Origin of the sequence: Psychrobacter sp. JCM 18903 (genome assembly GCF_000586475.1) — a bacterium.
Lineage (GTDB): Bacteria > Pseudomonadota > Gammaproteobacteria > Pseudomonadales > Moraxellaceae > Psychrobacter.
In genome coordinates this window covers 115,343-173,013 of record NZ_BAWJ01000006.1, presented here as the reverse complement: position 1 = coordinate 173,013, position 57,671 = coordinate 115,343, and the positions used below count along the sequence as shown (strand labels likewise).

Sequence of the window (57,671 nt, the reverse complement as noted above, 5' to 3'; positions counted from 1 at the left end):
ACTTACCTAATCTATAGCTATGAGATTTTTTCAGTGAAATATTTTCTCTTTCTAAGTTAAATACATAATTCTTCAAATCATCTTCATTACTTATTTTCTTCATATCGACCTCAGACAAAACTGATAATGTTATTGAAATTTATTGCATTAAAATCTCTATGTTTAACAAGAATAAAAATACAATCTATATCTTTACTTATATCGTCTATATGAACTAAATCACCTTTGCTTAAGATGCTAGGTAAGCATTTAATATTAGGTTCAACCAAAAGAAGATTAATGTCACTTCGTTGCAACATATCTTCAGCAATTTTAACAGCAGGGCTTTCACGCAAATCATCAATATTAGGTTTGAATGCTAACCCTAACAACGCTACTGCTGGCTTTTCAATACCTTGTGCTTTTAACTTATCGATTTCAGCATTGATTTTACCTATTACCCAGTCAGGCTTGCTGTCATTTATTTCGCGAGCAGCTCGAATGATTTTAGCTTCATCAGGGTTTTGATTGACAATAAACCATGGATCAACAGCGATACAGTGACCACCGACCCAGCGCCAGGTTGCAAGATATTGACACGTGGATGATGGTTAGCCAGTTCGATCAGCTCCCACACATTGATGTCGAGCTTATCAGAGATGATAGACAGCTCATTAGCAAAAGCAATACTTACATCACGAGAGGCATTTTCGGTTAGCTTTGCCATCTCAGCGGTACGAGAGTTGGTTTCTAATAGCTCGCCTTCTACAAAGATTCGATAAACTTCTTTTGCTTTATTGGTAGATTCTTTCGTCATACCACCGATGATACGATCGTTAGATATCAGCTCTTCAACCACCTTGCCTGGTAACACGCGCTCAGGACAATAAGCCACATAGATATCAGCTTCAATATCAGGCTCATGATATTTAGGAAAGGTTAAGTCAGCACGCGCTTCAGCGAGCCATTCGACCATCTGCTCTGTTGCCCCTACCGGTGAAGTCGACTCTAGAATGACCACATCACCTTTTTCTAATAGCGGTGCAAGTGCTTTACTCACCGCTTGAATATAGGACAGATCTGGCTCGTGATTATCGCCCTTAAAAGGTGTCGGTACAGCGATAAGATAAGCATCTGAGTGTACTGGCGTAAGGCTGGCTTTGAGCTACCCTTATCTACTGCTGTTTTTACAATTGCTTCAAGACCAGGCTCAACGATATGGATCTTGCCTTGATTAATCGTATCAACCGCATGCGGATTGACATCGACACCGACGACATTGGCACCATGATGGGCGAACAACGCAGCAGTTGGCAAGCCAATATACCCTAAACCAAATACACAAATATTTTTCATCTTAATCCCGTTTACTTAATATTAAGTTAGCTTAACTCTTTAGTGTTAGCTGTTTACTCATATAAAAACTCAACGATAGTCTCAGTGATGCGCTCTGAAGCCTTACCGTCGCCATAAGGATTATGGGCTTGGCTCATTTTTAAATAAATAGCTTCGTTTTCAATCAAATTACTAACTTCAGCAACGATGGTAGGGCCATGAGTACCTACTAGCTTAACCGTACCTGCCTCTACTGCTTCTTGACGCTCAGTCGTCTCACGCATGACCAATACCGGAATACCAAGCGACGGCGCTTCTTCCTGAATACCACCTGAGTCCGTGAGAATAATATGGCTGGTACTCATCAAGTATACAAAAGGCAGATAATCTTGTGGTTCGATCAGCTTAACATTACGCAGACCACTTAATAAGCGATTGACCGGCTCTTTAACATTAGGATTGAGATGTACAGGATAAACAAACTCATAATCAGGGTATTTTTTTGCCAGCTCTTGAATCGCTTGGCAAATTGATTCAAAGCCATCACCGAAGTTTTCGCGGCGGTGACCCGTAATAAGAACCCGACGTTTATTAAAGTCCAATTCTGAAAACTGCTGCTGTAATTCCAATCGTAGTGATGCGTTATTTTCTAACTTATCTTTAACATCTAACAAGGCATCTACAACGGTATTACCAGTAACATAGATGTATTCTGGGTTGTTATGCTCATCATACAAATTTTGCGCCGCAGCTTTGGTTGGTGAGAAGTGCAACTTGGTAATGACACTAGTTAGTTGTCTGTTAGCCTCTTCTGGCCAAGGTGAATAGAGACTATAGGTACGCAGCCCAGATTCAACATGTCCGATCGGTATTTGTTGGTAAAATGCTGCTTGTGCACCGCATAGTGTGGTCGATGTATCGCCGTGTACCAGTACTAAATCAGGCTTGCATTCTTGTAAAATAGGCTCAAGTGCCATTAACATTCTAGAGCTAGCTTGGGTTAGGCTCTGATTGCTTTTCATGATATCTAAATCATAGTCGGGAACTATCTCAAATAGAGCCAGCACCTTATCTAGCATTTCACGATGTTGGGCAGTCACACAAACGATGGATTGAATATCAGGATTGGCTTCTAAAGCTTTAACAACAGGCGCCATTTTAATCGCTTCAGGACGTGTGCCAAAAATACTAAGGACTTTTTTCATAATAGCTTCTTTATCATATATTTATTTATATAGATATAAACATTCAGTTACAGAATATAATTAAGCTTGCAATGGTATAGGTTTGAGTAATGGCTCTCAAGTAACTGTATGTTGTCTTATTACTAATTGAACATGTGTTAACTTATTTTTAAGTAAATTTATGTTTCGGTAATATTGCTAAAATATTAAATACAGGTTAGTCGTAATTATTCCAGCTACCGAAAGCTATCGAAAATTTTTCTTGAAAAGCGGTTTTTGGTTGCTGAGATTAAATTCTAAATATGCTGTATCCAGCTCATTTCTTAACCTAAATACAGCAGACCTCCTCAATTCTTGCTAGAATAATCGATGTCTTTTATTCATCATGAAGCTCAATTATGCCTGTATCTACTACCAAACCTCTCACTATCCTCCATACTTCCGACTGGCATTTGGGGCGCAGGCTTTATGGACGAATGCGTTATGACGAATTTGAGTCGTTTTTAGGTTGGTTGCAAGACGCCATTAGCCTGCAGAAAGTGGATATATTGATCGTTGCTGGTGATATTTTTGACACTATGACCCCAAGCAATAGAGCTCAAGCGCTATATTATGAATTTTTAGGAAAAGTTTCAAAATCATGCTGTCAACATATTGTCATCGTCGCAGGCAACCACGATTCCCCTACTTTTTTAGATGCACCAAGCAATGTATTAAAGTTTCTAAATGTTCATGTTATCGGTACGGCTTGTGAAGACTTAAACGATGAAGTATTGATGTTAGAAGATACAAATGGAAACCCGCATTGTATTATTGCGGCTGTCCCCTATTTGCGTGATCGTGATGTCCGTAGTAGTGGTGCTGGCGAGTCGGCTGATAGCAAAGATGCCAATGTCATTAAAGGCATTCGTGCTCATTACGATGAAGTGGCTAGCATTGCCAAAGCGAAGAAAGCTAAATTAGTTGAAGTATACCAGCGTCACATTCCCATCATTGCTACAGGGCATCTATTTGCAGCCGGTGGCACCACTACTGAAGACGATGGTGTACGTGAGCTTTATGTCGGCTCACTCGGTAAGATTTCTGCTGACATGTTCGATGAAAGTTTTGACTACGTTGCACTTGGACATTTGCACGTGCCACAGCGTGTCGGTGGTCGTGAGAGCATTCGCTATTCAGGCTCGCCAATCGCGATGGGATTTGGTGAGGCTAAGCAACAAAAGCAAGTATTACTGGTACAGTTTGGTGCAGTAGCAAATGACATTAGCAGTCAAAAGTCAGCCTCAAACAATACAATTGAAAGCAGTATTCCTCAGCTGACCAATACCGTTACCCCGATTGAAAAATCTGCTAAGAAAGCAGCCAGTCAGACGACGGAATTTATGGATGACTTGTTTGGTTTTGACGAGCAATCAGAAAATAATGAGGTGACTAAAACTGCTGCTACAGAAAACATCCCTGATCAACGGGATCAAAACAACCAATCAATGACTAACAGTCTCGATACTCCCAACAAAATATTGCATCGCGATAATTTGACGCAGATGCAGGTAATCTCCCTCCCTATTCCAAAATTTCAAAAGTTAGCACAAGTTTCAGGTGATTTGGAGTGCCTTAATCAGGCTATAGATAAAGTCATTCAATCTCTTGATGCAACAGAGTCTGTATGGCTCGAAATTATTTATACGGGTGAGGAGATTATCAGCGAGTTACGTGAGCATATCCAAACGATGGTAGATAATTTGCCGTGCGAGGTGTTAAAAATCAAAAACACTCGTACCTATAATAAAGTACTAAATCAACAACAGATCTCTGAGACGCTACAAGATTTAAATGAGCAAGAAGTATTCGAGCGTTGCTTGATTGCTCATGATATTCCTGATGAGCAAAAATCATCTTTGCGTGACGCCTATGATCAAATCGTTTATAACTTACGTCATGAAGATACTCAAGCTGAATAGCATTATGTAATCATAAACGCTGTTGATCGAAGCTAGCTAGAATAATAGCTTCATTTCTCATTATTGCCCTTTTTATTACTACCTATAAAAAATAAGACCCTGCCATGCGCCTAATAGAACTAAGACTTAAAAACCTCAACTCCTTAAAAGGCGAATGGCACATTGACTTTAGTGATCCCGCTTTTCTTAACGAAGGTATTTTTGCCATTACTGGGCAAACGGGGGCTGGCAAGACGACCATATTGGATGCGATTTGCTTAGCACTCTATAGCCAAACGCCGAGATTGGGTGATATCACTGGTTCAACGAATGAGATCATGACTCAAGGTACAGGTGAATGCTCAGCAGAAGTCATTATAGAGATTGATTCCAAGCGTTATCAATGCTACTGGTATCAACATCGTGCCCACAAAAAAGCCAAGGGCAATTTATTACCAATTAAGCATGAGATTAGTGAGGTGCAGACCGGCAAGATTTTAGAAGAGAAGAAGTCCAAAACTTCTGCCTATATACAAAACCTCATCGGCATGGATTTCAATCAATTTACTCGTTCCATCATGCTCGCACAGGGCAGTTTTGCCGCGTTTTTAAAGTCTGATATCGGCGATAGAGCGCGATTTTAGAGAAAATAACGGGTACTGCTATTTATGCCAAAATATCGTTAAACGTTCATGAAAAGAAACGCTTTGAGGAAGAAGCGCTTGACAAACTACAGGCAGGCGTGAATAGCTTGTCGTTATTAAATATTGAAGACGAAAAACTACTGGTAGCAGATTTAGAGAGCTTTAACCAACAGCAGAGCGCACAGCGCCAAACCTTTAAAACCCTGAGTGAACAGTTACAATGGCTGGATAGCGTTCAGCAGCTACAGCAAAATCTCTCGACCTATCAGACCGATTTTTTAGCGGCACAGCATACGCAGCAAACCTTTATTCCAGAAGCGCAGTGTTTAGATGGCGCTAATAAGGCTTTAGAGATTGATAGCTATTTCCGTGAGCTTAGCTACAGCCGAAATTTGGTTAAGCAGTTAGAGGTTGAGCAGCAAGATTTGCTTAATAAGATTCCAACTCAGCAAGAAGCGCTGGCACACGCCAATACCCATTTAAACTCTATCAATACCATTGCAAAGCAAGCCACAGATAGCCTACATGCTACTTTGCCTATTATTAAAAAGACGCGTGAGTTGGATGCTGAGATAAAACAGCACTCTTATTCTTTAGCTAGCGATAATCAGCGTAAAGAGGTATTAGTTAGTAACACTAAACAATTAGGTCAAGATATAGCTGACCACAAACAAACAGAGCAAAAGACTCAGACTCAGCTTAGCAGTATAGAAAAGTACTTTCGCGACTACCAAGAGCTAAACGATCTCGATACAGATATGGTGACCTTCGATAACAGCTGTCGCCAATTAATGGCGCTGTTGGAAGATAATGCCAATCTAACAGCGGATAAACTTGCTTATAGTAATCAAGCCCGCATGCTACAGACTGATTTTGATAAGTTATATAAGCAGCAAAACGCAGAGAAATTATTGATAACGCAGCAGCGCGAGCAACTTGCCAGCGTACAACAGCAGCAAGCCACACTCATTCAAAACCAGCCCATTGCTAATATGCGTAGTGATCAAGAGCAAGTCGATCAAATCAGCACCCAGATTGCGCAAGCCAATATTAAGCTAGAGCAGCTGTCTGAGCGTACCAACCAAATTCAACACATCAATGCAACGATACCCAAACTGAATCAAGAGCTTAAGACTTTAGAAGGTTTGATTGCCAGTCATAAGATAAATATTGAAGAGGCTAAGCTCAAGAGACAAGAGAAACAAGAGCATCTACATCTACTACAAAAGGTCGCTAATCTTGAAGATTATATAGTAGAGCTAGAGGATGGGTCGCCCTGCCCGCTTTGCGGAGCACATGAGCATCCTTATGGTAAACATCATCCGTTATTAGACCCTAGTACCAAGAATAATAATACCGACGCCAATGACGACCAAAACCAGTCGTCCACAATAAAACAGACTAAGGCGCAATTAACTCAACAGCACATAGCTGAATTAGAAACTGCTATTGATAATCTTGAGCAGACTTTATCTAAACATCATATCGACCATGCCACCAAAAAAGAAGCCATCAATAATCAACAGCAGCAGCTGACACCCTTACAGCATCAATCTCAAACGTTAACCGATGATATTCAGTCTAACCTTTCCTCGCTATTTAACACTAAAAATAATTATTCGGAATCGATTGTGGCGATTATCCAGCCGCTTGCCCATTTAAAAATTGATGCTGATGTTGAGCGCTCTTTAACCCTATTAAGTAGCATTAAATGCAATCTACTTGAACAAAAACACGCTCTTAAACTAATACTCACCCAATATGATGACCTTAGCGACAGTATATCAGCGCTCAGTAAGGCCATAGAGAGCGAGGAAAAACAGCAGCAAGCCCTTATTGGTGAGATAAGCCATCTGACAACTGACCTAAAGCTGACTGCTCAAAAAATAGAGAGCATCGATGAGAAAACCGCTGCTAACTTCTCCGAACTGTCACCCTTGATGGCGACCATTGCAGCTTTGGTAAGTAAGTACCCAGTCGATAAATACAAAAATTATGTCAGTATCGAGCTGGCAGGTACAGAGGTTCAAGCCGCAATTGAGAAACTGTTTCACGATATCAACGAGCAAAAAGTGCTTGATAGTGTCGATGATTATGACCGTTATATTGAAAAATTTCGTGCCCAAAGTCGTGTCTTAAAGCAGTTGAAGCAACACTACAATGAGCAAAGCAGCAGCCAACAACAACTATTGAATAGCTTAAGTGGTTTAACTGCGCAGATTGATACCAAACAATCGCAGCTTACCCATGATGAAACTGCGCTCAAAAACTTAGAAAATGTGATCAATGATAAAACCAAGGCTATTACGCGGCTAAAAACAGAAAGACAGTCGCTATTCGCAGATAAAGATACAGACTATGAAGAAAACCAGTTACGCAGCGCTGCTGATGAGGCTAAAGCCAAACAAATCATAGCGCAAAAACAGCTAGATTCTATACAGCAGTCTTTAGAGCAATTAAAGAGCAGAGAGCAACAGCTAGCCACAGAGCGACAGTCGGCGACTACTACCGTAAATACACAGGACAGCATTTTTACTAACTTACTCATAGAGTCAAAGTTCGTCGATGAAGCAGATTTTTTGAATGCGCGTCTGCCCAAAGAAGAGCGTGAGGCATTACATATACGTAAACTAGCGATTGATAATACTCTACAACAGGCTAAGTTGCAGTTAGACAATACTCAGCAAGCATTACAGCAAAAACTTGCTACCCCTATGACAGATGAAGACCGAGAAACACTTGCTAGCAAGTATCATCAAATACAGGCGGATATCGATGAGTTAAGTCAAAAAATTGGTGCGATTGACCAAAGGCTTAAGGATAACGACAGCCAAAAAGGGCAACAGGCGACACAGCTGATTGCAATCGATGAACAAAAACAAAAACTACAAGTTTGGCAGCAGCTACATACGTTAATTGGTTCTGCTGATGGCAAAAAATATCGTACCTTTGCCCAAGGCTTAACGTTTGAAGTCATGATTAGCCATGCCAATACGCAACTGCAAAAAATGAGTGACCGCTATTTGCTCATTCATGATGACAGTAATCCGCTTGAGCTTAATGTGATTGATAACTATCAAGGCGGTGATATTCGCAGTACCAAAAATCTATCGGGCGGCGAAGGATTTATTATCAGCTTGGCGCTCGCCCTTGGGCTATCGCAGATGGCAAGTCACAACATTCGCGTGGATTCACTGTTTTTGGATGAAGGGTTTGGTACGCTTGATGAAGAGTCGCTTGATATTGCGCTCGATACTTTAACGAGCTTACAGCAAGAAGGTAAGCTTATTGGCATTATCTCTCACGTACAGGCGTTAAAAGATCGCATCTTGACTCAAATCAAGGTTGAAAAAATCTCAGGTGGTTTTAGCCAAATCAGTGGTCAAGGCTGTCGCCGAGTGGTCAATATTACTAATGAAAAAGCCTCGTAAGTTAAAGCGGTCATCAAGAGTCGAGCGTGCATCACGCCGTTGATTACTTTTTACGCTTAGCCAGACAATAAAAAACCACCGTTAATTAATAACGGTGGTTTTTTTAAAAAGACCTTTATCTTGTTGTTTATTGAATGACTAGTTACTTAGTTAGTTTAGTTACTTGGTTACCAAACCGCTTAGCTCACTCATTAATACTGACAACGTTGAAAGACCAATTTGACCATTTTCATCATTGCTATGCAGATTATCTAACTTGCTCATCTCTGTGGTGACAGACTCCAGATGATCTAAGTGGCGTGAACGCCATTCACCAAATGCTTGCTTGGCATCTGGTTTAGATAATATGGCATCCATCAGTAGACGTAGACTACGTGACAGCTCATTCATCAACGCATGGCGTGCGCGGCGATCCCAGTAGTCTTGCTGTGGTAAAGTGGCAATGTTGTCCATCATCCAATCTAACTGCAAGACGTGATAGGCATCAAAGTACAACGTTGCAATCTCATCAACAGGACGCTCATATTGCTCAGCGAGCAGTGCGGCATCAAGTGCATCAACATGATAAGGCAGCATCGCAAACAACGCAGCATCACTATTAGACAGATCATCCTGCATCAGGCTAGTGGTGTCTTCTTGCAAGTATTCTGCAAATTGTTGCTCAATAAAGCCGCCTGATTTGGTTAATTTCTCAACACTATCACTAAAGCGACTGATCATGTCAGCAACTTGCAATTCTTGACCAAAGGCATTGATAAACCAAACAACACCTTGCTCAAGCGCATCACGCAAACGCAGCTCAAGAGTTAGCAGTAATGTAGCATCGACTTGATTGTCCAGTGCTTCAAGGGTGTTCCAAGCTTTTGACACATTGAAGACATCACGGCTAATCGCATAACCACGTACGATGGTCGCCAGCGATTGATCTGTTTCCTCATAAAGACGGAACAGTGCTTCAATACCCAAACGATTGACCACACTATTGGTCAAATAGGTGCTGATAATCTCACGATGTAAGCGGTGTTCAGTCATCTCATCAAAGAAACGCGTCGCCAGCTCATCAGGGAAATACTTGCGCAGCTCATTGATAAAGTACGCATCATCTGGCAAGTCTGATGATAATAAGTTGTCATACACCCACATTTTTCCATAAGCCATGACAACTGCCAGCTCAGGATTGGTCAAGCCAGTATCTACTTTTTGACGTTTGGCAATTTCTTCATCTGATGGCAGATATTCAATTGCCCGATCAAGACGCCCTTCACCTTCTAACATCTGAATAAAACGCTGATGATCGCTTAAGTTAGCCGCCGCACGAATGTGGCTAAGCTCAATGGCTTGTGGCTGAAGGTAATTTTGACGCAATACCAGTTCTGCCACGCTATCAGTCATGCTCTCAAGCAACTCATTACGCTGCTTTAAAGTCATGTCGCCTTGCTCGACTACTTTACCAAGTAAAATTTTGATATTTACTTCATGATCTGAGCAGTTTACGCCGCCTGAGTTATCGATAGCGTCGGTATAAATGCGACCGCCTGTTTGTGCATATTCGATACGCCCTTGCTGGGTAAAGCCTAAGTTACCACCTTCACCAACGATGGCCGTACGTAGCTCACTGCCGTTGACCCGTACGGCGTCATTGGCACGGTCACCGACATCAGCATGACTCTCATTCACGCTTTTCACGTAAGTACCAATACCGCCATTCCAAATAAGGTCAACAGGCGATTTTAACAACGCACTGATTAACTCATTGGGTGCCATGCTATCTTCAGCGATATCAAAACGCTGTTTCATCTCAGCACTGAGCGTGATGCTCTTATCTTGGCGGGAGAAAACGCCACCTCCTTGGCTAATAAGTGACTTTTCATAGTCATCCCACGTCGAACGCGGCATGTCAAATAAGCGGGCACGTTCTGCGTGTGAAGCAGCAGCATCTGGATTAGGATCAATAAAGATATGTAGATGGTTAAATGCAGCGACCAGCTGGGTATGGGTGGAGAGCAGCATACCATTGCCGAATACGTCACCACTCATATCGCCAATACCAACCACGGTAAAGTTATCACGGTTCTGAATGTCCATGCCGCGCATACGGAAGTGGCGTTTGACCGATTCCCAACCACCGCGTGCAGTGATACCCATGGCTTTATGATCGTAACCAACCGAGCCGCCTGAAGCAAAGGCATCGTCGAGCCAGAAGTCATATTCAGCAGACAAGGCATTGGCAATATCAGAGAAGCTGGCGGTTCCTTTATCAGCCGCGACCACTAAGTACGGATCATCTTCATCATGACGCACGGTGTTGGCTGGCGGGACAATTTTTCCATCAACGATATTATCAGTCACATCGAGCATACCGCGTAGGAATGCTTGATAACAAGCAATGCCTTCGGCTTGGAATGCGTCGCGACCATCTGCCATGGTTTTGGTTTTGACGATAAAACCGCCTTTTGAACCAACAGGAACGATTACGGCGTTTTTGACCATTTGTGCTTTGACCAAACCAAGCACTTCGGTGCGGAAATCTTCCATACGATCCGACCAACGCAGACCACCACGGGCCACTTTACCACCGCGCAAATGCACGGCTTCAACACGCGGCGAATACACGAATATCTCAAACATCGGCTTTGGTTTTGGTAGATTAGGAATATCTGCTGCCAAAAACTTAAACGATAAACGATCTTTACGCTGACCATCGCTATCGGTTTGATAGAAGTTGGTGCGTACCATGGCGTTAATTAAATCTAAATACCAACGTAAGATACGGTCTTCATCCAAGCTATCCACACCTGCCAATGCCGCTGTGATTTGCTGTTGAATCTGCGCGGTTTTTTCTGTGCGCTCATCTTCACTGTACTTAGGGTTCATACGGGCATCAAACAGACTACCGAGCGCCACGCTAATGTCGCTATTTTTTACTACCGTTTGCTGAATATACGTACTAGAGAATGGTGCTTTCGCTTGCATCATATAGCGTGACAATGCTCGTAGTACCACCACATCATAAGTGTCTAAATTGGTCGTCAATACCAACTCGTTAAAAGAGTCGCTCTCGACATGCCCTGCCCAAATCTGTTTGAGACTGTCTTCAAACTGACCACGCACTACCTGCATGTTGACAGTATCGACATGCTCCAGTGTTAACTCATACTCTTGCATCCAAATGGGCTGCTCAGGCAGATCAAACTCATAGGTTTGTGCTGAAATGACAGACACACCAAAGTTTTCAAGGATTGGCAGGACTTTAGACAAAATGACAGGCTGTTCACGACCATACAGTTTTAGGTGTAATTGATTGCTTGCGTCGCCGGTTGATTGGTATAAATGCCAAATCATCGGCTGTTCTTCTGTCAATACAGCCAAACGCTTGGTGTCTTCAACCGCAGTACGGGCATCAAAACGCTCTTGATAAGCCGCAGGGATATAATTCAAAAAGCGACGGTTTAAAGCATTGGCTTGTTGCTCACCCACATTATCCAGCAGCATCTTTTGATAGCTGTCGCTCCATGATTGCATTAAAGCAGATAGTTTTGCTTCAAGTGCAGCAGTATCGACGTCTTTCACTTGACCTGGCACCGTACGCACGTGGACATGCACACGTGCGTGAGCTGATTCATTGAATTCGGTGGTAAACCCTGATGATGTGCCACCGTAGGCTTCTTTTAGGACGTTCTGTACTTTGATACGTAGCTCGGTGTTGAACTTGTCGCGCGGGATATAGACCAAGCATGAGACAAAACGCTGATAATGATCCACACGGCTGAATAGGCGCAGGCTCTTTTTATCTTGCAACTGGCTGATACCAGAAACGATAGGATATAGCTCTTCGACGCTGGCTTGAAACAAGTCGTCACGCGGCAAGGTGTTAATCACATGCATCATTTTATGATGCGCATGACCGTCACGCGGCAGTTCTGCCATCGCCATAATCTTATTAGCTTTGTCACGTAATAGCGGAATTTGCTGTACCGTTAGTTGATACGCTTGTGAGGTTAATAGACCAATAAATCGATATTCACCAACCAGCTTACCATTGTCATCAAATTTATGAATACCCAAAAAGTCCATATATACGGGACGATGCACAGGCGATACACGGCTTGATTTGGACAACATCAACACTCGTGGTTCAGTCAATAGTTGCTTTAATACTTTTGGCAATTGGCTAAAACTTTCGGACAGTTTATCTTCTTCAGCACCGCGTAATAGACCAAGACCGCTATTACCAATGGCGAATAAATCTAAATCAGCAGGTTCAGCATTCACTTCGACAGCCTGCCCGCCTTCCAAACGGTATTCACGATAACCCAAAAATATAAAATGATCGTCTAATATCCAATCTAAAAACGCTTGTATCTCTTGCTGCGAGTAAAAAACTTCTGGCAGTGGTTTATTTGATAGCTCAGCTTTGATATCCGTCAACTGCGCACGCATCTGCTTCCAATCGCCAACGACTGTATCTAGCGTATCAATTTTTGCCAATAACATTTGCTGTAGCGCAGCCAGATCTTCATCATCTTGATAGGCAATTTCACAATGAATCAAAGACAAATGAGAGGTCGCGCTTTCATGTGCGCCTTCGACATGAGTAATATGACCATTATCATCACGTGCAACACTGACAATGATGTTATAAGTACGATGAACATCGATACCTTCAGACTCAAGACTCATCAAAATCGTATCGACTAAAAACGGTCTGTCATAGGCAACAATTTGAATAACCGTATGTGAGCTATGAAAATGCTGCTCTTCTGCTTTGGGGTTCAGCACCTTCAGTTGTGGCTTGCTACCATCATAGGCTTGGAGCAACGTAAAATGATGTAATGCCATGCCCGCTAGGTCAGCATTACTGATAGTCTCAGCTGCCTCTGCGTGCAATGGCTGATAATAGCTATGAATAAAATGATCAAATAATGATTTGTCTTTTTGTACATAACTGGTAGCAATATCGCTTATCTGGCCGATGCGCTCTTTTGCGATACTGAGGGAGTTTGGCATGTCCTTCATCCTTTTTTATAGATTTGATTTATCATTTATTTAAGTTTATTAATTCGTACTAACTAATGGCAGCGCATAAATATGTGAAACATTATTGGTGCTGCAGAGCAGTATATCCATTTACGCAATTTATTCTGTTTTTTCTTGATATTTTAAGTTTCTCTCCTTTTTTCACCCTTATTTTTAGGAATATGTCGCAATTGGGATTTAATACCATTAATTTAGTGAAGTGTAACGTACATAGCGCGCCAGCTAAAGCTACAACATCATTTCATGAATCAGCAACATGTCGATAACATTTGCTCATGAGACAAGTTTTTCCGTTTATTAATGATTAATTGCTGGCAAGTGGATACTCATGGCAATCGGTACGACTTTTTTGTTAGAATATGCCAGTATATTTGAGAGTGTGTGGCTAACTCATAATTAACTTTAATGCTAAGGGCAAGACGTATGATGAATATTTTGGTGATTGGTTCAGGTGGTCGCGAACACGCGCTAGCATGGCAATGTGCAAAAGACGATAAGGTCAATAATGTCTACGTCGCGCCTGGTAATGCTGGTACAGCGCTTGAACCTAAATGCCAAAACGTTGTCCTAGTATCGACTGACGAGAACGCTAGTGAACATAGTGCAATCATCGATTTTTGCCAAAACAATGCCATTGATATGGTCATTGTTGGACCAGAAGCGCCTTTGGTCACTGGTATCGTTGATGCTTGCCGCGATGCTGGGATTCAAGCGTGGGGACCAACAGCATACTGTGCGCAGTTAGAAGGTTCCAAAACCTTCGCCAAAGAATTCATGGAGCAAACCAATATCCCTACCGCAGCCTATAAAGGCTTCACCGAAGCGGTGGCAGCCAAAGCTTATATCGATGAAAAAGGTGCACCCATCGTTATCAAAGCTGATGGCCTTGCCGCTGGTAAAGGGGTCATCGTTGCAGAAACTATCGAACAGGCATATGAGGCCATCGATGACATGCTTGCGGACAATAAGTTTGGTGATGCAGGCAGCCGAGTGGTGATTGAGCAGTTTTTGCAAGGTGAAGAAGCCAGCTTTATCTGCATGATTGATGGTAAAAATATCTTGCCAATGGCAACGAGCCAAGACCATAAACGGGCTTTTGAAGGCGATACAGGTCCGAACACAGGCGGTATGGGAGCATACTCTCCTGCGCCAGTGGTCACTCAAGATGTCCATGAAAAAGTCATGACTCAAGTCATTCAGCCAGTGGTTGATGCAATGAATAATGCGGGTCACCCTTATACAGGATTTTTATATGCAGGTCTTATGATTGATGAGGCAGGTGATCCTTATGTGATCGAATTTAACTGCCGTTTTGGTGATCCAGAAACTCAGCCTATCTTAATGCGTTTACAATCATCAATGGTAGATTTGGTGGCACAAGGTCTAGCAGGACAGTTACCTAGTGATGCTCAATGGGACAGCCGCCCTGCCCTCGGTATCGTCATTGCTTCAAAAGGCTATCCTGAAACATCATCAAAAGGTGATGTAATTGCTGGCTTGCCAGAACTAGATGACAATAATGACAACGCTGTCAAAGTCTTCCATGCGGGCACAGCGTTTTCTGACAGTGATGCCATAGACCGTGAAAAAGAAGTGGTGACGAATGGCGGACGTGTATTATGCGTGACTGCTCTTGCAGATAGTATTTCAGATGCTCAGCAAGCCGCACTTGCGGTAACAGGTGCGATTAGTTTTGATGGTGCACAGTATCGCCGTGATATTGGTCATCATGCCATTGCTCGTGAAAACAGTTAAAAATAAATATTACTCAGGCGAGAGCTTTTCGCATTTTTAGTCTGATACACCAAATTACTCTTAGCTTTTATGATTCGACCTAGCATCATGCTAGGTCTTATTTTTTGATATTATTTTTTACGAAGTGATAATCTGCAAATATATACTGCGGCTTACAAAGTAACTGCTATTGGCAAGCTTAGGCTCATCAACCAAATGTGCTTTATATGATACAATTTTGTACCCGTACATCGCATCTCCCTTGTATTGTAGGTTTTGAACCCACAAATCAATACCAACTGGATGAATGATTATATTTATGGCAAATGATACGTCTAAACCTTCTAGCACCAAGCAATCCATCGATAACTTAAAAACCTCAGGGTTTGATAGGCGAATGTCGATTGCTAAAACTTCCTTAAATATTGGTCGCCGCTGGGCGGGTAATAGTGTGTCTGGCATGTTCTTAAATAAAGAAGCTCGCACAGCACGCAACCAAGTATTTATGGAAGCCCAAGCAAACTACCTCGCAGAAGAGCTAGGTAAGCTAAAAGGTTCAGTCGTCAAAATTGGTCAAATGCTAGCGATTTATGGTGAACATATTTTGCCACCAGAAATCACCCGTGCCTTGCAAACGCTCAATGACGATACCGCTACGCTATCATGGCCAACCATGCAACAAACGCTGCAGCAATTATTGGGTGAAAAACTACATGAATTAGATGTCGATACGGTTCCTATAGGTACCGCGTCGCTCGCTCAAGTTCATCGAGCCACCGTGATTGCAACTGGCGAGCAAGTTGTATTAAAAATTCAGTATCCGGGTGTTGCTGATGCGATCAACTCGGATCTTGCTTTATTTAAGCAACTATTAAGAGTAAGTAATATCGTTCCGCAGACCCGTTCACTCGATGCTTGGTTCGAAGAGATACGTGACCTACTCCATCATGAAGTGGACTATGAAGCTGAAGCCGCGACGACAGAACGATTTTATGACCGTTTGAGTAATGATCCGCGTTACATAGTTCCCAAGATTAATCGCACTTATTCCAAAAAACGCCTACTCTGCATGTCTTATGAGCCAGGTATTACCGTAGTTTCTGAGGCATTACAATTATTACCTCATGAGCGTCGTAACGCTATTGGTCAGGCAGCCATCGAAATCATGATGCAAGAGATTTTTGTGTGGGGTGAAATGCAGACAGACCCGAACTTTGGTAATTATTTGGTTCGTGTCAGTGAAAATGAAGGCGATATCGATAAATTAGTATTATTAGATTTTGGTGCTATTCGTCAATTTGATAACAACCTTTTGACCATTGCGCATGGCTTATTAAAAGCGGGTTACCGCCATGATCATCAGGCGATGATGCTTGCGATGACGGGTTATGACTTCTTTGATAGTATGAGTGATAAAGTACGCTCTGATATGGCGTCACTATTTTTATTGGCAACTGAACCGTTTAGTGATCCAGCGACCAATCCTGACATTCCTATCGACTGTCTAGATAAGGACGACCGTTATATTTGGGCGAACAGCAAACTTCACTCTCGCCTCTCAACACAAGCCACAAAAGCGATGCAGTCTTTTGAGTTTAACTTACCACCAAAAGAATTTATGTTTATTAGTCGAAAATTTATTGGTGCTTATACCTTTTTGACGGTGCTTGATGCTTATACTGATTCGGATACTTTAGTAAAACCTTATTTGTAGTTTTGGTTGAAGAAAATTTTTTCTAATAGTAAGTAATTTTTGAACCGCCCTTTTGTGGCGGTTTTATTTTTTAGCATTTTGTTTGCTTAGGCTATTTTATATATTATAAATTAGCACTTATTATCAGCAAGATTTATTTCGATTTATTACTTAGGTTATTTAACCTGATTTACAGTATCGGCCTGCCACTCATCAAACCTAGTTTTATAACTCTCCGGCTTACGCATATTAAGCTCCCAGCATACCTCTCCACGGGCTAAATATTTTATTTCAAAATGCGTGCGCTGACTGTCATCAGCGACTTGATAGCGCTCATTAGGCAACGACCATATCTCCTTTGCTTGCTGCTCTGCATTATTTATATAGGCTTCGATGTTGGTTACTAGTACCACCTCTCCACCTACTTGCAAGCGTGACAATAGAAACTCGAAGAAAGGCATGTTTAGCCATTGCTGGTTGGGATTATGCTGTTCAGGATTGGGGTACAGTATGAAGATTTTACTGACACTATTGGGTTTAATGGCATGCACAATCCATGCGATCGCATCAGCATGAATGGCGGTTAAATTCGGTGAATCTTGTAGCACTGCCAGTTTGGCAAAAGCGTCAAACTTATTACGCGTACGTTCAATTGCAATCAGGTACTTATCGGTGTTTTTTGCGGCGAAACCAAGCGCATGCTTACCCTTCCCTGCACCAATTTCTAATATTAAAGGGACAGTACTTTTATTGTCGTGAATGATATTTGGCATAATAAAATCACGTGGTGCTGAAAGCTTTTCTGGTTGAAATGCTCGCTGTTGCTGATGTGTAAGCTCAATATTATCGGTCATCTACTATCCTTAAAGTATTTGTCTTTTGCCATTATTCGGGCGCATGCTATTATATAGCCAATCTACTTCAATAGTAATATAGCGACAGCGATTAACGCGCTATCGTAGTCTATCAAGCGCGTACGAGATGAAAATAGATGCAATTACCGACTGCCGCTCGCTAATGACGTTCATCATACAAATAAATCGAGGATACTCCCACTCTTATCATGACTGAATCTACCCCCCACACCTCCCCTAAAACCTATCCTTGCCCACGTTGTGGTACCAAGACAGCATGGCAAGACAATAAATACAAGCCGTTTTGTAGCAGTCAATGCAAACTTATCGACTTAGGTGCATGGGCAAATGAAGACTATACCTTACCTGCAGAAACCACGCCTTTTTCTGACGAGCTATAATCAACACCTTCTCTTTTAACTAATTTATCATCTTAAGGATGTTTTATATGTCTGCTACTTATCTGATGCCCACTTATAACCGTCAGCCAATCAGCTTTACACGCGGTTCAGGCAGCTGGCTATATACCAAAGATGACACGCCTTATTTAGATGCGCTGACTGGTATTGCCGTATGCGGTCTAGGGCATTGCCACCCGCAAGTGACTGACGCCATTCAGCAGCAAGCAGCGACTTTAGTACATACCAGTAATTTATTCGGTATCGACTGGCAAGAGCGTGCGGGTGAAGTGCTATGTACAGCCGCCCAAATGGACAGTGTGTTTTTTGCCAATAGTGGTGCTGAAGCGAACGAGGCGGCGCTCAAATTGGCGCGTCTATATGCCTATCAGCAAGGTTTTAAACGCCCAAAAGTCATCGTTATGGAGCAGTCATTCCATGGTCGTACCTTACTATCATTGTCAGCCACCGCCAACCCAAAAGCCCGTGAAGTTTTACACATTAGATGAGGATTTTATCCGTGTACCCTTTGGCGATATTGCCGCGATTAAGCAAGCCGCGCAAGATCATGATGAAATTTGCGCCATCTTTGTAGAGCCTATTCAAGGTGAAGGGGGTTTAAATACTGCTGCCAACGGATTTACGTATCTTGAAGAATTACAAGTAGAGTGTGAAGCACGCAACTGGCTATTTATGCTAGATGAAGTGCAAACAGGTAATGGCCGTACGGGTAAATACTTCGCTTATCAACATAGTAATGCGCGTCCTGATGTATTGACGACAGCTAAGGGCTTGGGTAACGGTTTTCCAGTAGGCGCGTGTATGGTACGTGGCCGCGCTAATGGCCTGTTTGGTGCTGGTAGCCATGGTTCTACTTATGGCGGCACGCCGCTCGCCAGTCGTGTGGTACATAGCGTGTATGACGTATTGGCTAACAGTGATATCATGACCAATGCCGTAACCGAAGGGCTGTTTATTCGTGAGACGCTGGTCGATACACTAGGACAATACGGCGTCAGCAGTCGTGGTGCAGGTATGATGATTGGTATCGCTTTGCCTGAAGACATGGACTGTAGTCAGTTGGTTGATCGTGCGCGTGATGAGCAAAAGCTAATCATCAATGTCACTGGTGGGCATGTTGTGCGCTTGCTACCGCCGCTTAATATGAGCCGCGATGAGAGCACACAAGTGGCTGAGCGTTTGATTGACTTGCTAAAACCATCATTTAGATGATTGGTCACACTAGACGCTAACACTAAAAAAGCCTATAGATAATATGTCTATAGGCTTTTTGCTTTTGGAGGCTTTAAACTACTCTCTACGGTGCATTATTCAAACGTCATCTAATTAGCATGAAAATACTTTTTTAACACCTCTAAACAGCGAGTGATTTTGGCTGGCTGTTGATCACGGTTTAAGGTGACAGCATATAGTACAAAACTTGGTAATTGATAACCGGTCAACACTTCGACCAAATCACCATTTTCAAGCTCTTTTTTGATGTCCATTTCCATCATTCTAACCAAGCCATGACCTTCTTTTGCCAAGGTGGTCGCCATAAAGACATTATTGGTATAAATGCGTGAATTCATTTTCGTACGCGTCTTTTTACCCGTTTCTGTCTGAATGAGATCAATTTGATTGGCATCTTTCATGATTTCAATACAAATCAGCTGATGGTCAGCCAAATCTTTAGGCGTCTGCAGTTTGGTATGTTGGCGTAGGTACTGCGGTGAAGCAACCAACATTTGGCGCACATCGGTCAATGGATGACTGCTGAGGCTCGAGTCATTAATCGATGGACTCATACGAATCGCAATATCGATCCGCTCATCAATCATGTCAATATAGTGGTTGTCTGCTAGATAGGTAATGCTAAGATCATCATGTGCCGCCATCCACGTAGAGAGTGCCGGCAAAATATGATTAACGCCAAGCTCCGGTGTTGTCGCCACTCGTAAGCTGCCTGCCAACTCATCACGCAACTGATTGACCTTAATCCGGCCTTGTTCAGCAGCACTTACCACATCCTTTGCGGCTTCATAAAAGCTTTCACCAGCTTCTGTTAAGCTCAGCTTACGAGTTGAGCGGTGTAATAGCACGACGCCCAGCTCATTTTCTAATGAGCGGATTTGCTGACTGACTGCACTGGTTGTAATGCCAAGCTCACGTGCTGAGCCACTAAAAGAGCCATGTCCAACCACACTGGCGAACACAGCCATACCACGTAAATTATCCAACATATTCTCACCTAAACTTCATTTCAGTTTTTAATATAACTTAACCATTATAACGAATCTTAATTTATCTTATCGTTATTAAATATTTCTCTCTTGTTTAAAAAAGCCCATTTACTCTGCAATAAAAACAAAAATATCAAGGCGATAGTACAACATCGCCTTGATATTTTATATGAAAGTTGTCTTTAATAACTATATAGACTTTTAAATAATTTTAACAACAGTTTTTCTGACTGTTTAATACAACTGAATCTTACCCATTTTTCCTTCACCGCGCTCATTCAAATACTGCATCACAGGCGTAGCAAGCAGTCTTGCTTCTGCAACCGTTTTGGCATGCACCAAGCGCTTTTGTTGGCGACGCTCAGGCGTCTTATCCTCTGCTTGCATGACGCTGCCATCGATTTGCAAGTCAATTTCTGCTTGGGTGAACTGCTGTTGCAGTTTAGCCGCTAATTGCTGAAAAGTGGTTTGTAAGTGCCGACTATCTACACTGGTTATAAATATTGCCTTGCCATCGCATAAGCCCGTCATCATGCCTTGACGCGCAAGTGCCAATTCGTCTTGAGCCAATATCTCCGCTTCACGAGCCGTTTGTAGCCAATAATCCCATTTTTCTGGTGTCCACTCACCAAGCAGTTCTTGCGGTGAGCAACGCAGCAAAGTACGAGGATCATCCAGTTGCGTTGTTAACTGAGAATTATTTGCATCAGGCTCAACAACGGGTTCAGGCTCAACAACGGGTTCAGGCTCAACAACGGGTTCAGGCTCAACAACGGGTTCAGGCTCAACAACGGGTTCAGGCTCAACAACGAGTTCAGGCTCAACAACGAGTTCAGGCTCAACAACGGTTCAGGCTCAACAATGGTTCAGGGCTAGTCACTAATACATCATGATTTTGCTCAGAATTTTTAGCCAAACTTGGCTCAAAATTGTTATAGGTTTCGACTTGCAAATCATCATTATCTCGTGCTTGATAATCAACGCCATAAGACTGTAATGGCGGTGCAGAAGCCGATTGGCTATTTGATGACTTATTCGATGACTGTGTAGAAGGTGTAGATGTCCCATCTTCTATAGCTGGTACTTCAGGTGCTACAGAGTCAGCATAAGTATGATTTAATATCTCATCGACTGGCAACGGACGAAATGCCAGCAGACGTAAAATACACATTTCCAGCGCTTGCATCGGTGTGCTCGCAAGCTTAACACCTTCACGTGCTTGCACGACAATCTCATAATACAGTTGCAGAACGTCTGGACTCATATGCTGCGCAAGCGTGTTAATATCTTGCGCCTGTGCCTCATTTACATTTAATGCCACTTCAGGCAACAGCTGAGTCAACGCTAATTGATGCAGTAACTCAGTAAGACCATCAAACATACTCGTCGCATCAACCATTTGCGCACGCATTTGTTCTATATGAGCCGCGACAGCAGATTTGTCATGGTTATAGATATCAGTAATTAAACTGACCAGATCAGCCGCATCAATTAAGCCAAGCATGGCGTTTACAGTAACATCATCGAGCGCACCTTGACCAAAAGCAATGGCCTGATCGGTCAATGACAACGCATCACGTACCGAGCCTTTGGCGGCACTGGCCAATTGCCAGAGCGCAGGCTGCGTATAACCTACCTGCTCTTGGGTAAGAACATTTGCCAAATGCTCGCTGAGTAACGTTTGCGGTAGCGGACGTAGTACAAACTGAAAACAACGCGAAATAATGGTAATCGGCAATTTTTGCGGATCAGTCGTGGCAAGTAAGAATTTTACATGCTCAGGGGGTTCTTCCAAAGTTTTAAGAAGCGCATTAAAACTGTGTGTCGACAACATATGCACTTCATCAATCAGGTATACTTTATAACGTCCCTGACTTGGCGCATACGGCACATTATCCAGCAACTCACGTGTGTCTTCTACTTTGGTACGGGATGCCGCATCAATCTCGATAAGATCGATAAATCGCCCTTGATCGATTGCCACGCAGTTATCACACACACCGCAAGGCGTACTAGTGATACCTGTATCGCAGTTCAAACATTTAGATAAGATACGCGCAATCGTGGTCTTACCCACACCACGTGTGCCGGTAAAGAGATAAGCATGATGCAAACGGTTATAATCAATCGCATTAATCAGTGCTTGAGAAACATGCGTTTGCCCAATCAACTCGTGAAAGTTTTTGGGACGGTATTTGCGCGCTAAAACTTGATATTGCTGCGTCATAATAAATGCCAATGTGAATAATACAAATATAGATGGAGTGTCAAACCAGTAAGCTATATTAGGTTTAGATTATAACTGCGCTTGAAGTTGTGCTAAACGTTCGTATAAGCGCTGAGTATTGGCGTCAATCACTGAGCCTTTTTGATAAAAGGCATCCAAATGCACCTCTGTATTGACGCTATCATCACAAGGTCTAAACTCTACGCCAATCAAAAACAAATCATCCATCACTGGATCCTGCATTTGAGCATTGAGCTCCAACAACAAGTCTTGTTGAGACGTGCGCACCTTGTCAGCACTCAGCGAACTATTATCATCTTGCGCATAGAAAACCATCAGATAATGGCGTCCAAACACATGATAAGAGTGCTCATGACAAACATAACCATTCCAGCGAGAGTCTTGATCCATCGTTTTGTAAGCTAAGATTTTTTCAACCAAACAAGCGTAAGTGTACATTGACTCATCGACCAAAATATCAACCGGCTCTTTTGATAGGGGTTGACCTGCCTCATAATAATTTTTGATCAAACTATTAAACAGCTTGTACCACATCTGAGTATTTTTCTGAATCTCAGCCATGAGCGCTTTGGCAAAGACTGCCTGATCTGGTTCTGTAGCTTTGAGCAAGCGTTGCTCAATCTGATCGATCAACTGATTGTCAATCAATTGCTCTTGCACCCTAATCGCTCTTTGATGAAAGTCAGGCGACTGTAAAAACTGGGTAAGTAATGTCGATTCGTCTTGGAATGACTCAAACCCTGTCAGCTGGCTGCGATGAAAGTCTAAAAATGCGGACAAATCGCTTGGCGTAACCAATTGGCTGATGATATCGACAAAGTTTTGATGGCTAAATACCTGTAAAACACTCTGCTCATCATCCAGATCTAAAACACAGTCTTCAGCAAAAAACTGACTACCATATTCATAATCAACCGTATGCGGGGATGCTTGTGGTTTATCATCTTGATGCATGACAGACAGTGACGTCAAACCAATGAAATAAACATCCTTACCAGCTGTCGAGGTATTACTTTCTGCCATCGACTTATCGTTTTTTAGATAAAGCTGAGCGTGACGCTTAATTAGTTGGTTGACGACTTCTTTTCTCCACTCACGAACTTGAGCGCTGTCTACTTTTTGCCTACTCGCTCGCATCACTACATCATTGACGATCAAATAAATGATAGCGCTAGAAAACTCAAAAACAAAATCATAACCTTGAAACTGCTTAGGATTGGTTGTTTTATCTGCTGGTAACTCATACAAAGATAAGAAACTTTGTTGAATCATTTGTTGCCAAAGTGAGGGTGACGCGTGCTGAGTATCCATGATATCCCTATAAATGAGGTCTCATAAAGAATCTGGGACCATTCCATTGAAAGCAAAAGAGCTTTCTTATGTTCAGTTTAGTCCCAGCATGGATTTATGGCAAGTAAACCAGTTCTAGCTTTCTAATTTGCGACGCATATGCGGAAATAAAATCACATCACGAATACTGGCAGAATCGGTAAACAACATCACTAAACGGTCAATGCCGATACCTTCGCCTGCGGTTGGTGGTAAGCCATAAGACAGCGCTTCGATGTATTCTTCATCAAAATGCATCGCTTCATCATCGCCAGCGTCTTTTTCAGCGACTTGTCCACGGAAGCGTTCTGCCTGATCAGCAGGATCATTAAGCTCGCTAAAGCCGTTTGCCAGTTCACGACCACCGATGAATAGCTCAAAACGATCGGTGATTTCAGGATTGTCATCACTACGGCGTGCCAGTGGTGAAGTTTCCGCTGGATATTCAGTGATGAACGTTGGCTGACGCAATTGGTGTTCAGCGGTTTCTTCAAAGATAATAGTCTGTAGTTTGCCCACACCAAACACCTCTTTCACTTGCTGCTTAAGCGTTGTCGAGGCGTACTCTGCCAGATATTCACGGTCATTGATACGTGCCATATCGAAATTTTCGGCATATTTTGCAATTGCATCAGACATAGACAAACGTATAAATGGCGCTTTTAGACTGATGGCTTCTTCTTGATAAGTAATCTCAGTCGTGCCCAAAATATCCATCGCCAATTCATTAAATAAGCGTTCGGTCAAATCCATCAAGTCATGATAATCAGCATACGCTTGATAAAATTCAATCATGGTAAATTCAGGATTATGGCGAGTTGATACACCTTCGTTACGGAAGCTACGGTTAATCTCGAACACTCTTTCAAAACCACCAACGACTAAGCGCTTCAAGTAAAGCTCAGGTGCGATACGCAGATATAAAGGCATATCTAGAGCGTTATGATGCGTCACAAACGGACGTGCCACCGCACCACCTGGGATAGGATGCATCATCGGCGTCTCAACTTCCATGAAACGCTCATTTAACATAAACTTGCGAATGCCGCTAATGACTTGACTGCGAATCATAAAGGTATCACGAGTCGTCTCATTGGTCATCAAATCAAGATGACGATTACGATAGCGCGCTTCGACATCAGCTAAACCATGAAACTTGTTTGGCATCGGACGTAGCGCTTTAGTCAATAACTGAAATTCTTCGATATGCACATATAAGTCGCCCTTGCCTGAGCGACCGATATAGCCTGATACGCCAACAATATCACCCAAATCTAATGATTTAATGGTCGCTAACGTCTCTGGATCCAACTCTTTGCGTGCAACATATAACTGAATGCGACCCGTCATGTCTTGAATAACAATAAAGGCACCACGGTTCAGCATGACGCGGCCTGCCACGTTGACCTGTGTTTTTTCGCCATTCGCCGCTTTTTCTTCAATTTCTTGTTTTGAGATGCCGTCAAAGGCGGTTTGCAAATCTTGCGCATAATCAGTACGTTTAAACGTATTTGGATACGGCTGCTTGCCTGAAGCACTGATATCGTCTAGCTTGGCTTGCAGTTGTGCAATCAGCTCGTTAGCGTCTTCTACAACTGGGGTTTGGTCTTGGTTCTGATTATTGTGCTTTGACATAACACTCTCAATATTATTAGATAATTAAATGGAATAAACGAAAACTGCAAAATTAAATCTATACTTATTATCATAGTCGATAGCCGTAAAAAAACAGCTATAAACAAACAGACACTGTCATCTAGACAGTGTCACGCTTTTATGAATTAATGATTTACGACCAGCTATTGAGCCTCTAGTCATTAATATCCTGATGGTTACTAATCACCACCGCCGATACTGGCCATCAAATCAGCCTGATGCTCACGCAACAGTGCATCAAGAATCTCATCCAAGTCGCCTTCCATAATGGCATCAAGCTTGTATAACGTCAGGTTGATACGGTGATCGGTCATGCGACCTTGTGGGAAATTATAAGTGCGAATGCGTTCTGAGCGATCGCCACTACCGACCAAATCACGACGGATGGTGTCTGCGGCATCAACTTGCGCCTGTACTTTGACTTGCTGAATCTTTGAAATCAACATTTTCATCGCTTGCGCACGGTTTTTGTGCTGGCTACGCTCTTGTTGACACTCTACCACGGTACCCGTTGGAATGTGGGTCAAACGTACGGCTGAGTCAGTGGTGTTAACGTGCTGACCACCGGCACCGCTTGAACGGAAAGTGTCAAAGCGGATATCGGCTGGATTTAGATCTACTGTATCATCAATCTCAACTTCAGGCATCACCGCCACGGTACAAGCTGAGGTATGCACGCGGCCTTGGCTTTCGGTTTCAGGCACACGCTGCACACGGTGTACGCCTGATTCAAACTTTAAGCGACCATACACGCTGTTGCCTGATACGCGAGTGATAATTTCTTTATAACCGCCATGCTCGCCTTCACTTGCCGACAGCACTTCCACTGTCCAGCCTTGTGTCTGCGCGTATTTTTGGTACATTCGAAACAAGTCACCAGAGAAAATCGCGGCTTCATCACCACCTGTACCCGCTCGAATTTCCAAGAAAGCAGGCACTTTATCATTCGGATCTTTTGGTAGCATCATGACATTGAGTGCCTCTTCCATCTCTGCGATGGTCTCGCGGGCGTATCAATCTCATCGATCATCATCTCTTTCATGTCAGGATCTGATGCATCAGCCAGCATAGCCTCTGCATCAGCCTGATCCGTTTCTGCACGCACATAGTTCTGCCATAAAGTAGTGATATCCATCAAGTCGCTGTGCTCGACAGACAATTCACGGAATTTATTATTATCGCTGATGATACTAGGATCTGATAATAAGGCGGTGACCTCTTCATAACGGTCTACCATCTGGTCTAAACGCAGGCGTAAGGATTCTTTCATAAAAGGACTTTTAATTGGATGAGAGGAATAAGACCGTGATTATAGCAAATTTTTCGGGGTAAATTAAAACCTCTAAGCATTCTTCCCGTTATATTCTCAAATAGCACCTCATTCTTGAATAATATATTGCTTAAATAATGTGATTAAATGCTCATAACAAAAATAACAGACAAAAAAATAGCTAAGATTGCTCTTAGCTATTTTTTATTAGTAACAGATTATACTTTAAAAATTAAACCTTACGCACCAACACTGAACCGATAGAGTAACCCGCGCCAAATGAACAAATAACACCCAAATCACCTGATGCCAGCTCATCCTTATAGCGATGGAAAACAATCATCGGGCTGGCTGAACTGGTGTTAGCAAATTCAGCAATGACACTTGGCACAATCGCTTTATCTGCTTCTTTACCAATCACAGTACGTAGGATTAAATCCAACATATTGGCGTTGGCTTGGTGCAGCCACATCATTTTAACGTCAGACGTTTCGATATCGTTCTCTTGCAAATGCTCAATGATGACCTCTGAAACCTTTGGACAGACTTCACGGAACACTTTTCGACCATTTTGTAAGAATAGCTTGTCGGTGACTGGCTCTTTGATGTCTGGATACATCTCAGTCTGTGCCGCTAAGAACTCTGAGCGATCCATAAAGCCGTATTCGTTTTTGATATTGGTCGAAAACTGGGTAAATAGCTTAGAGTTAAGAATCTCATAACCTTTTGGCGTGTCTAGCTCTTCGACGATAGATGCTGTTGCGACATCACCAAAGATAAAGTGGCTGTCACGGTTACGCCAGTTCAGATGCGCTGAAGTAATCTCAACGTTGACCACAGCGATGCGCTTAGCCAGACCAGAAACGATAGAGCCATGTGCTTGCGATAGACCAAAAGTTGCAGCGCTACAAGCAACGTTCATATCATAAGCAAAACCACCAATCATACCAATTGCATTTTGAATCTCGATAGCGACCGCAGGATAAGTACGCTGAAAGTTTGAACAGGCAAGGATGATACCATCTAGGTCATTCGCCTCAAGACCCGCATCTGCTAGCGCGTCTTTCAAAGCCGCAGTACCCATTTCTGCCATGATAGACAGCTCTTCACCTAAATGACGATAAGGAATCACTGGTGCCATGATTTCAGGATCTAAATACCATCCTTTTCCATCACATAACGTGATTTGATACCAGATACTTTTTCGATAAAGGCTGCTGAAGAAGGCTCTAGGGCAGTCAAAGTTCCTGCTGCTATCTCGTCAGCATGCTTTGCATTATAATTCTCAACATACTTATTAAATGAATCTACTAGCTCTTCATTACTGATGCTATAAGGCGGAATATACAGGCCAGTGCCTGTGATACAAGTCGTCATGATAAGCTTCCTTGTCTACTACTATAGGGCTTGGGATAAGCATAAAAGTGGAAAAATAACAGTCGTTTGATTTCAGTGAATAACTGTAAACTTAAAATCAGAGCCTTTATTATGCCTGAATATAATTATTTTTCTAATACTTTGTTACAAATAATCTGTTTGTTGCGAAAAATAAGCAAAGTCCTGACTTCATTTTGGAGCAGCTACGTTATAATTGGCGCACTTTGCTAGCGACACGTTCACAGTTCGAACGCATAAAACTGCGAGACATAAAACCCGCTCATATTTGGGAATACTCATGGTAGAAATTTTTAACTGGTTATTTGGACAATACGCTGACTATCCCACTGTCTTTATTGCTCTCGAATTAATTGCTGTCATATTTGGGGTAGCAAGTGTCTTACTCGCCAGCAGAACCAATATTTTGGTATTTCCGATAGGTCTCGTCAGCACCGCTATATTTGTCTATCTATTGTGGAAATGGCAGTTATTTGGCGATATGTTTATCAATGCCTACTATACGGTAATGAGTTTATATGGCTGGATCAATTGGACACAGAGTAAGAAAAACACAGCCATAAAAAAACAGCAAGATTATATCAACCCTACTGGTCAGCAGCAAAATGAGTCGTTAGCAAACATTAACGCCCAGAATGCTATTCAAGTAGAACATCTTAATAAAAAAGATGTGCCAATACTCGCCTTACTAGCCTCGGCAACTATTGCCTTTGTCGCGCTGGTGTATTATTTCAGACCAGTCATCAATAATAACTTTAGTTTGATGGCGCGGTATTAGGTTTGCATTTATTTACGTGGATCGATTACACCGATATGCTGACCACCGCGCTGTTTTTGATGGCGATGTGGCTGATGGCGCGGCGCAAAATTGAGCATTGGATACTCTGGATAATCGCCGATGCTATTTCAGTCCCGCTATACTTTTATAAAGGTCTCACTTTTACTGCGCTACAATACGTAGTTTTCACTCTTATCGCAATTTGGGCTTACTATGAATGGCAACGACGTTACCGCTTGCAACCTAAAGCAGCATACGCCTAAATCGGTCATCAATGTCGCTATCCTAGGGGCAGAGAGCACTGGTAAGACCACGCTATGTCGCGACTTGGCAGCGCATTTTGGTTGCCCTTGGGTGCCAGAATACATGCGCACCTATCTACAAGCAAAATGGGATAAGGAACACCTCACTTGCACTTGGGAGGATTTACTCCCTATTGCACAAGGTCAAATTGAGTTAGAAAATAAGCTCGCCGCACAAGCCGCGCAAAATTCTGATAGCAGCTACTTGTTTTGTGACACCAGTTTATTTGAGCTAATGGTTTATGCCAACTGGTATTATGGTGATTGCCCTAAAGCGCTCACCAATGCGGCATTAACGCATCATTACGACTTGATTTTATTAACCGAAGTTGATATCCCGTGGGTCGCCGATGACCTAAGAGATAGCCCACATCAACGTGATGAAATCAGTGCTTATTTTGAAAGTCAGCTGACCCGTCACCAAAAGCCATTTCATCGCATAGGTGGTGATAGAGATGAGCGGGTACAACAAGTGCTCGAATGGCTTTCTTAAATTTATCTATACCACGTTATCAGTAAATGACCTACAACCTTACCTTTAAGAGCATTAAGAGATGTCCATGCTAAAAAACATTGAACGATACCTAGAAAAAACCATCTTTAACAGCCGCTGGATATTAGCGCCTTTTTATTTAGGGCTGGTCTTAGGGATTATTTTATTATTTATAAAGTTCATTCAAAAAACAGCCATGATGTTTAATACTGTATTTAGCGCTTCTGTATCAGACGTCATTGTTAATATATTAGTGTTGGTCGACCTCTCTTTAGTAGCCAGTTTATTATTAATTATCATATTTAGTGGCTATGAAATATTTGTCTCAAAAATTGATACTGGTGATCATGTTGATCGACCTAGTTGGATGGGAAAAGTAGATTTTTCTGGTCTAAAACTAAAAGTCATCGGTGCCATCGTCGCTATTTCTGCAATTGATCTATTAAAATCGTTTATGGATATTCCTAATGAATTGAGTGAGGGTGAAGCGGACAAACTCATGTGGAAAGTCATCATTCATATGACTTTTGTGTTGTCTGGCTTATTGTTTGCTATTATGGATAAAGTGGTTGGTGATACTAAAAAACACTGATGCCAGAAAACACTAGTATCAAAAAATACTGATATCAGAAAACACTAAGGCTTATTTTTCCACACACTCTCCATCGTTCTTACATATTTTTTCTTCATCTCTCCTCTATGATCTTCTTTGAACCTACTGACTGTTATATGCACAGTTTTGGACTAAAGATTCATATGAGGAGCTTTCATGCAAAAAACACTATTGACGAAATTGTCCATCATCGCCGGACTTTGTATTACTTTTGCCATCGGTCTCGGTATGATTGGCTCAGTGATCTACGAACGACAAAATTATGCCGCGTCGGTGGTCAAAGAAATTGCCCAGCAGCACGTCAATCCGCAAGAAGTCATCACCCCATTTATCATCATACCTACCACGATTACGCCTGAATGTCAGATTACAGCACCTGAAACAACCAGTAAATGTGCACCATCTTACTCAAAAAATGAAATTGTCTTTGCCAGTCAGACCCAAGCCATACAAGATCTTGAGGTCAGCACTGATACCTACAAACGTGGCATCTATCATGCGACCAGTTATGATGGTGCGTTGACATTTGACCAAAGCTATACATTTGATCAAACCATCAGCAGCTTATATGACACTACGAGCAAAACTAGTGACGCACAAGGTTCTGTCAGTACACCCGCCAATAAAAATAACACCCAGCCCGAAAAAACCATTATCCACTGGAATGCAGCAAAATTGATTATTCCAGTATCAGATCTGCGCGGCGTGGCGACGCTACCAACGGTGACCATTAATAAAAAACCGATAAAAGCGACCTACCCTCAGACAGCGCTGCTGAAAAATCTGACCTATGTAGAAGTAGCTATTCCGCAAAATATATTACAGCGTTCAGTAAAAAATATAACGAGCCAGCAGAATGGCAATAACGCCTTTGCTACGAACGGTGCTAGCGAATCACTAACCAGTACAGAAATCGTCATTGATTTACCGTTAGCTGGTATTAGCAATGTAAACACTGTACCGACTGGACAAAACTTTAACTTAACGATGCGCAGTAATTGGCATGCGCCAAACTTTATTGGTAAGGCGCTCCCCAATGCCAAGAAACTTACCGCTAAAGGTTTTGAAGCCAGTTGGCAAAATCAGTATTTAACAATAGCCAACAATCAAGATTTGTCGCAGTGTATCAGCATAGCCAACAACCGATGTGTCGTCACCAGTCAAGCCACTCTTGATAACAACAGCCAGTCAATGGCTTCTGGTGATGCACTTATAGCAATGGAAGGCGCTGCTACAGCAGAAGCTACTGCCATACCTGATAGCTATCGAAACGTACGCCTGAACAGCTTTGGTGTGAGTTTTGCTGAGCCTAATGATGTGTATTTACAAACTGAACGAACGATGAAATATGCCTTATTATTAATCTTAGTATCATTTGGCACTTTCTTCTTATTTGAAGTGATCAAATCCAGCCGTATTCACCCTATTCAATATCTGTTGGTCGGTTGTGCGCTGTTTGTGTTTTATGTCTTACTATTACCACTTGCTGAGCAAATTGTCTTTTGGAAAGCGTATGCCATTGCTGCCAGCGCCTGTGTTGGACTCATTGGTTGGTATACTTATTATGTACTGGGCGGCGTCAAGCGAGCGGCGATTTTTACTGTCACACTGGCAGGATTGTATGCGGCGTTTTTCGGTATATTAACCACCGAAGATATGAATTTATTGCTTGGTGCTGTCTTCTGTTTTGTGCTACTCGCTTGCGTGATGATCATGACGCGTAAAATTGATTGGTATAAAATTACCTAACTCAGATAGGGCATGTTAAAAGCGTTTAGTCTAGGGCTGTCTTACGTTGGTATAGTTGGCTATTATTAAGCCTGCCAACATAAGACCGCTCGATCTACTCATAGATAATTTAATATAGCTATCATCTCATTTATTATCATCTAACGATCTCACTATTCAAGGCCTTTGCCCAGTCTCGACATCCATTTTCACAGCGTTCACAGAGCTGATTGGGGTCAGATATATGATCGACATAGCCGCAATGCATACATGCATAATATGTCTCTGACTCTATCTCTTCGACAGGTTGATACTGCTTAGGGAAAAGCGGCATACCGTAGCCAGTGTTTTCAGGCGGATATAACAATATACTAAAATTACCGTCTGTCTCTAGCAAGCCTGTACGCACTTGACCCAAATGCTCAACCCCTTGTTGGCGCATTTCAGTAAAAAACTCATCATGAGACATTTTACCCTTTTTAATCTTATCGAGTACCAGCATTCCGTCTTCTACAATATAGAGCGATTTCCCTTCTAATAAATCCTCAAAAGGTTGAAATTCCATCATGATCCACGTGCACAATCGATAAAGCACGATAACGGCGCTCATGACCAGTACCGCCTGAATAATCGGCAAATCCTCGTTAAACATAGGGTCACCTGCGATAGAGCCCAATGATAAAATAATGGTCAACTCAAAGATTGACAGCTGACGGACGCCGCGTTTGCCCGTCAAACGCAAAAACGAGATAATCAGCACAAACATGACGCTGACACGCACCAATATCTCAAGCGCAAATGCCCAAGTGGTGTCATGAATAAAAATACTTGCCCAGTCCATATTACTTTTTCCTATCTATTGTTTTTATTTGATTTATGACGATTCATTTAAGCAATCGTTCTGAATATGCGCTTGACCCACATCACATCACATCACATCACTTTTGCAGTCGGCCTTTATTGTTAATTCAACTATCATCAGTCCAATTTAAAAAATACTTTTACCTACGAGTGCAATAAAATAGGCTCTGTTGTAAGACACCTCCCAATTGGCAACTAGTAACTAATTTTTGGCACTTTTTCCAGTATTTTTGCTGGTAAAAAAGCGGTAATAACAACATCCCTAAAGGTCGAATTTGCCTATTTTATTAAAAAACCAGCTTCTTTATTGTAGGAATTATTTTTGAAAGCCACCTTGTACACCGTTATTGCATTAATCGCCTTTGCTGCAAACTCTCTCTTTTGCCGGATGGCGTTAGCAGAGGGTCATATAGATGCTTGGAGCTTTACCATCTTGCGCCTGCTGAGCGCTGCTGTCTGCCTAGGTATTATCATGACCATTCATGCTTATCGGTTACGACAGCACGTGCGAGAGTCTGACAGTATTGTTCACGCTGCTATTTTAAACGATAAAGGCAGTTGGTTAAGCAGCGTGAGCTTAGTGATTTATGCGCTATGCTTTTCGATTGCTTATGTAGAGTTGGATACTGGTACAGGAGCGCTGATTCTATTTTCAGCGGTTCAGCTGACGATGATTGGTTGGGGCATCTATAAGAAAGAGCAATTGAGCGGCTTACAATGGCTGGCATTTATCGTAGCGGTAGCAGGGTTTGTCTATTTGATGCTACCGTCAGCAGCGGTGCCTTCGTTACTGGCGGCGGTGCTTATGGCAATCAGTGGTGCCGCTTGGGGCATATATAGCATACGCGGCAAATCATGCGTGTCGCCGCTGCGAGCCACAGGTTTTAATTTCATTCGGAGTCTGATAGCAGCGCCCATACTGTTAGTGATAAGCATGACTTATTTAGACAATATAGGCTTGGAAAACATCAATTTAGGTGACATTACTATCAAGGGAGTACTTTTGGCCTGTGCATCAGGAGCGATCGCATCCGGTATAGGCTATAGCATCTGGTATATGGCCATGCCTTTGTTAAAAAACACCCAAGCAGCAGTTGTACAACTGTGTGTCCCTATACTGGCTGCGATATTAGGCGTGGTATTTCTATCTGAGCAATTGACCGTGCCATTCGTTATAGCAAGCTCGGTTATCTTGGGTGCAGTATTGGTATTTATTTTAAATAGAGAAAAAGCCCCTACGTGAAATATCCTCATTCGTTATTCAAAATTAATAGGCTAATAAAGACTAAAATGCTTAGTGATAAAAAAGACAGATAAGATTACTACCATAGCCCTCAAACACAACATGAAGTTACATTCTCTACGGTATCATGTTGCTTGAAGTAACAACCTACTTTTACCGATACTTTTGAGGCATATTATGAAAAAATTATTAGCCGTAGCACCTTTTGCTCTATTATTGTCTGCCTGTGCCACTAATGCACCAACTACTACGATCTCAGAGACCAATACTCAGCCAGTAGCCCAATCATTCACTTGTGAAGACAACGGTCAACTCACTGCTGCCTACACTGCCAATGGTCAAACTGCTAACCTAAACGTGACCTTGCCTAAAGTTGGCTTAACCAACGCAAAAATCACCATGGAGCAAGCAGTATCAGGTTCTGGCGCTCGTTATGTCAATAATGTTAACCCTAAAACCACTTACGATTGGCACACCAAAGCGGATTACGGCATCATGACCATCAAATCAGACAATGGTCAACAATACCAAGTGAACTGCCAACTATAATAACCCTAGAAACAAGCGTAAATAATACGTGGTGGTTATTTGAATAAAATCCATGTTTTTATTCACATCTATTTAAAACAAAAAAGCCAGTAGTCAAACTACTGGCTCTTTTTTGTACTTAACTTTTCATGCTTGATAATTTAATCTTGATCAACGTTGAATCACTCAATAAAAAACTGCCTGAATACTTTATGTACCCAAGCAGTTGAAAATCATGTCGTTTTTATATTTGTTTATAGTTATTAGAACAGCTGTTGAATCAGTCGTTAGGTATTAACTACTGCTGACCGTTAAACCACGGTCACATGCAAACGTGCATCGACATTACCGCGAGTAGCATTAGAGTATGGGCAAACTTGATGAGCTGTTTCGACCAGTGTTTGCGCTTGAGCGTCATCAATGCCCGACACTTCAACATACAAATCTATATCTAGGTTATATCTACCATCGGCTTTCATACCAATACCCACTTGGGTCGAGGTTTTTGAGGCAGTGATTGGCAGTTTCATTTGCTGGGCGGTCAGATTTAAAGCACTATCAAAACAAGCCGCATAACCCATTGCAAAAAGCTGCTCTGGATTGACACCTTCCTTTTCTGTTTCTTGAAAAGAGACCAGATCAAAAGCTAGCGAACCATCGTCAAGACCTGTATGACCAGAACGACCACCCGTTGCCGTTGCTCGCGTTTTATAGAAAATTTTCATCATATATTCCTTATGGATTGGCGTGTTATTGGTATTGTGCAAAACGCTGCAAATCAATCTTACTGCGTTTTGATGCCATCATTATAGAAGTGAGCACGCTAATCCGGTAGAGCATTACTCCAGAGTCCTTGCCTATTCCTATAAATATTTATATCATTAGGCAAATTATAAAGTAAGCATAAATCATGAAAACGAAAACGGTAGAGCAGCTACTTAGTATGTTACCCAAAAACCAAACCATCGAATCAGACATTTCAGGCTTGTTTTTTTATTGTGCCGACACACCAAGAAAGACTATCAGCTATATCCAAGAACCTAGTATATGTATCGTTTTACAAGGCACGCGTGAAATTTACTTAGGTACAGATTGCCAGAAATTTGATGACAGCAGCCTGATGTTCTGCCCTGTCAATATTCCTATAAGCATGCATATCAAACACGCCACTGTAGAGAAGCCTGTCATCGTATTGTCTATGAAATTAAATCTGGCTCTCATTCGTGAGGTCATGGCAAAAATAACACCTCAGAAAAATGCCGATTATGAGCATCAAGGTATAAAATGGCCATTAGAAGACACCATATTAACTGCATTCGAGCGGCTGATAGACTTGCTTAATTATCCAAATGATATAGAATTTTTATCACCTTTAATTCAGCAAGAAATTTATTATCGGCTGCTCTCAGCACAGCAAGGTCATAAGCTTCGGCAACTGGTGGTTAATGGCAGTCACACCCACCGTATTGCCCAAGCCACCGATTGGCTAAAAGCGCATTTAGAAGAGCCCGTCATCATAGAAGATTTGGCCAGTCGATGCGGTATGAGTGTGTCGGGATTTCATCAACATTTTAAAGAAATCACTCAACTAAGCCCGCTTCAATATCAAAAAAGCCTACGATTGATGAAAGCGCGGCAGCTGATTCAACTCGGCGAGGCACAAGTATCGCAAATCGCCATGCAAGTAGGCTATGAAAGTCCCAGCCAATTTAGCCGTGAATATAAGCGGTTATTTGGAGTAAATCCAAGCAGTGAGTTAAATGTCTAACATGATGCTTCTACCATAATGCCCCTACTATAATGGTTTCTGACTAAAGCAATTCCTCTGCGCTTGACAGCTTCATAAGCAACTGCGTACACAATGTAATTATCTGTTTAGCAGATTCCTACACCCTCCCTCTTGCCATCCGAACAAACGACGAAATATCTTACTCAAGAAGAAAACAGTTGACTTGATCTATATATTCATATTATAACATATAAAATATATTCATAACTTTGCAACTATTATAATAATTTTTCTACGTGTGATCGTCAGAATATTTCGGGAGGCACTAACATGATTCGTCTAAGCTATACTCTCAAATGCTGGGCATTGGGTGTCACTTATTTTTTGGTGTTTTATTTTATGGTGGTCATGAGCGACCCTGGTTTTAGCAAGTATATTTATATGCTGGCACTAAGCACCTTGTTATTCCCCGTAGCTAAGCGTTCAGTCGACGTTATGACGGACTTTTTTACATCAAACACGGTATTATTTAACGGATTATTGCCCTCATTATTGATCAACGTGGTGATTTGGATACTCACGCCATTTATTGTAGCACTGACCGTTATAGCATTCGTGCTTTATAGTATGGGTGTGCTGACAGAAAAGATCAGCCACTAATTTTACTCAGGTGCTAAATTTTAGAGCAAAGGTCATATGACGCCACCTTTGCTTTTTTGCTTCATAAAAGATTTGTCCATCGCAGAAAAACAATGACACTCAAAAAAAGGCTGAGTTAGCAATTGCTAATCCAGCCTTTTTATCGATAGTGAGTGAGGGTTGGTTACTTAAAATCAGTAGAGTATCCATTCGATAACCTACTCTATCAAAGCTACGCGCAAATCTCACGAATAGTTATTTGATTTTGATATTTGCCTAGAGGCCCATATTGACCGATGGGGCTAATGTTACCAATGACGCAAGTTTCGAAATATTTGTAATAGCCTTTTTGATTGAGACTTTTTGAATCTTTAATTAATAATTGCTTTGGGTCTGACACATAGTAAATAATGTTATCAGAAACGAACTCATGAACTTCAAAGCTTCTTTTAAAACTGCCTAGTAACTGCACTTCTTTTTCTACGCTTGTTGGCACAAATACCTTCACATTTTCATTATTACTGGCTTGTGTTTCATCAGAGCCCGTACTCATAAATATAGTTGATGCAAATGCTAGTATTATCAATCTACATTTAATCATTATTTTTTATCCTGCTCAAAAACTTACATCAATATATTAGGTAACATGCAAAAAACGTTGGTATAAAAAATAATAGCTCTTTCATTTAATCAAATATTATCGACTAAATCAAAGAGCTATACAAGACAATTGTCATATGTTGTCAATTAGCAAATTTTAAAACTCAAATCGATCCTTAACTCATTTTATCCCACATCTTGCTTAGGCGCTTCGGTGACACTGCCATGTGGGTTTTCATCGGTTGCGCGAATAGCTGAATACGATACTCCTCGACCATCCAGCGATACTCACTAATGGCTTTATCGTTGGCACAATTTGCCAGCCGCTCCATATGCACATCAAGCGCGTATACCCCTTCGAGATCGGATTCGAGATTGTGCTCAAGCCGTTCGATACGAATTTCAAGCGCCTCTAGATAGCGCGGATACTGCTGCCAATGGCTATAATCCATACGATAAACAAAATCAGCCAAGTGCAAGTCTTCTAGCTGGTCTTCGATATCTTCGATAGACTCACCAAATACCTCTCGATCGAGCATGAGTAAGCTTTGGCGAATACGCTGCCAGCGAGTATAAACATTTTTCAGGATTTTTATGACGTTTTGACCTGTCAATAGAAAGTTACCCGACACCACTTCCAAGGTTTTTTCATACTCCTTTGGCGTAAAGGGCAATTCTTCAGCAAGCGCTACGGCAGTATCATCAGCACTTTCAGGCAAATCAGCACTGTGGTCAAATAACACATAATGCTCTTCGAGCGACGCATCCAATGCCGCATCGATGACGATGGTTTTTAGCTTCTCCATATCACCAAGTGGCGCGAATGCCAATTTGAATATTTTATCAATTTGGCTGGTGAGCTGTTTTTTCTTCGCACCAAGCTTACCTTTTATCAGGGTCAAAACGCCGATACGGTGTGCCTGCAACGCTGCATTGACATCGGTATATTGATGAATCGATACTGCTTCACCTGACACATCTGCGACCAAAGCAGCAAACTGCTTCATCACCACCCCTGCACTATGATGATTTTTGCTAAAGGCAAAATGCTCAGGGAATTCAGTATGCGTGCCTTGCTGCTCATTCACCGCTTGGCGGGTTTCAGAAGCATGACGAATCTGTAGCGTTTGCAGGTCGCGACCCTTTTCGATAATGCGGTTTTTGTCGTCGACCACACAGATTTGCGGCTGTAAATAGCGATCAATGCTAGAGGGATTAAAGCTATCAGGCGTCACTGACATAACGCCGCGACGATTTAGGGCTTGGCAAAGCTGCTTGAGCAATCCTTGTCCACCAGCAGGTTGCAGTTCATCAAACAAGCTATCGGCTGTATCAGGAATCGGTACAATTTGACGGCGGATATCCTTTGGTAGTGACTTAAGCAACTGCAATACTAGCTCATAACGCCAACCGGGTACGCCCCACAATAGTTCGATCGCATCAAGCTGCGGTAGCGCGGCAAGTGGCACACGAATGGTCACGCCATCATCATCGCTGGACGGATCAAAGACATAACGTAGCGGTAGTTTTAAATCACCCAATTTCCACATTTCTGGGAAATCGCCTGTGGTCGGTGCTTGGCTATTGAGCACGTCATCATCGGTAAAGAATAGATATTTGGCATCAGTTTTTTCAACCTCGGCACGCCAATCTTCAAAGGCTTTGCGACTGGCAATATGCTCAGGTATTTTTTTATCATAAAATTGATACAGTGCTTCTTCGTCAACCAACAAATCACGGCGACGTAACTTATCTTCAATGCGTTCAATGTCGGCAATTTTATCCATATTATGCTGTAAAAATGGTGCTTGACGCCCCAAATTACCAGTCACCAGACCATCACGAATGAAGATTTCTCGTGACTCAACTAAGTTCACTTGCTCATAATTGGTCAGCTGCTTACTAATGATTATGAGACCAAACAGACTAATCTGCGCATAGGCTTTCACTCGTCCAGTCTTTTTCGACCAATGCGGCTCAAAGTAGTGATATTTTAATAAGTCGCCTGCCGCTGAGATAATCCATTCTGGTTCAATTTTAGCAACGGTGCGCATAAAGACTTGCGAGGTTTCGACCACTTCAAAAGCCATGACCCAAGGCGGTACTTGTTTAAATACCGTACTGGCTGGGAATATTTTGGCTTTTTGCTGGCGAGCTGCTAAGTATTCACCGCGATTCTCAGTTTTGTGCGCAATCGTAGACAATAGACCTGTCAATAATGCGCGGTGTAAATTGGCATATTTAACCGCTTTGAGTTCTTCATCTTCTATCGCGGTAGGGTCGCTGGTCATGTTTCTAACGAAGAATTTTTATTAGCGCCTTTATCGGAAGCTTTTGCCTCTTTAACATCCGTAAGCTTAAGGTCTGTGACCATTTGTACTAACTGACGATGGGTTTGATTCCACTCACGTACACGCGGGAAGCTCAGATAGTTTTTCTTGGTAAAATTCTTACGCTGATTGCCTGACAACTTATTGCCATCTTCATCTTTTTCAAATAGGGCTTTCCACAGGCTCAAATAGAATAAAAAGTCAGAATCATCTTGACGAAATTCCGCATGCTTTTGGTCGGCTTGCTGGCGTTTATTGGCAGGACGCTCGCGTGGATCCTGTACAGCAAGAGCCGCTACTACAATCAGCATCTCACGGATACAATCAAAATCACTGCCCGCAACCAACATACGTGCTAGCCTTGGATCGATTGGCATACGCGCCATTTTTTGCCCAGTGGGCGTCAGGCTTAAATGGTCGAGACCTTTTTTTGGTGTTGGCTTATTGGTTTGATGAGCAGCAGTTGCTTCATTTTTAGAGGTAATCGCGCCTAACTCATCAAGCAATTTATGACCATCAGTAACCAAGCGACTGTCAGGGGGCTCAATAAAGGCAAAATCATCAACGCTACCTAAACGCAGATTGGCCATCTGTAAAATAACGGATGCAAGATTGGTCCGTAAAATCTCAGGTTCGGTAAATTCTGGACGACCGGTAAAGTCCTCTTCACTATACAGACGAATACAAACCCCTGGTGCGACACGACCACAACGACCTTTACGCTGATTGGCAGCCGCTTGCGAGATCGCCTCAATCGGTAGACGCTGTACGCGTGAGCGATACGAATAACGAGAAATCCGCGCAAAACCCAAGTCAATCACATAGCGAATACCCGGTACGGTCAGCGCAGTCTCGGCAACGTTGGTCGCGATAACGATACGCCGACCACGACCTGAGGGCTGAAAGATGCGCTGCTGCTCTTCATAAGTCTGCCGTGCAAATAGTGGCAGCACTTCTGTATGCTTTGGCCCATGACGCTCAAGCACCTCTTGTAGCTCACGAATCTCAGCTTCTGTCGCTGCAAATATGAGAATGTCCGCTTGGTCAGCATGACCTTTATTTTGTGCATCGCTAAAGCATTCTTCGACGGCGGCTACGACCGCACGTGGCAGATTTTCTTCAAAGTCATCGTAGCTGTCATCATCGGAGCTGTTCACTGGCTCATCGGTCAGCGGACGGTAACGAACTTCAACAGGAAACTACGACCTTCGACATTAAAAATAGGCGCAGGTACGTTGCGTTTTAGCTTATTATCATAGCGGCTAAAGTATTCACTAAAGCGTTTAGTATCAAGTGTTGCTGAGGTAATAATCACTTTTAAATCAGGCGCTTGGGCAGTAGCTTTTTCAGGTAACCCATAATAAAATCAATGTTTAAGCTACGTTCATGCGCCTCATCAATAATGATAGTATCGTATTTACTTAAGAATCTATCGTGACCCAATTCAGCCAGCAAGATACCATCGGTCATCAGCTTAACCACAGATTGCGCCGTACCCTGCTCATTAAAGCGAATCTTGAAGCTGACAGTATTACCGAGCTGCTCGCCCAATTCTTCAGCGATACGGTTTGCCACACTGCGCGCGGCCAATCGTCGAGGCTGGGTATGCCCTATCTGTCCAGTGATACCGCGACCTGCCAGCATTGCCAGCTTGGGCAATTGCGTCGTCTTACCAGAACCTGTCTCCCCTGCAACAATAATGACTTGGTGATCAATAATTGCCTGTACTAAATCTTCTGCACGTTGGCTCACGGGCAAATCAAGATTCAGTTTTTCTGCCAGTTTGTCTGGAATACTATCCATACGTGCCTGCACCGCTTGCTGTGAGCGGGTCTTAATTTTTTCATACTGCGCACGTTTTTTAGTTAGCCCATCATCCGCTTTATCGTCAGAAACTTTTTTATTTTTAGCCACAGCAGCCCTTGCCAGCTCACGCTCGAGACGACTTAAATAATAACTATCTTTAGCGAGTACTGGTAAATCAACAACCATATCAGGTTGTGAAGACGCTTTATTACTGTTTTCTGTCATATTTGAATTATCGTCACTTGTGTTTGCTAATTTACTTAATTCATCGAATCTAAGCTCATCGGTGTTGTTTTCAGTCGGCATATTTACTTAGGCTATTTATTGTTTGGAAGTGGTTAGATTATGAGGGTAATTTGGGCGTGATTCAAGGTGGTTATAGTGTTTGCTTGGCAACTATGCAGACTATTATCTATTTTCAAAACGCTCAGTCAAAATATTTCTAAGCTCATTAGTCATAGGCTTAAACTTAAAATGCTCTGGCTCCATCTGAGCAATCAAAGCATACTGATCATTTTCAATCGAGTTATTCTCACAAGAAAAATGATTCATCTCCTGACCAGTAATGGCATTAATAATATAAAAAGAGGTATCGCTATCTTCAAACTGTGTCAGCTCATAATAATTATTCGGATCCCGCATAACGAGATTAGTACCATTAGAAAGAGTTGTATAATAGGTATCCTCAGTCGCTTGCTGCGCCTCTAACCTTAAAGGATTACCTTGGGTGGCGAAATAATACTTGAGCATATAACCAATATCGCTATTGATCACATCCAAACGTAAATGATCACCCTCTTCTGTGATGCATTGATAGATCATAAAAGATTCGTAAATTCGTGGTTCAGTAGTGACATTTTATCAAATTTTTCAAACCTGCCAGTCCTATTCTATTTTTATGAATAAATTATTTGTCAGCTCACATGCTACTTTTATAAATAATCTGTTGACGAATAGCAGCCCCCATAAAGAAATTCTGCAACTTTTGTAATGGCAGCCTAGGAAAAGGCAGATGCAGCGAAAGTATTAACCTCTCAAACGCTACCATTTCATCAGCTAATGCTTGTGCGACATCAGGTTGAATCTGCGGATTTTCATACACATTATCAATTAGCCAAGTGAGTTGTGGAAACTTAGCATTATCATGAATCTGATAAAGGGTGGGTAATAGCTCATCAGAGATTTGGCAACGCGATTTGCGAATCATGCCATTTTTATAATACAGATTTAAAGCCATATTAGGGTAACTTCCTTAAATTTTTGATACTTAGATAACCAACATACTCTTTATCTTCATCAGCATTTGCAAGTTTGTGACTATTATGAATCATAGGCTCAATTAAAATCTGTATGTTTGAGACAAGATCATTGACGTTGTATACATCATCGATATCTACCTGAAATTTATCATCAATGTGCGATGCGGCATTAAAAGGTGTGTCTTTATCTTTAAAAGTAAATTCTTTATAAAATGTACTGTGTTTGGCTTGTTTAATAGCCTCTGCTTGAGTAGCAGCGACGATAAGCAGTTTATGATGAAACTCTTCAAAACTCCCCTGCTGATAGCCGCCTAAATTAATAAAGAACAGTTTTAAACCGTTATCATTCGCTGTTTGATTGTTTGACTCGATCAATTTAACAGTATGGTTTCCCACTTTGGTAATCGCTCTGTATGAATCAATATGCCATTTGTTTTTGACTTCAGGCCAGTGGTGATTGATATCTTCTACCAGCTCGCGCACCTGATTGGCCACACCAAAGAAAATATCATGCTGCTCAATCAAACGACCTTTGGGGCGACCACCAAGTTGTACCATAAAGAGTGTTGGCATAAAGAATTACCTTGTACGTTAATAACTTCTGAGTAAAATGTGTGATGTTAGATAAATCATATAAAAAGGATCAATATGGCATTCTGATAGCTATTAAGCTGACGTTTATAGCGACTATATTTTTGCCAATAGTGTTGTGTTTAACTTCCTGTACAAATAAAGAATCAAGCTTAACATCAAGAGCTACTTATCATGACATCAGCAAAGTTGAAATTGAGAACCCTTATTCAAACCCTATTCTACTATCTTACGACGCAAAGCATCAGCCTGAAAAAATGCAAGCCATAGTCGATGAGATAAACAGTCAAAGCCATGGTTTTTGGCGTGAAGGTCTAGGCGGCAAAGAGGGAGCTAATGTTATTAGTATTCATATCTATAGCTATTCTGAGACGCCAGTTGCAAGCTTTTCTTTATTTTCTAATCAACTAATGGAGCGAGGACCAAATTATCGACAGCTTAATGTAGACGGTTTTTTTAGGCAAATAGATATTCAAGCGCTACCCACATTGAAAGAGGCTTGGTGTGGTCATAGAGATATTGATGCATATGATAGCTTGCAACTTAGTAAATCATGCTAAAAATAGGCAAAATCCTGATACTTATATATTTAATTGCTCATCAAGGCAATACTCGCCCTGTTCTCAGTGCAAACGCCCAATCTTCGCGACCGTTCATTGAAGCCAATTTAGCCGCAGCTTCATAATCATAAGGCACCTTGATATGCTCAACTTGCCAGCATTTACCTTGTTCAGTGTCAGCACATTTGATAAGCGCATAACTGGCATGGGGCGAATAGGTTTGCATCTTATGCAAAATAGGCAAATCATCTTTATAAGCAGGGTAACCCACGCTACCTGTATTGATGATTATCTGACCTGTCGATAGCGTGACTGTACGTGGAATATGAGTATGACCACATATGATCACTGAACTGCCAATACCGTTAAGCTGTGCCAAAATATCTAGATTATTACGTAAGGTCGGCTGACCCGTCTCAATATTTTCTAACAAATATACCATGTCATCGGTTGGTGACCCATGGCACAAATAAATATTCTCACTTAAGTGACAATCAAACGGCAAATTCTGCAGCCACTTAACCGCTGCTTTAGGCAAGTCCTCTATGATAAAAGCCATGGTTGCGTTGTTGCCAATCTCCGCCGTTGTCGCTTCATAAATCTGTCTATCCTGATTACCTCGAATAGTAATGATATCGTTCTGCTGTGCCATTAAGAGCGCATAGGTATCTTTAGGGGCAATCGGTCCGTATAAAATATCGCCCAGATTAACAATTTGATCAATATCGCACTGTTTAATATCAGTCAGCACGGCTTCAAGCGCGAAGACATTACTATGAATGTCAGAAATAGCCGCGATAGTATTTAATTGCTTGTTATTAGAGTTGGAGTTAGAGTTAGAGTGCGCCATCCTATTTATTTTCCTAACAAATCACTATGTTATACATCGACTAATTGTAAAAAGGAATAGAAAAGAGAAACAAAAAAACCCAATGGCTCGTGATTATTGAGACATTGGGTTTCATAAATTATGATTAATGTGATTGATAAACTATATTAAGAAGAAATAAGCCCACAATCCGACGACAAAGGTAGCAATGATATTAAGAATGACACCCGTACGGATCATTTCGCTCTGTTTAATCAATCCCGTACCAAAGACAATCGCATTTGGCGGTGTCGCAACGGGTAGCATAAAGGCACAAGATGCACCAATACCGATGACTAATACCAACACTTCGTGTGGTAAACCCATCTGCTCTGCAATGGCAGCAAATACGGGAACCAGCAGTGCGGCAGAAGCGGTATTAGAAGCAAACTCCGTTAAGAAAATAATAAATGCTGATACCGCAATCATCACCACGATAAGCGGTGCAGAAGACAACGCATTAGCGACCGTCTCCCCCAATACCAAAGAGGCACCTGACACTTTCAGAATCGTCGACAGGGCAATACCACCGCCGAACAGCATGAGTACGCCCCAATCCGTATTATCAGACACTTGTTTCCACGATACCAAGCCTAAGCTGACCACAGCGGCAGCAGCTGATAAGGCAATAACCGCGTCAGTATCTGTAATATCAAGCGCGGCGCCGATCTTTTTGGAGAAAATCCAGCTCAATGCGGTGACAATAAAGACGATAATCGTCACTACGCGAGGTTTATTCCATACAATAGGTTCATCTTCAACCAGTACAATTTTACGATTCAGGTTGGGCTTCAAAAACACATACATTGCACCTAACAATAGCGGCAATAATACCAGCATCATCGGCACACCAAACTTCATCCAGTCCACAAAAGCAATATTGAGCGCTTTTGCAGCGATAGCATTTGGCGGCGAACCAACGATCGTACCTAAACCACCAAGCTTGCTGAGTAAGCGATACCTAATAGTACAAATACAAAAGTGCCTCGGTCTTTTTCACGGTCAACTTGCGTTAAAATACCCAGCGCTAATGGCAACATCATCGCCGCCGTCGCAGTATTCGATATCCACATCGACAAAAATGCGGTCACGCCAAATATCAAAAATACCGCTGTGCTTAATTTGCCACCTGACATCGATAAAATCTTCAGGGCAATTTTTTTATCCAATTGCTGCACATGCAAGGCTGCCGCTAAAGCAAAACCACCAAAAAACAAATAAATGGTCGGATTGGCAAAGCTTTGTAAGCCTATTTCAGCATCGAATTCTGGTATACCCACTAGGGCACCAACCACGACTACCAATAGTGCCGTAATCGTGACGTGCAACGCTTCCGTTAGCCACAATACGCCGATGAAGAACAATAAGGCAAGACCCTTATTGGCATTGATATCGAATGGCAATACATTATAAATAATCATACTGATAACCGCCGCAATAGCGACCACTATCAACCCTTTACCAGTACCCTTTGGAAAGGTATCGGTAAATAAATACTCATTGCCATCATCAGGAAGATGGCTATCTAATTTTTGCTCTGACATAAAATGTCCTTATTTTCCCAAAGACAGTGTAAAAAGACGCTAAAATAAAAACGCATGTTAGCGATTGACGGTAGTTCAACCAGCAACCGCAAAAAATACGCCGTTATCATAACAGATATATAACAAAAATCTGATACAACAAAGCCTTTATAAAAAAGCCCCTATAAAATTTGCAATAAATATGGTTATTTCATAGGTAAAGAATTACTTTAATGCGTTTTAGGAAATGTACCTTAAAACGGTACTTTATAGAGATGACATTTATCTCATGAGTTTTTTATTTTTGAACCGAACTCTAAGAGGGAGTGAGAGCAACTGATAACCAAGTAATTGCTTTTCATTAAACAGCAAGCCTTGTGATATGCGGTTACACATCGTCACTAAACAAGCGTACACTTAGTATGTACAAGCGTATGGTGCTATCTCATACTAAATAAGTCAAAATAAATTTCTAATACCAGTAATAGCTTAACAACTATTTTTTATTAGTATTTATATCGAAAAATGAATAACAATAAATAGGAGCACTTTATGACAGATGCAAATAGAACAGATTCAACCACTAAAATGGCACCGAGAGATATCAATCAAGACGGTTTGGCTAAAAAAGATCAGCAGCGTACCGATGACTCTGCACTCGATATGATGCAGGGCATGCATGAACATGAAGACCATGAAGATGAGAAGTAAGCGAACATTTTAGATTATCCCAAGCTACAATATAAAAAAACCAGAACATGAAAGGTGCTTATTGTTATGACAAGCGCCTTTTATGTTTTGGCTCTCTTTTTTCTGGCAGGCGATCTGAGACGTAGTTATATATAAATGCTGCCGTCAAGACGATAGCAATGGGTACAAATAGCGCTTCATAACCAACCTTGGCGAATAAAAATGCTCCAACGGCGCTGCCACCGCAAAAGCAATACCAAATAATGGCTTGGAACCCTAATGTCGGTTTGCTGATCGATCGACCCGCCAACCAGTTGCCAATCGCTGCGCCCATATCTGATGTCAAACCTGTCAAATGGGTGGTACGAATAACCGCGCCACTATAAGTCGCTACCATGCATTCTGTAATCCGCATGCCATTGCCGCTGCCAACTGTCCTAAATAATCATGCTGCTGATACAACCAGTAGCTGGCCATTAGCAGTGCCGCCTCGATATATAGCGCACTACCATAGCGCCTACCTAACTTTAATGATGTCTGCCCAATCACATAACCGCTCAGTATCGCACCTGCCAAAAAAGACAATAGCAGCGCACCGATATACAAGATACTACGCACATCCAAGTAAGCAATAGCCGCTGCAAATAAGCTTACGTTGCCAGTGACATGAGAAACCGATAGATTGGTAAACCCCATTAACGCAGCAGTGTTAACACAGCCAGCACTGAATGCCAATACTGCCCCGCCCCACAATATCCACTTTGGTAATTTGGTTATCATATTCGCCGCCTAATGGCTTATCACCAAAAAGCATCTATTATAACCAAAAAAGGCAACCGATTGGCTGCCTTCCTGATGTATAAAACCCTACAACCGACTATTGAAAAGCATTATTTCGGCTCATCAAGCATCATTAATTGCTCACTGATAGCAACGGTATTAAAACCTGCGTCAACAAACATAATCTCGCCGGTAATACCAGATGCCCAAGGTGATAGCAAGAAAAGCGCCGCATTACCAACTTCGGTTTGTGTGATATTACGTTGTAGCGGCGCGATTTTTTCGCTGATATCGAGCATTTTACGGAATGATTTGATACCACTGGCGGCAAGTGTGCGAATAGGACCTGCTGAGATCGCATTGACACGAATGCCTTCACCGCCCATCGAAGTAGCCAAATAGCGAACACTGGCTTCAAGGCTGGCCTTTGCCATACCCATGACGTTGTAGTTTGGCAATACCGAGATACTACCTTCATATGTCAATGTCAGCATCGAACCGTGACGCATGGCCAATAAAGCACGAGCTTCTTTGGCTAATGCCACAAAACTATAGCTTGAGATATCATGGGCAATTTGACTGCCTTCACGGGTCGTCGCCTTAACAAAATCGCCATCAAGCTGATCCATCGGTGCAAAGCCAATCGCATGTACCACACCATCGATTCCATCACCCAATGGGCAGTGACTTGCTCAAAGCAGGCAGCGATAGACTCATCAGACGCCACATCACACTCAAGTACCAAATCTGCTTCGAATTTCTCCGCTGCCATATCGACACGCTTTTTGATCTTATCATTAGGATAAGTGAGAATTAATGAGGCACCTTCACGGTGCAGTGCCTCAGCGATAGCCCAAGCGATAGACAGTTTGCTCGCAATGCCTGTCACGACAAATCGTTGTCCTTGTAGTAGCATAATATTTCCTTTTGGGTCGATCAAAATTATTTAATCATATTAGGTTATTTAGAGTGATTAGATACGATGAATATCACAGCGTAAAAAGCATAAATTATAAAATAAGTCATTATACACGAATTAATTTAAGTAAACAGTCGTAAACTGTATTCCCTTATAATGTCTTCTAATATCGATTAAACGCCCAACTGCTCGCCACAGCAGTATGAAGTTAAGTAGATTTCAAGTATAATCACAGCCCTTCCCAGCTTGCACAATTTTTATAAAAATCCTTTACAACAGTTATTTGTAACTGTTCGTAATTAGGGATTTAGCGTTAAGCTACACCCACATTTTGGATGGCTGCCAAACTTATGAGTAACACCCCAACAATAGCATCAAATTACCAAGAAAGCGTTGAGTCTTATCGTCAACTGATTCTCTCAACTGGCGAGGACTTACAGCGTCCCGGTCTTGAAGAAACGCCGATGCGTGCCGCGAAAGCTTTTGCACATTTAACCCAAGGTTATCATCAAAGCTTGGATGAATCGTCAACGACGCCTGTTTCCATCGAGCAATCGCGAGCTGGTATTGGTACAGAATATTGAATTTTATTCATTGTGCGAACATCATATGCTGCCTTTTCATGGTATCGCTCATGTAGGCTATTTACCCAATGGTCAAGTACTGGCTTATCAAAATTTGCCCGTATCGTCGACATGTTCGCCCGCCGCTTGCAAGTTCAAGAAAATTTAAGCGAACAAGTGGCACAAACTATCATGGATGTCACTGGCTGTCGCGGTGTAGCAGTAGTGATGGATGCAGCACATATGTGTATGATGATGCGCGGCGTAAATAAGCAGCAATCCACCACACGTACAACATCGATGTTGGGTGAATTTGTCCATGACAATCAAGCGCGCAATGAGTTTTTGAGTGCGATCCCTAGACGTCAGCCTGCATTCTAACGCTTCAAATAACCATAGATAATAAAAAAGGATACTTAAGTATCCTTTTTTAATGCGTACCTTTCAATATAGCTATCATTAATAATTAGCAATCAATCCTTGATTACAATATAACGAGGCTTAACTAACCTAGCTTACTTCAGCAATCCAATTGCCATAACCTTCTGCTTCCATCTGTGCCAGTGGAATAAAACGCATTGCCGCTGAATTCATACAGTAGCGTTTACCCGTCGGTGCCGGACCATCGTCAAATACATGACCGACGTGTGAGTCTGCATAGCGACTACGAATCTCGGTACGGGTGCCGAATATACCTCGGTCTTCCCTCTCAACGACCATATCCGTGCTCAATGGACGGGTAAAGCTTGGCCAGCCAGTGCCAGATTTGTATTGATCACGAGAGGAATATAGTGGCTCCCCCGATATCACATCGACATACAGCCAGGCGCTTTATTATCCCAATATTCATTATCAAAAGCGCGTTCGGTGCCGTCTTTTTGAGTGACTTTATATTGAATGTCACTGAGTGACTGCTTTAGCTCATCCTGTGCAGGCTTCACAAAGGTATCTGGATTGAATCCTGTACTAGCTTTAGTAGCAGACGCATTGTTTGATGTTGCCTGTACGCTATCTGCCGCCGTAGGTTTAAACTGGCTAAAATCCAGCTCGTAGTCTTTACCATAGACATTTTCGATAAACTGATAGCGCCCAGAATTAAAGGTATAAGCCTTATAGCGGATTGGGTTTTTCTTATAATAATCTTGATGATACTCTTCAGCAGAGTAAAACTTGCTAGCAGCAACAATTTCAATCACAACTGGTTTGCTATAGATACCAGAGTCTTGCAGTGATTGCTTAGCAGCTTCTGCTATCTGCTTTTCTTGTGCATTATTATAAAAAATAGCGGGACGATACTGAGTACCACGATCTACAAACTGACCTTTGTCATCGGTAGGATCCCCAATTCGCCATAATGCTTGAACGATACCATTATAGGTGATTTTCGTCGGGTCATAATAGACTTGGGCCGCTTCAGTATGCCCTGTGCCGCCTGCTGATACAGTGCTATAAGTTGGATTGGTCGATTGACCGCCGGTATAGCCAGAGACCACTTCTACAACGCCAGGTATTTTTTCATAACCCGCTTCCACGCACCAAAAACAACCGCCAGCACCGTAGCAACTGCGAGATTTGGATCCGTTGGCGCATAAGGATTATCGATGGCAGTATTTTTCACAGCGGGCGTATTTTCGGTGGCAGCACAGCCAACGAAAACCATACTGATGCTGCTACAGCCATCGTAATAGCACCCGTCTTTAATTTATGATTCATCGATACCTCCTAAAAGTAATATAATATAACTATGATAACTCTTTGACCTCACTAAACTATGATAACTCTTTGACCTCACTAAACTATACCTATATTGTTATAAAAATTTAACAGTAATTAGATATTATTTAATATAATTAAACAGTATAATCCTAAATTATACACAATTTCTTAATAAGATAAGTTTGCTACAAAGTATGATTATTAAAAAAAGAGCACATTACGGACAGCGTAGTGTGCTCTTTTATATTATATCAATATAGCTTAGTTATTCTTTTATTTTGCAGCAGAACGCTCATCACTGGCTTGCTGAATCTTGGTTAAAATAGCCTTGATTTCAGACGCTGATAGATACGTTGGTACGGCATAGGTATCACTGACTTCTTTTGCAGCGGCTTTGGCAATTTTATCAAAATCACTGCTTTGCATGCCTTTCACCGTTGGATCGATATTCAAGGTGGCAATCAGTTCACGTACTTGCGCGATGAGGTCGTCGCAATCTCAGCATCACTCTTGCTAGCTTGTCCCGATTTTACCATACCTGTTTTTCTAGCCAACTCTGCCAGTCTTTTTTTACTTCCTTGACAATTGACATCAAGCACATACGGCAGCACGATGGCATTGGCACGACCGTGAGGAATACTATAGTGCGCGCCTAACTGGTGAGCGATAGCATGCACATAACCAAGACCCGCTTTATTAAAGGCGATACCGCCGTAATGAGCGGCAATACCCATTGCTTCTCTGGCTTTAAGATTGCCGCCGTCTTTATAGACCAGCGGTAGGTTTTGCATCACAGATTTGACCGCAGAAGCCGCATAATAATCGGTCTCGACGCTCGCATTAGCACTCATCCAAGCTTCTAACGCATGGGTCAATACATCAATACCCGTATCTGCTGTGATATGAGCAGGCATGCCTTTCATAATAACAGGGTCAATAGCCGCTGCTAATGGCACCATTCTTGGTCAATAGACAGCGCTTTTTGATGCGTTTTATCGTCTGATACTACTGCACCAAGGGTTGCTTCTGAACCTGTGCCAGCCGTGGTAGGAATACAATAAAGCGGCATCGAAGGCTTTCTGGCTTTAAGAATGCCGATAAGCTGTTGCGGCTTGCAGCTATTGCCTTGTGACATCGCAATCATCTTAGCCGCATCAATGACCGAACCACCACCGATGGCAATAATCGAATCGCACTTAGCATCGATAGATTTTCGCAGTCCCTCTTCGACAACGTTAAAAGTAGGGTCTGGGGTAATGCCGTCATAAACGGTATAGCTGATATTTTTGCTATCTAGATAATCAGTCACTTTGGCTGGAATGCCAAGCTTATTAAGCACGGCATCAGTAACGATAAATACATTGGTGCTGCCTTCGTTGATAGCCATATCACATAGCTCTTCACAAGAGCTCTCACCGACAAATAGCATTGGTCTTCTAATTGGAACAACATAAGCGAACGCTTTTAAGACTTTAGCGCGTGTTTTAGCAACGGCTAAATAACCAACTTGCTGCAATCCATTGGTATTTACTAACTTGTTATTTACTAATTTAACAATACTATTTTGTTTTTTCATGAGTAAAAATCCTTTTTAATGATGGTAATAATAGCGATGACAATCCTTTAAAGCAGCAATTTAAACTGCTCTTTAACTAAAAATTAAACAAATTTAAGCATCTAACTAAAGTGAACGTCTGTTTAACTTATTGTATCACTGCTATTTTTAGGATATCGCAATTAGTATGAACTGCCATGTTCTGCTTATTTGGCTCTATCTGCTTAACTCTTTTTGGCTAAGCTAAATCATACTCGCCTGCAGCAACTGCTGCGCATAGGGATGCTGTGGGCTATTAAAAACATCTTCAGTACGTCCAGACTCAATACATATGCCATCTTTAAGCACCATAATTTGCTGACATAAGGCGCGCACCACTTTTAAGTCATGACTAATAAACACATAACTGATTTGCAATTTTTCCTGAATTTCACGCAGCAAGCTAACTACAGTGACCTGCGTGGTACTATCAAGCGCGGACGTCGGCTCATCCAATATCAATAGACTCGGCTGCATAATGAGTGCGCGAGCAAGTGCTACCCGTTGACGTTGACCACCTGATAGCTCATGCGGATAGCGATGCGAAAACTCAGCTGGCAGATGCACGGTAGTAAGGCTATCCATCACCGCCTGCTGCCGTGCTGCCTTATCAACGCCTTGTACGAGCAATCCTTCTTCAATGATTTGCATCACCGTCATACGTGGATTGATACTGGCAAAGGGGTCTTGAAATACCATTTGAATTTGCGAGCGAAACTGACGTAGCTCACCCTTGGACAATACTGAAATATCTTGTCCATTGACCATTATTTCGCCACCCACACGCGCTTGATTGCTAAGCAATTGACTTAATGCAAGCGCTATCGTGGTTTTGCCAGAGCCGGACTCACCTACAATGCCTAACGCCCACCCTTTCTGTAGCGTCATATCGACATTTTTTACCGCATCAAACCAGCGCTTAGTACCACCAAACAGACTTTTTTCAATGGGAAACTGTACTTGTAAATTGCTGACTTGCAATACAGTTGATTGCTGAATTTTATCATCATTAGAGAAGTTCAGTGCTTGGCCAAAGTCTTGTTTGATTAGCGAGCGGGTATATTCGGCTTTAGGCTGGTTAAACACCGCTGCGGTTTGCCCTTGCTCAATCGTTTTACCTTGGCGCATGACGATGACGTCATCACTGTAGCGCCTGACCAGATTGAGGTCATGGCTAATAAGCACCATCGCCATATTATGCTGACGCTTAAGATCATCTAATAGAGCAAGAATCTCATGTTGCAGAGTCACATCAAGCGCGGTAGTCGGCTCATCAGCGATTAAAATATCTGGCTGCTGTGCTAATGCCATGGCAATCATGACCCGTTGACGTTGACCACCTGATAGCTCGTGCGGATAGCGGTTCAACTTATCAATCGGATTGGTAATATTGACATCATTTAGTAAATCGATTGTTTGGCTTTGCCATTGTTTCTTGAGCACACCAACTAGACGTAGTGATTCAGCAATTTGTTTGGCAACTGTATGTAGTGGATTGAGCGCCGTCATCGGTTCTTGAAACACCATGCCGATGCGCTGCCCACGAATAGAGCGCAGCGCAGCGTTACGTGCCTTAGCACTAACATTGGCATTGGCTATCGGTAGCACCGTCAACCCTGCTAGCTTCACCTCACCGCTAACAGTCAAACTGTCTGGCAATAAGCCTAATAGCGCGAGACTTGCAATGGATTTTCCAGAGCCTGATTCACCTACGATAGCAAGGGTTCGTCCTTGCCGCAGCGCATAAGACAGATTATCAACTAACGTTACGCCAGTATTGGTAACAATGCTCAGCTTATCCACGGTCAGCATCAGCTTATTTTGGTTATTGCTATGACTATCATGTAAATGGGCATTTTGCTCAGTAGCAATCGTCATATTAGTAGTTGTCAAACTATCAGTAATCACATCATCAGTTGTCATATCAGGAGCGCCTCGGATCAAACGCATCACGTAGCGCTTCGCCAACGAATATTAGCAGTGATAAAATAAAGGTCAAACTAAAAAAACCAGATAGCGCAAGCCATGGTGCATCGAGGTTATTTTTACCTTGTACCATCAGCTCGCCGAGCGACGGTGATCCAGGCGGCAAGCCATAACCTAAGAAATCTAATGCTGTTAAAGCGATAATATTAGCTGTCAATATAAATGGTAGCTGTGACAAACTTGACGCTAGGGCATTGGGCAAAATATGTCTAAGCATAATTTGACTGTCCGAAACGCCAAGATTACGCGCGGCACGTACATAGTCAAAGTTACGCGCGCGCAAAAACTCTGCCCGTACCAAACCAACCAGTCCCATCCAACCAAATAATAACATCATTGCAAATAGCATGAAGATACTAGGGCTGAATAAGCTGACCAAAATAATAATCATAAACAGCTGCGGCATACCGCCCCATACTTCCATGAAGCGCTGCCCTGCCAAATCTATCCAACCACCGTAATAACCTTGTATTGCACCGACGATAATACCAATCACTGCCCCAGCAAGTGTCAATGCTAAGCCGAACAATAATGACACCCGCATGCCATAAAGTATCCGTGCCAACACGTCGCGACCCAAGTCATCAGTACCAAGCCAGTTCTGGCTGTTGGGCGCTGCTGGATATGGAATACCCAGCTCAACGTTTGGTGTCTGATCGGCAAATGGAATCGGCGGCATAATGTAAAAACCCTGCTCATTAATCAGCGTTTGCACCGCAGGGTCTTTATAATTGGCTTCAGTCTCAAACACCCCACCAAAAGCCGTTTCAGGATAGCCTTTAGGACAGGAAAGTAATAATCGCCTTGATACTTCACTAGTAGCGGCTTGTCATTGGCAATCACATTGGCTGCCATACAAATGACGAATATCAGCGCAAAAATGAATAATGATACGACGCCTAGACGATTACGGCGAAAGCGGTTTAGGCGTGCCTGCCAGATAGGATTTAGGCGACGTTTTTTTGGCATAGAGATAGGAGATGCAGATGAAGGCGTTGAAGGTAATGGATAACTTGACATTAGCGCCCCTCAAAATCAATACGAGGATCAATTAAGTGATAACTCAAATCACTGATTAACTGTAATAATAGCCCGACCAAGGTAAAGATAAATAGTGTACCGAATATTACGGGATAATCGCGCTGCTGAATGGCTTCGAAACCTAAGAGACCCAAACCATCAAGCTTAAAGATAATCTCGATTAAGAAGTTTCCGGCAAAGAAAATGCCAACGATAGCCGCTGGAATACCTGCAATAATAATCAGCATGGCATTACGAAACACATGTCCGTATAGCACTTGACGCTCAGCCAAACCTTTAGCACGAGCAGTAAGCACATATTGCTTGCCGAGCTCTTCCAAAAAGCTAAACTTGGTCAAATAAGTCAAGCCAGCGAAACCACCAACCGTACTTGCTAGCAGTGGTAGCGCCAAATGCCAAAAGTAATCTTTGATTTTGCCCAGCGTGCTTAATTGATCGAAGTTCTCAGAGGTCAAGCCTTGCAGTGGAAAGATATTCCAGTAGCTACCACCGGCAAAAAACACCAGTAATATAACGGCAAATACGAAAACGGGTATTGCATGCCCGATAGCCAGTAGCATGGCAGTAACTTTATCAATCCCCGAGCCATGATGCATGGCTTTATAGATACCTAGTGGAATCGCTATCATATAAATCAGCAACGTGCTCCAGAGCCCAAGCGAGATAGAAACGGGTAATTTCTCGATAATCAAATCCGTTACCGACTGTCCTTTAAAAAAAGACTCACCAAAATCTAGCTGAGCGTAATTCTTTAACATGAGCCAAAAGCGCTCAGGTGCCGATTTATCAAACCCGTATTGGGCATTAATCGCTGCAACCATTTCCTCAGATAAGCCACGCGTACCTTGATAGGTACTGTTATTTCCCGCACTACCTGCGCCAATATTACCGCCAAGTGCATTGTCTTTTGCACCTTGCTCAATAAGCGCCAGTTGCTGCTCGACAGGACCACCAGGCGCTGCTTGTACAATCACAAAGTTCGCCAACAATATCAAAAAAAGCGTCGGTAATATCAGCAGTAACCTTTTTAAGATATAACGACCCATAACGGTGGCTTCCTAAGATAATAAATATGACGACAGAAAGAATACGCAGCTAATAACTATCAAAACGTCAGTCGAAGCGCCCGTTATGGTTTAAAAGTTATTTTTAAGCTCACGTAGCGCAGCAAATACAGCCAAAGATTTATCATCATCGATGGTTGCTTTAGACTTCACCCCTGCTATCACACTCGGCTCTTGCGTCCGTAAAAACACATTGACTGCGCGCTCATGTTCTAGAGAGACTGGCAACGTCGGAATACCTTGGGTGGTTTTTTCTTCTGCTTGAACCAGAGTTTGCTGCATTGCTTCATTAGTAGGTTCAATAGATAGTCCAAAGCGCAGATTATTGGCAGTGTATTCATGCGCAGGATATAGTAGCGTCTCAGCTGGCAAACCATTTAAACGCTTAAAGCTGTTGTGTAATTGCTCAATCGTCCCCGTAAATACCCGTCCGCATCCAGCACTAAATAAAGTATCGCCACAAAAGCAATGTTTAAGCCCGTCAATATCCAAAATAT

General features: G+C 42.3%; 40 protein-coding genes and 11 pseudogenes (2 of these 51 running past the window's edge). 19 read left to right on the top strand and 32 right to left on the bottom strand.

The genetic code is table 11. The annotated features are described in order from the left end of the window. From TT12_RS06145 to wecB, 3 genes and pseudogenes are all read right to left on the bottom strand, one after another. A protein-coding gene (locus TT12_RS06145; protein WP_045453018.1) for a hypothetical protein crosses the window boundary here: on the bottom strand, positions 1-103 show its 5' end (the start). It extends 242 nt beyond the left edge of the window; only the first 103 of its 345 coding nucleotides appear in the window; it begins with the start codon at positions 101-103; its stop codon lies off the left edge, out of view. 7 nt (positions 104-110) lie between these two features. Further along, positions 111-1,335 (bottom strand): annotated as a pseudogene (wecC, locus tag TT12_RS18275) (UDP-N-acetyl-D-mannosamine dehydrogenase). 53 nt (positions 1,336-1,388) lie between these two features. After that, a complete protein-coding gene (wecB, locus tag TT12_RS06135; protein ID WP_045453015.1) occupies positions 1,389-2,519 on the bottom strand; it encodes a non-hydrolyzing UDP-N-acetylglucosamine 2-epimerase in 1,131 nt (376 codons plus the stop codon). A gap of 377 nt (positions 2,520-2,896) precedes the next feature. Here wecB and TT12_RS06130 point away from each other — a divergent pair, with 377 nt between their 5' ends. The 3 genes from TT12_RS06130 to TT12_RS06125 all read left to right on the top strand — a co-directional run bounded on the left by TT12_RS06130 (position 2,897) and on the right by TT12_RS06125 (position 8,513). After that, positions 2,897-4,459: an exonuclease SbcCD subunit D C-terminal domain-containing protein gene (locus TT12_RS06130; protein ID WP_045453012.1), complete on the top strand. Its 1,563-nt coding sequence runs from the start codon at positions 2,897-2,899 to the stop codon at positions 4,457-4,459. Between the two features lie 104 nt (positions 4,460-4,563). Further along, positions 4,564-5,082, top strand: coding sequence for an AAA family ATPase (locus TT12_RS16795; protein WP_243443430.1), 519 nt, complete (start codon positions 4,564-4,566; stop codon positions 5,080-5,082). Between the two features lie 107 nt (positions 5,083-5,189). Next, positions 5,190-8,513 (top strand): SbcC/MukB-like Walker B domain-containing protein, encoded by a 3,324-nt coding sequence (locus TT12_RS06125; RefSeq protein WP_243443429.1) that lies wholly within the window; start codon positions 5,190-5,192, stop codon positions 8,511-8,513. A gap of 159 nt (positions 8,514-8,672) precedes the next feature. On the opposite strand, the gene TT12_RS06120 is transcribed toward TT12_RS06125, so the two are convergent. Then, on the bottom strand, positions 8,673-13,520 hold the full coding sequence (locus tag TT12_RS06120) for an NAD-glutamate dehydrogenase (RefSeq protein WP_045453009.1): 4,848 nt from the start codon (positions 13,518-13,520) through the stop codon (positions 8,673-8,675). 456 nt (positions 13,521-13,976) lie between these two features. Between TT12_RS06120 and purD the strand changes: the two genes are divergently transcribed. After that, positions 13,977-15,305, top strand: a complete 1,329-nt coding sequence (gene purD / locus TT12_RS06115; protein ID WP_045453079.1) for a phosphoribosylamine--glycine ligase — start codon at positions 13,977-13,979, stop codon at positions 15,303-15,305. 298 nt (positions 15,306-15,603) lie between these two features. Next, complete coding sequence (locus tag TT12_RS06110) at positions 15,604-16,998, top strand: ABC1 kinase family protein (protein ID WP_045453076.1); 1,395 nt, start codon at positions 15,604-15,606, stop codon at positions 16,996-16,998. A 155-nt stretch (positions 16,999-17,153) separates the two neighbouring features. Here the strand turns inward: TT12_RS06110 and TT12_RS06105 are convergent, their stop codons facing one another. Beyond that, a complete protein-coding gene (locus TT12_RS06105; protein ID WP_045453005.1) occupies positions 17,154-17,831 on the bottom strand; it encodes a class I SAM-dependent methyltransferase in 678 nt (225 codons plus the stop codon). 209 nt (positions 17,832-18,040) lie between these two features. Here TT12_RS06105 and TT12_RS06100 point away from each other — a divergent pair, with 209 nt between their 5' ends. After that, positions 18,041-18,232 carry a DNA gyrase inhibitor YacG gene (locus TT12_RS06100; RefSeq protein ID WP_045453002.1) on the top strand — a complete coding sequence of 64 codons (192 nt, stop codon included), beginning with the start codon at positions 18,041-18,043 and terminating at the stop codon, positions 18,230-18,232. A gap of 47 nt (positions 18,233-18,279) precedes the next feature. Further along, positions 18,280-19,462, top strand: a pseudogene (locus tag TT12_RS06095) (aspartate aminotransferase family protein). 110 nt (positions 19,463-19,572) lie between these two features. Here TT12_RS06095 and TT12_RS06090 read toward each other — a convergent pair. From TT12_RS06090 to TT12_RS06055, 7 genes and pseudogenes are all read right to left on the bottom strand, one after another. Then, positions 19,573-20,472 (bottom strand): LysR family transcriptional regulator, encoded by a 900-nt coding sequence (locus TT12_RS06090; RefSeq protein ID WP_045448120.1) that lies wholly within the window; start codon positions 20,470-20,472, stop codon positions 19,573-19,575. 234 nt (positions 20,473-20,706) lie between these two features. After that, positions 20,707-21,132, bottom strand: coding sequence for a hypothetical protein (locus TT12_RS19340; protein WP_045453000.1), 426 nt, complete (start codon positions 21,130-21,132; stop codon positions 20,707-20,709). 387 nt (positions 21,133-21,519) lie between these two features. Continuing rightward, positions 21,520-22,699, bottom strand: a pseudogene (gene dnaX / locus TT12_RS19335) (DNA polymerase III subunit gamma/tau); the annotation flags it as partial. Between the two features lie 69 nt (positions 22,700-22,768). Continuing rightward, positions 22,769-24,031, bottom strand: coding sequence for a hypothetical protein (locus TT12_RS06075; RefSeq protein ID WP_045452998.1), 1,263 nt, complete (start codon positions 24,029-24,031; stop codon positions 22,769-22,771). A gap of 114 nt (positions 24,032-24,145) precedes the next feature. Continuing rightward, positions 24,146-25,684, bottom strand: coding sequence for a lysine--tRNA ligase (lysS, locus tag TT12_RS06070; protein WP_045452995.1), 1,539 nt, complete (start codon positions 25,682-25,684; stop codon positions 24,146-24,148). A 200-nt stretch (positions 25,685-25,884) separates the two neighbouring features. Continuing rightward, a pseudogene (gene prfA, locus TT12_RS15380) lies at positions 25,885-26,975 on the bottom strand (peptide chain release factor 1). 232 nt (positions 26,976-27,207) lie between these two features. Next, a pseudogene (locus TT12_RS06055) lies at positions 27,208-28,352 on the bottom strand (beta-ketoacyl-ACP synthase III). Positions 28,353-28,650: 298 nt separating this feature from the next. Between TT12_RS06055 and pnuC the strand changes: the two are divergent. The 5 genes from pnuC (at position 28,651) to creD (ending at position 32,305) form a co-directional block, all read left to right on the top strand. Beyond that, positions 28,651-29,148, top strand: a complete 498-nt coding sequence (gene pnuC, locus TT12_RS06050) for a nicotinamide riboside transporter PnuC (RefSeq protein WP_243443428.1) — start codon at positions 28,651-28,653, stop codon at positions 29,146-29,148. A 2-nt stretch (positions 29,149-29,150) separates the two neighbouring features. Continuing rightward, entirely contained in the window at positions 29,151-29,411 is a 261-nt protein-coding gene (locus tag TT12_RS16790) for a nicotinamide mononucleotide transporter family protein (RefSeq protein WP_243443427.1), read from the top strand. After that, positions 29,362-29,943 (top strand): AAA family ATPase, encoded by a 582-nt coding sequence (locus TT12_RS06045; RefSeq protein WP_045452990.1) that lies wholly within the window; start codon positions 29,362-29,364, stop codon positions 29,941-29,943. Before TT12_RS16790 ends, TT12_RS06045 begins: the two co-directional genes overlap by 50 nt. Positions 29,944-30,010: 67 nt before the next feature. Continuing rightward, positions 30,011-30,535, top strand: a complete 525-nt coding sequence (locus TT12_RS06040; protein WP_045453071.1) for a TIGR00645 family protein — start codon at positions 30,011-30,013, stop codon at positions 30,533-30,535. Positions 30,536-30,712: 177 nt separating this feature from the next. After that, positions 30,713-32,305 (top strand): cell envelope integrity protein CreD, encoded by a 1,593-nt coding sequence (gene creD, locus TT12_RS06035; protein ID WP_045452986.1) that lies wholly within the window; start codon positions 30,713-30,715, stop codon positions 32,303-32,305. A 136-nt stretch (positions 32,306-32,441) separates the two neighbouring features. Here creD and TT12_RS06030 read toward each other — a convergent pair whose 3' ends face one another. After that, a complete protein-coding gene (locus TT12_RS06030; RefSeq protein WP_045452982.1) occupies positions 32,442-33,125 on the bottom strand; it encodes a DUF421 domain-containing protein in 684 nt (227 codons plus the stop codon). Between the two features lie 342 nt (positions 33,126-33,467). Here TT12_RS06030 and TT12_RS06025 point away from each other — a divergent pair, with 342 nt between their 5' ends. Both TT12_RS06025 and TT12_RS06020 read left to right on the top strand, forming a co-directional pair. Further along, positions 33,468-34,388, top strand: coding sequence for a DMT family transporter (locus TT12_RS06025; RefSeq protein ID WP_045452978.1), 921 nt, complete (start codon positions 33,468-33,470; stop codon positions 34,386-34,388). 177 nt (positions 34,389-34,565) lie between these two features. Beyond that, positions 34,566-34,937 carry an MliC family protein gene (locus TT12_RS06020; RefSeq protein WP_045452975.1) on the top strand — a complete coding sequence of 124 codons (372 nt, stop codon included), beginning with the start codon at positions 34,566-34,568 and terminating at the stop codon, positions 34,935-34,937. Positions 34,938-35,227: 290 nt separating this feature from the next. On the opposite strand, the gene TT12_RS06015 is transcribed toward TT12_RS06020, so the two are convergent. Next, entirely contained in the window at positions 35,228-35,641 is a 414-nt protein-coding gene (locus TT12_RS06015) for an organic hydroperoxide resistance protein (RefSeq protein ID WP_045452972.1), read from the bottom strand. Positions 35,642-35,826: 185 nt separating this feature from the next. On the opposite strand from TT12_RS06015, the gene TT12_RS06010 reads away from it, so the two are divergent. Both TT12_RS06010 and TT12_RS06005 read left to right on the top strand, forming a co-directional pair. After that, a complete protein-coding gene (locus tag TT12_RS06010; protein WP_045452969.1) occupies positions 35,827-36,684 on the top strand; it encodes an AraC family transcriptional regulator in 858 nt (285 codons plus the stop codon). A 291-nt stretch (positions 36,685-36,975) separates the two neighbouring features. Beyond that, positions 36,976-37,305, top strand: coding sequence for a hypothetical protein (locus TT12_RS06005; RefSeq protein WP_045452966.1), 330 nt, complete (start codon positions 36,976-36,978; stop codon positions 37,303-37,305). A gap of 211 nt (positions 37,306-37,516) precedes the next feature. Here TT12_RS06005 and TT12_RS06000 read toward each other — a convergent pair whose 3' ends face one another. From TT12_RS06000 to TT12_RS05980, 5 genes and pseudogenes are all read right to left on the bottom strand, one after another. Beyond that, positions 37,517-37,837 (bottom strand): hypothetical protein, encoded by a 321-nt coding sequence (locus TT12_RS06000; RefSeq protein ID WP_045452962.1) that lies wholly within the window; start codon positions 37,835-37,837, stop codon positions 37,517-37,519. A gap of 223 nt (positions 37,838-38,060) precedes the next feature. Further along, positions 38,061-42,245: pseudogene (gene hrpA, locus TT12_RS05995) on the bottom strand (ATP-dependent RNA helicase HrpA). A gap of 183 nt (positions 42,246-42,428) precedes the next feature. Further along, positions 42,429-42,842, bottom strand: coding sequence for a hypothetical protein (locus TT12_RS05990; protein WP_045452959.1), 414 nt, complete (start codon positions 42,840-42,842; stop codon positions 42,429-42,431). Positions 42,843-42,939: 97 nt separating this feature from the next. Then, the gene (locus TT12_RS05985; protein ID WP_045452957.1) at positions 42,940-43,257 is read right to left on the bottom strand and encodes a hypothetical protein; all 318 of its coding nucleotides are present in this window, start codon (positions 43,255-43,257) and stop codon (positions 42,940-42,942) included. 1 nt (position 43,258) lies between these two features. After that, positions 43,259-43,852, bottom strand: coding sequence for a DUF1543 domain-containing protein (locus TT12_RS05980; protein WP_045452955.1), 594 nt, complete (start codon positions 43,850-43,852; stop codon positions 43,259-43,261). Between the two features lie 41 nt (positions 43,853-43,893). On the opposite strand from TT12_RS05980, the gene TT12_RS05975 reads away from it, so the two are divergent. Beyond that, positions 43,894-44,430, top strand: coding sequence for a hypothetical protein (locus TT12_RS05975; protein ID WP_207804006.1), 537 nt, complete (start codon positions 43,894-43,896; stop codon positions 44,428-44,430). Positions 44,431-44,470: 40 nt separating this feature from the next. On the opposite strand, the gene TT12_RS05970 is transcribed toward TT12_RS05975, so the two are convergent. Further along, the gene (locus tag TT12_RS05970; RefSeq protein WP_045452951.1) at positions 44,471-45,280 is read right to left on the bottom strand and encodes a metallophosphoesterase family protein; all 810 of its coding nucleotides are present in this window, start codon (positions 45,278-45,280) and stop codon (positions 44,471-44,473) included. A 141-nt stretch (positions 45,281-45,421) separates the two neighbouring features. Next, positions 45,422-46,842 (bottom strand): annotated as a pseudogene (locus TT12_RS05965) (SLC13 family permease). A gap of 531 nt (positions 46,843-47,373) precedes the next feature. On the opposite strand from TT12_RS05965, the gene TT12_RS15375 reads away from it, so the two are divergent. Next, the gene (locus tag TT12_RS15375; RefSeq protein ID WP_201605741.1) at positions 47,374-47,532 is read left to right on the top strand and encodes a hypothetical protein; all 159 of its coding nucleotides are present in this window, start codon (positions 47,374-47,376) and stop codon (positions 47,530-47,532) included. Positions 47,533-47,596: 64 nt separating this feature from the next. Here TT12_RS15375 and TT12_RS05960 read toward each other — a convergent pair. After that, a pseudogene (locus TT12_RS05960) lies at positions 47,597-48,291 on the bottom strand (YoaK family protein). A gap of 110 nt (positions 48,292-48,401) precedes the next feature. Further along, a pseudogene (locus tag TT12_RS05955) lies at positions 48,402-49,207 on the bottom strand (enoyl-ACP reductase FabI). A gap of 353 nt (positions 49,208-49,560) precedes the next feature. Between TT12_RS05955 and folE the strand changes: the two are divergent. Further along, positions 49,561-50,154: pseudogene (folE, locus tag TT12_RS05950) on the top strand (GTP cyclohydrolase I FolE). Positions 50,155-50,283: 129 nt separating this feature from the next. On the opposite strand, the gene msrB reads toward folE, so the two are convergent. The 9 genes and pseudogenes from msrB to gloB all read right to left on the bottom strand — a co-directional run. Then, a complete protein-coding gene (gene msrB, locus TT12_RS15370) occupies positions 50,284-50,583 on the bottom strand; it encodes a peptide-methionine (R)-S-oxide reductase MsrB (RefSeq protein WP_243443426.1) in 300 nt (99 codons plus the stop codon). After that, positions 50,580-51,305: a peptide-methionine (S)-S-oxide reductase MsrA gene (gene msrA, locus TT12_RS19330; protein WP_243443425.1), complete on the bottom strand. Its 726-nt coding sequence runs from the start codon at positions 51,303-51,305 to the stop codon at positions 50,580-50,582. Before msrA ends, msrB begins: the two co-directional genes overlap by 4 nt. 457 nt (positions 51,306-51,762) lie before the next feature. Continuing rightward, positions 51,763-51,942 carry a hypothetical protein gene (locus TT12_RS16780; protein WP_243443424.1) on the bottom strand — a complete coding sequence of 60 codons (180 nt, stop codon included), beginning with the start codon at positions 51,940-51,942 and terminating at the stop codon, positions 51,763-51,765. A gap of 8 nt (positions 51,943-51,950) precedes the next feature. After that, entirely contained in the window at positions 51,951-52,448 is a 498-nt protein-coding gene (locus tag TT12_RS18270) for a dehydroquinate synthase/iron-containing alcohol dehydrogenase family protein (protein ID WP_279378812.1), read from the bottom strand. Next, on the bottom strand, positions 52,436-53,065 hold the full coding sequence (locus tag TT12_RS18265; RefSeq protein ID WP_279378811.1) for an iron-containing alcohol dehydrogenase: 630 nt from the start codon (positions 53,063-53,065) through the stop codon (positions 52,436-52,438). The genes TT12_RS18270 and TT12_RS18265 overlap by 13 nt, the downstream gene beginning before the upstream one ends. 222 nt (positions 53,066-53,287) lie before the next feature. Then, complete coding sequence (locus tag TT12_RS05935) at positions 53,288-54,961, bottom strand: ABC transporter ATP-binding protein (RefSeq protein WP_045453068.1); 1,674 nt, start codon at positions 54,959-54,961, stop codon at positions 53,288-53,290. Positions 54,962-55,007: 46 nt separating this feature from the next. After that, positions 55,008-56,038, bottom strand: a pseudogene (locus TT12_RS05930) (ABC transporter permease). A gap of 50 nt (positions 56,039-56,088) precedes the next feature. Further along, a complete protein-coding gene (locus TT12_RS05925; protein ID WP_045452949.1) occupies positions 56,089-57,156 on the bottom strand; it encodes a microcin C ABC transporter permease YejB in 1,068 nt (355 codons plus the stop codon). A 90-nt stretch (positions 57,157-57,246) separates the two neighbouring features. Continuing rightward, a protein-coding gene (gene gloB / locus TT12_RS05920) for a hydroxyacylglutathione hydrolase (RefSeq protein WP_045452946.1) crosses the window boundary here: on the bottom strand, positions 57,247-57,671 show its 3' portion. It continues 355 nt past the right edge of the window; only the last 425 of its 780 coding nucleotides appear in the window; its start codon lies off the right edge, out of view; the stop codon is at positions 57,247-57,249.

Coding starts and splice junctions, on each gene's coding strand:
- wecB (WP_045453015.1), bottom strand. CDS start 2,519: ATGAAAAAAGTCCTTAGTATTTTTGGCACACGTCCTGAAGCGATTAAA.
- TT12_RS06130 (WP_045453012.1), top strand. CDS start 2,897: ATGCCTGTATCTACTACCAAACCTCTCACTATCCTCCATACTTCCGAC.
- TT12_RS16795 (WP_243443430.1), top strand. CDS start 4,564: ATGCGCCTAATAGAACTAAGACTTAAAAACCTCAACTCCTTAAAAGGC.
- TT12_RS06120 (WP_045453009.1), bottom strand. CDS start 13,520: ATGCCAAACTCCCTCAGTATCGCAAAAGAGCGCATCGGCCAGATAAGC.
- purD (WP_045453079.1), top strand. CDS start 13,977: ATGAATATTTTGGTGATTGGTTCAGGTGGTCGCGAACACGCGCTAGCA.
- TT12_RS06110 (WP_045453076.1), top strand. CDS start 15,604: ATGGCAAATGATACGTCTAAACCTTCTAGCACCAAGCAATCCATCGAT.
- TT12_RS06105 (WP_045453005.1), bottom strand. CDS start 17,831: ATGACCGATAATATTGAGCTTACACATCAGCAACAGCGAGCATTTCAA.
- TT12_RS06100 (WP_045453002.1), top strand. CDS start 18,041: ATGACTGAATCTACCCCCCACACCTCCCCTAAAACCTATCCTTGCCCA.
- TT12_RS06090 (WP_045448120.1), bottom strand. CDS start 20,472: ATGTTGGATAATTTACGTGGTATGGCTGTGTTCGCCAGTGTGGTTGGA.
- TT12_RS06075 (WP_045452998.1), bottom strand. CDS start 24,031: ATGGATACTCAGCACGCGTCACCCTCACTTTGGCAACAAATGATTCAA.
- lysS (WP_045452995.1), bottom strand. CDS start 25,684: ATGTCAAAGCACAATAATCAGAACCAAGACCAAACCCCAGTTGTAGAA.
- pnuC (WP_243443428.1), top strand. CDS start 28,651: ATGGTAGAAATTTTTAACTGGTTATTTGGACAATACGCTGACTATCCC.
- TT12_RS06045 (WP_045452990.1), top strand. CDS start 29,362: ATGAATGGCAACGACGTTACCGCTTGCAACCTAAAGCAGCATACGCCT.
- TT12_RS06040 (WP_045453071.1), top strand. CDS start 30,011: ATGCTAAAAAACATTGAACGATACCTAGAAAAAACCATCTTTAACAGC.
- creD (WP_045452986.1), top strand. CDS start 30,713: ATGCAAAAAACACTATTGACGAAATTGTCCATCATCGCCGGACTTTGT.
- TT12_RS06030 (WP_045452982.1), bottom strand. CDS start 33,125: ATGGACTGGGCAAGTATTTTTATTCATGACACCACTTGGGCATTTGCG.
- TT12_RS06020 (WP_045452975.1), top strand. CDS start 34,566: ATGAAAAAATTATTAGCCGTAGCACCTTTTGCTCTATTATTGTCTGCC.
- TT12_RS06015 (WP_045452972.1), bottom strand. CDS start 35,641: ATGAAAATTTTCTATAAAACGCGAGCAACGGCAACGGGTGGTCGTTCT.
- TT12_RS06010 (WP_045452969.1), top strand. CDS start 35,827: ATGAAAACGAAAACGGTAGAGCAGCTACTTAGTATGTTACCCAAAAAC.
- TT12_RS06005 (WP_045452966.1), top strand. CDS start 36,976: ATGATTCGTCTAAGCTATACTCTCAAATGCTGGGCATTGGGTGTCACT.
- TT12_RS06000 (WP_045452962.1), bottom strand. CDS start 37,837: ATGAGTACGGGCTCTGATGAAACACAAGCCAGTAATAATGAAAATGTG.
- TT12_RS05990 (WP_045452959.1), bottom strand. CDS start 42,842: ATGATCTATCAATGCATCACAGAAGAGGGTGATCATTTACGTTTGGAT.
- TT12_RS05985 (WP_045452957.1), bottom strand. CDS start 43,257: ATGGCTTTAAATCTGTATTATAAAAATGGCATGATTCGCAAATCGCGT.
- TT12_RS05980 (WP_045452955.1), bottom strand. CDS start 43,852: ATGCCAACACTCTTTATGGTACAACTTGGTGGTCGCCCCAAAGGTCGT.
- TT12_RS05970 (WP_045452951.1), bottom strand. CDS start 45,280: ATGGCGCACTCTAACTCTAACTCCAACTCTAATAACAAGCAATTAAAT.
- TT12_RS15375 (WP_201605741.1), top strand. CDS start 47,374: ATGACAGATGCAAATAGAACAGATTCAACCACTAAAATGGCACCGAGA.
- TT12_RS18270 (WP_279378812.1), bottom strand. CDS start 52,448: ATGGTGCCATTAGCAGCGGCTATTGACCCTGTTATTATGAAAGGCATG.
- TT12_RS18265 (WP_279378811.1), bottom strand. CDS start 53,065: ATGAAAAAACAAAATAGTATTGTTAAATTAGTAAATAACAAGTTAGTA.
- TT12_RS05935 (WP_045453068.1), bottom strand. CDS start 54,961: ATGACGATTGCTACTGAGCAAAATGCCCATTTACATGATAGTCATAGC.
- TT12_RS05925 (WP_045452949.1), bottom strand. CDS start 57,156: ATGGGTCGTTATATCTTAAAAAGGTTACTGCTGATATTACCGACGCTT.